Genomic DNA, 57,671 nt, shown 5'->3' with positions numbered 1-57,671 from the left:
CGTCGTCGGCGGGCCGTCTCAGGTGGGGGATCTTGGACGAGCCGCCATCCTCGACCGCGACCATCACGCCGGTGCCCGGGAAGGCCACCGAGACGAGGAACTCGCGCTCGACGGCGTGCCGTACGACGTTGGCGGCGAGTTCGCTGGTCAGCAGCACCGCGTCGTCCCGGCAGGGATGCTCGTCACCGAGGAGACCGGCGACGAAGGCGCGGACGGGTTTCACCTGCGCGGCCGAGGGCGCGAACCGATGGGAGAGCGTCGCGAGGCCGGCGAGCGCGGCGGAACCGGAGAGCGGTCGCGCCTGGGCGGCAGGCGCCGGAGCCGAACTGGACTGTAGGGCGGAGCCGGAGGTGGGCTCGGAGCCCGGGGTGGGCCTGGGGGTGGAGCGCAGGAGCGCTGTGATGCCGCCGAGGGCCGAGGCCAGCGCGCGAGGACGCATCGCGATCATCGGATACTTCCCTTTCGGAACCGTGATGAGGAACGTTCCATGAACGTGAGAGGTCGATCAGCGCTGAGTGCGTTGGCCGGCCGGAGGCGGTTCAGGCAGATCGCGAGGGTCGGTGGACGGGTCGCATGCCGCATACGGGGAGGACTGCTCGATCCGGTTCATGCGCAGGACCAGTTCCTCCGGTGTTCCCGCCTCGACCAGGCCCACCAGGTCATGACCCCATCGCGGAGCCACCGCCCACCAGCGCCCGGTCGCTCCGCCATGCCACACGCTCCACCCCTCGAACCGGCGATTGAGCGTCCGTACCAGCCTGGCCAGATCATTCGCCGGGTCTTCGGGACACCGTGCCGGTTTGTCGGCGTTCATGAACTCACCTCCTGGCCGGAACGGGTCCATTGCCTCAGTGCTTGGGACCGACATCGCGCTCGCAACTCTGTGTGTACGATCCATCACTGAAGATGACATGTCTGGGGCAGTCATGCGAGGTCAATCGCATAGAAAGACAAATTTGTATTGGCCAGAAGTGGAATTTCTAACCCGAAAGCGCGACAAGGGGTGACAGGACCTATGAAAGCTAGACGAGCGCTGACCTTGCGGGCGCAATGGCTCGGGCGGGAGCTACGAGAACTTCGCGAGATGAGCGGTCTCACACTCAAGGAGGCTGGTGGGTTCATCCAGCGCGACGGTGGCACCGTTAGCCGAATAGAGGCGGGGATCTATCCCGCCAGGACCCCGGACGTACTCGCCATGCTCGACCTTTACGGTGTCACCGAGGCTCGTCGCCGGGACGGTCTGCTCAAACTGGCGGGGGAGGTGTGGCAGAGCGGTTGGTGGGACGGCTACTCAGAGGACCTGTCCAAGGTCATGGTTGACTACGCCTGGGTCGAGTCCCGCGCCAGACGAATCTGTTCGTTCGACGCGCTGGTGATTCCAGGGTTGCTGCAGACCCGCCCGTACATGGAAGCCGTTCAGACGGCCATCGTCGACTCGTCCCCGATCCAGATCACCTCTGGTATCCGGTTCCGCCTCACTCGCCAGCAAATCCTCACGGATCCCGAGCCGCCATACATCGAGGCGATCTTGGATGAGAGCGTCCTGCATCGACGCCAAGGGGGTGAACCCGTGCTCAAGGCCCAGCTTGAGCATCTTGCGGCGCTGACCGAACGTCCTCGCATCGAGATCCGCGTCTTGCCCTTTTCCTCCGGCGCGCACGCAAGTCCTGAGGGGGCTTTCAGGATCTTCGAAATGTCAGAGCCATACCCTGAGGTGGCCTACATGGATACGCCGGGGGGAGGCATTTACGTAAAGACGAGTGAAGTACACCGGTTTATGCTTAAGCTCGAACGCATCCGAGCGGACGCACTGGATCCATCGGAGTCGAGCAAGTTCATTCAAAAAGTCGCCGACGGGTTGGCGTAGTCTCAGGCGAGGAATCGATGACCTCTCAGGACGACCCCTTAGCAGCGTGGCACATCAGTAGCTTCAGTCCGGATGGTGGCCCTAACTGTGTTGAGGCTGGTCCGTTGCTTGATGGGAGTGGGCGGGTGGCTGTGCGGCACAGTCGTCATCCCGACGGGCCCATGATCGTCTACACGCGGGCCGAGTGGGACGCCTTCCTGGCCGGCGTCCGCGCCGAAGAGTTCGACTTTCAGTAGAAGCCGCCGCCGGTTCTCGACTGCGGCCACGCTCGTGCCCGCCGTTGGTCACCACAGTCCGGGTACGAGGCGGTGTGTCGTTCTCTGGTAGCTGCGATACTGCTCGCCGAGCGCCTGGCTCATCTCGGACTCCTCGACCGCGATGCGTGGCAGGAGCCCAAGCGGCGGGAGGACGGCGCTGATCACCAAGGACAGCCAGTTGCCGGCGCCGAAGCCGACGCCCAGGGCGATCAGCAACAGGCCGGTGTAGGACGGATGCCGCACCTACAGGTACGGGCCGTGGGTGACCACGGTCTGGTCGGCGTCGACGTGGATGTAGGTGCTGAACGATCCGCCGAGCGTCAGCACCGCCCAGGCCCGCACCGCCAGACCCACCCAGATCAGGACGACTCCCGCCACGGCGAACGCCTGCGGTGCGGGTGTGTCCAGCGCCGGTACCCATCCGCGCAGCAGGAGACCCAACCCGATCGATCCCGCGAGGGACAGGGAGACGATCACACGGGTGCCACGGTCGCGCCTCCGGCGATCCTTGCGCCGTATGAGATCACGCACGACGAGGCCCGCTTCCCACGCGAACCAGCAGTAGAGCGATACCACGAGCGGGGTGGGTAACACGGGCATACCCCACAACGTAATGCCTGACGCGTCCTGGTTCAGGGTCCCACCACACCGCGCCGGGGACTACGGCTCGGAGCGGCCCGACAGTGACTCGTCGGTGTGCACCAGACACCCCAGCAAGTCAAAGCCGATCTTGCGTTGGGCCGGATCGAGCGACCTCACCATGGCGAAGCCGCGCTCAGAGGCGGTCTCTGGTTCCTTCGCGGCCCCCATCACCAGTTCCCACACTTGGTCGTGATCGCCCGGGTGGGTGGCGTTCCTGGTGAGTTCGATCGCCTCGGCGATGAGTTCCATGAGGTGGATGGTCGCACGACGTGCGTCGTTTCTACCATTCGATTTCCTCAGGGTGGGGCGCTTCTGTTCTCTCGCCGGGAAGACCCAGCCCCGCTAGAGACTCTGAACTGTCAGGGTCTGGAGATCATGGTGCACGATCGCATCCTTGGGGCCGAACCTGAGAAAGCGCGGGTTCGTCCGGAGGGGGCCGCTGCCCAAAGCGGATCTTTACCGGACGAACCCGCGGGTTCTGAGGGTTCGCGAGGGCCGGAGACCTACGGGGGTCGCCGGCGCTCGCGGGTGGTGGGTGCCGTGACGGACGGTCAGTGCGTGGTGGCGAACTGCTCGGCCTCGGTGGAGCCCTTGAGCGCCACCGTGGAGGAGTCGGGCGCGACGGCCGTGCTGATCAGGTCGAAGTAGCCGGTGCCGACCTCGCGCTGGTGCCGGGTCGCCGTGTAGCCCTGCGCCTCGGCGCCGAACTCCGCCTCCTGCAACTCGACGTACGCCGTCATGCCCTCCTCGGCGTAACCGCGCGCCAGGTTGAACATCGAGTAGTTCAGCGAGTGGAAGCCCGCCAGGGTGATGAACTGGAAGCGGTAGCCCATATGGCCGAGCTCACGCTGGAACTTGGCGATGGTGGAGTCGTCCAGGTGCTGCTTCCAGTTGAACGACGGCGAGCAGTTGTAGGCGAGCATCTGGTCGGGGTACTCCGCCTTGATCGCCTCGGCGAACCGCCGCGCCACGTCCAGGTCCGGGGTGGAGGTCTCCATCCACAGCAGGTCGGAGTACGGCGCGTAGGCCAGGCCGCGTGCGATGCAGGCGTCGACGCCGTTGCGTACGCGGTAGAACCCCTCGGCCGTACGGTCGCCGGTGGAGAAGACCTGGTCGCGGGGGTCGACGTCGCTGGTCAGCAGAGTCGCGGCCTGGGCGTCGGTCCGCGCGATGATCAGGCTGGGCACGTCGCACACGTCCGCCGCGAGGCGGGCCGCGTTGAGGGTCTTGATGTGCTGGCCGGTCGGGATCAGCACCTTGCCGCCGAGATGGCCGCACTTCTTCTCCGAGGCGAGCTGGTCCTCCCAGTGCACGCCCGCCGCACCCGCGGCGATCATGCCCTTCATCAGCTCGAAGGCGTTCAGCACACCACCGAAACCGGCCTCGGCGTCGGCCACGATCGGCGCCATCCAGTGCGGGGCCCGGGTGTCACCCTCCGACCAGGTGATCTGGTCGGCGCGCAGCAGCGCGTTGTTGATGCGACGCACCACGGCAGGGACCGAGTTCGCCGGATAGAGGCTCTGGTCCGGATAGGTCTGACCACCGAGGTTGGCATCCGCCGCCACCTGCCAACCGGACAGGTAGATGGCCTTCAAACCCGCCTTGACCTGCTGGACGGCCTGGTTGCCGGTCAGGGCGCCCAGTGCGTGCACGTAGTCTTCGGTCTCGAGCAGAGACCACAGCCGCTCTGCGCCAAGCCGGGCGAGAGTGTGTTCCTCCTGTACGGAGCCGCGCAGGCGAACGACGTCTTCGGCCGTATAGGTCCTCTCGACGTTCTTCCAACGCGGATTGCTGTCCCACTCTCGCCGCAGCTCATCTGCAGCTCCCTTGAGGCGATCTTTCATTTTTGACTCCTTTGGCGTCCTCTGGGCGCTTACTTCGAGTGTGCGAGTGGATGGACAAGATTGGGAGGTGTGGATCGTGACAAAAACCGCAAATATTTCGCTTAGGTCAAATACTCACCGGTATTCACGGAGCAAGAAACGCAAAGTTTTCATTATGGACTAGACCAATTCCTGTGATCCACATCACCGAGTTCGGCTCGCCGTATCACCACATACCGCGACATAAGGGGATATTCCGTAAAACGATCAGCCGGAGCAGGTGCGTCAACAACCCCATGACCCGGGACCGGACACGGCCCGCAGGGCCGTCGTCGCGCCCGGAAGGCCGAGCCGGCTTCGCGATCACCGGCGCCCCCGCCCCTCGGAGCCCGGGAGTCTCCCGGGCGTTACCGGAGGAGATGTGCCGGATCGACGGTCCGGAGAGCCACTGGAAGATATGTCGAAATTGCGCTTAGGATCGTGCTATGGCGTCTTTGGTGGGAGAAGAACCGCTGTCTTTGACGCAGGAGCTCGACCTCCTGGCGTTCGGCCAGCGCCTGAGGCATCTGCGCAAGCAGCGCGGCCTCACCCTGTCGGAGCTCGGCGAGCGCGTCGGCCGGGCGCCCAGCCAGCTCTCCCTCCTGGAGAACGGCAAGCGCGAGCCGAAACTGTCGCTGCTCAAGTCGCTGGCCACCGCGCTGACGGTGCCGGTCGAGGAGCTGCTGCGGCGGCAGGCGCCCAACCGCCGCGCCCAGCTCGAGATCGCCCTGGAGGAGGCTCAGCGCGACCCCATCTACGCCTCCTTGGGCCTGCCCCGGCTGAAGGTCTCCGCCCGGGTCCCCAACGACGTGCTGGAACACATCCTCGGGCTGTACGAGGAGCTGCGCGCGCGGGAGGCCAAGGGCACGGCGACGCCGGAGGAGGCCAGGGCGGCCAACGCCGAGCTGCGGCGCAAGCAGCGCGAGCAGGGCAACTACTTCGCCGAGATCGAGTCCGCCGCGGCCGAGGCGCTGGCCGCCGTGGGCTACCGGACGGGCGCGCTGTCACAGGGAACCGTGCAGGCGCTGGTCACCCACTTCGGCTACACCGTGCAGACCGCGCAGGACCTGCCACGGTCGGTACGGTCGATCACCGATCTGCGCAACCGGCGCATCTACGTCAAGCACGAGCAGCTCGGCATGCACACCCCGCGCACGATCCTGCTGCAGACCATCGGCCATCTGGCGCTCGGCCACCACAAGCCACGCGACTTCGCCGACTTCCTGCGCCAGCGCACCGAGGCCAACTACTTCGCCGCCGCCATCCTGGTGCCCGAGACCACGGCCGTGCCGTACCTCAAGGAGGCCAAGCAGGACCGGGTGCTGTCGGTGGAGGACCTGCGGGACGTCTTCGCGGTCTCCTACGAGATGGCCGCGCACCGCTTCACCAACCTGGCCACCCACCATCTCGACCTGGTCTGCCACTTCGTGCGCAACGACGCCGGCGGCATCATCCACAAGGCCTACGAGAACGACGGCATCGTGTTCCCCGCCGACGAGCAGGGGGCCATCGAGGGGCAGCGCATGTGCCTGCGGTGGTCCGGCCGCCAGGTGTTCCTGTCCCCGGACCGCTTCTCGGTCTACCACCAGTATTCGGACTCGCCCACCGGCACCTACTTCTGCAGCGCCCACGTCGACCCGTCCCGGGAGCGGGACTTCGCCATCACGCTGGGGGTGCCGTACCGCGAGTCCCGGTGGTTCCGTGGCAGGGAGACCACCACCAGGACCAAGTCGAACTGCCCGTCGGGGGACTGCTGCCGCCGCCCGCCGACCGAGCTGACGCAGCGCTGGGAGGGCTACGCCTGGCCCTCGGCGCGGGCCAACTCGCACGTGCTCGCAGCCCTGCCGCCCGGGTCCTTCCCCGGTGTCGACGAGGCCGACGTCTACTCGTTCCTCGAACGCCACGCCGGCGCCTGACCTCCCGGGGCGCCGCCCTCACGGCACGCCGGACCCGTTCCCCTCGCGATCGCGGCCGGTGCATAGAGTGATACGGCATGTGATTTGCGCTGATAGGGGGTCGTATCGTGCTGCCTGAGGTGGAGGTATGGCTGCGCGACCGTACGACGGTCTCGGCCGACTGGCCCGTGGAGGGCCTGCTCGCGGCCAAGGGTGACACGAAGATCAGCGTGGTGCTGCCCGCCAGGAACGAGGCGGCCACGGTCGGGGAGATCGTCTCGGCCATCCGGCGTGACCTCGTCGAATCCGTGCCCCTCGTCCACGAGCTGGTCGTCATCGACTCCCGCTCCACCGACGACACCGCCGCCCGAGCGCTGCGGGCCGGGGCGAAGGTCTTCGCCCAGGACCAGATCCTGCCCACGCTGGCCCCCATGGACGGCAAGGGCGACGCGCTGTGGAAGTCGCTCGCGGTCACCTCCGGCGATCTGCTGGTCTTCGTGGACGCCGACCTGCGGGACTTTCACACCTCGTTCGTCACCGGACTGCTCGGGCCGCTGCTCGCCGACCCCTCGATCGTGTACGTCAAGGGCTGCTACGACCGGCCGTTCCAGGAGATCCAGAGCGGCGGCGGGCGCGTCACCGAGCTCGTCGCCCGGCCGCTGCTCAACCGCCACTGGCCGCTGCTCGCCGGGTTCGTCCAGCCGCTCGCCGGGGAGTACGCCGGGCGCAGGCGGACCCTCGAGCGCGTCCCCTTCGCCACCGGGTACGGAGTCGAGCTCGGCCTGCTGATCGACCTGCTGGACCACGCCGGGCTGGACGCGCTCGCGCAGGTCGATCTGGGGCGGCGGGTGCACTCCCACCAGCCGACGCCGGCCCTTGGCGTCATGGCCGGCCAGATCATGCACACCGCCTGGTCCCGCATGGAACGCCAGCGGAAGATGATCCCCCTGCACACCCCCTCGGCCCCTCTCACCCAGTTCACCCGCACCGACTCCGGCCACGTCCCCGTCGACAGGGACACCGCCGTGGAGGAGCGCCCTCCCATGATCAGGATCCGCGACGACGTCCTCAGAACGCTCGATCAAGCGGCACCCTGACATTTGTCATATTCGCGGCACTGGGGAACGGCACTACGGCGGGATGGCGGACACGTGCTCTTCTCAAGGCATGGACAGCGCGAAGAAGGTCCCCGGAGGCAGGGCTCTGGTGCTGGGGGCCGGTGGGGTGGCGGGTCTCGGGTGGGAGATGGGGGTGGTGGCGAGGCTGGCCGAGTTCGGGGTGGAGCTGGCGCAGGCGGATCTCATCGTGGGGACGTCGGCAGGGGCGGTAGCCGGGGCACAGCTCGCCGCCGGGCTCGATGTCCGCAAGGCGTACGAGAGCCAGCTCGTCCCGGTCGAGGGGGAACAGGCTCCCTGGACGGACCTGCTGGGCATGGGGCGGCTCATCTGGACCGCGAGGGCCGCTCGTGACGACCCCGAGCGGTTCGGTAAGTGGATCGGCCAGGTGGCGCTGGCGGCGGCGACGGTCTCGGTGGCGGAGCGCAGGGACCTCATCGCGAGGTACCTCGGAGAGGTTCGCGACTGGCCGGATCGACCTTTCCTCATCACGGCGGTCGACGCCGAGTCGGGAGAGTTCGTGGGGTTCGACTCCACCGGCGGAGTCGACCTGGTGGACGCGGTCGCTGCCAGCACGGCAGGTCCGGGGATACGACTTCCGCCGGTCATCAACGGGCGGCGGTACATCGACGGGGGCATGCGTTCGCCGGTGAACGCGGACCTGGCCGTGGGGCATGACCGTGTGGTGGTGCTCGGGCCCCTGATTCGCGAGGGCGGGCCGGTGGGGCGGTTGAACGATGAGATCGCGGAGCTCGGCACAGGCGTACGCGTGGCCGTGCTCTCTCCCGACCGTGCCGCCCGGAAGGCACTGGGCGAGGGGATGCGCATGCCGGACCAGGGGCGCAGAGCTGCCGCCGCCCGCGCGGGCTGGACACAGGCCGCCACGGTCGCGGACTCCATCGCGGGGGTGTGGCACGGCTGAAACCCTCCGTTTGTGGTTCCGACGTCCCTTGGCGGGCTCGCCGGTCTGCCGACGGGGTCGGGAGAGTTCTGGCCGGGACGAGATCGTCCGGCCGGAGGCCTTCGCCTTTCCGCCCCCCGGTGGTCTCCTTTGAATGCTGGGCGAATCCACGGGGAAGGGAGGAGACGGTGCTGGAGGAGTCGGCCAGGCGACCGGGGCGCAGAGCCGCCCGGGCCGGATCCATCATCTGGCCCCTCGTCCTCGCCGGCCCGCTGTGGGCATTTGTCATCAACGATCCCGGCCCGGCGAAGGTGGCCTGGTCCCTCGTCGCGCTCTCGGCTTTTGTGACCTGCTGGATCCGGCTGATGTGGCAGGCTCTCGGCGTTCACGGAATGACCCCTGTGCCATGGGCGCTGGTCGGGCTCTGCGCTTCTGCGCTCGCCCTGTTCCCGGTCCTCGGTTACCTCTGGGCGTACTACTTCTTCCTCTTCGTCGTCTCCGCGCTGGCCACGCTCCCGCGGATCCGGGACTTCACCGTGGGAGTGTCGCTCACCGTGCTGGTCGAGCCGGTCGCCTTCTGGACCGAGGATGTGCCGCTCAGGGACTTCTGGTGGGTGCCCGTGGCCACTCTGGTGCAGGCCGCCCTGGTGCACGCGTTCAGGACGATGGGCCGCATGCTCCACGAGCTGAACCTCGCACGCGCCGAGACCGCGCGGCTCGCGGTGGACAACGAGCGGCTGCGCTTCGCCCGCGATCTGCACGACACCCTCGGCCACACCCTGACCTCGATCGTCATCCGAAGCCAGCTGGCCGCCCGGCTCGCCCGGAGCGACGCCGATCAGGCGGCCCAGGAGATGGCCGACGTCGAGCGGGTCGCCCGGCAGGCACTCGACGACGTCAGGGACACCGTCACCGGCTACCGGGCCGTGTCGCTGCCGGGCGAGCTCGACAACGCCCGCAGCACCCTCGCGCTTGCCGGTATCGACCTGGACGTCTCTTCGACGGCGACGCCGGTTCCCGTCGCGGTCCAGTCCCTGCTCGCGTGGGCCGTACGCGAAGGCACCACGAACGTGCTGCGCCACAGCAGGGCCGCCCGGTGCTCCATCAGGCTGTGGGCGGACCCGGTCGAGGCGGGCGTCGAGATATGCGACGACGGGCGCCTGGCCAACGGCCACCGGCCGGGGTACGGGCTCACCGGTCTCACCGAGCGCGTCACGGCCGCCGGCGGAACGCTCGACGCCGGTCCGCTGGCGGGCGGCGGTTATCGAATGTGTGCCCGCGTACCTGTGGAGGCGACGTGATACGTGTCCTCATCGCCGACGACCAGGACATGGTCCGGGGAGGGTTGGCCGCGCTGCTCAGCCTCGAAGACGACATCGAGGTGGTGGCCGAGGTCGCTCGCGGAGACCTGGTCGCGGACGCGGTCTTGGAGCATCATCCCGATGTGGTGCTGCTCGACATTGAAATGCCCGGTGTCTCCGGTCTGGCCGTCGCCGAGCGACTGCGGGACTGTCGTGTGGTCATCGTGACCACCTTCGGGCGCCCTGGATATCTCAGCAGGGCGTTGGCGGCGGGAGTGGCGGGTTACGTCGTCAAAGACGCCCCGGCCGCGGAGCTCGCCGACGCCGTACGCCGGGTCACCAGTGGGGAACGGGTGATCGACCCCAAGCTGGCCGTCGCGGCGCTGACCACCGGGACCAGCCCGCTGACCACTCGGGAGTGCGATGTGCTGCGCTCCGCCTCCAGCGGCGCCACCGTGGCCGACATCGCCAGAGGGCTCTACCTGACCGAAGGCACGGTGCGCAACTACCTGTCGTCGGCCATCAGCAAGACAGGCGCCCGCAACCGCATCGAAGCGGCCCGTGTCGCCGCCTCCCAAGGCTGGCTGTGAACCGCCGCCCGGTGGCGCGAATACGACACCGGGCGAGGGGCCACCGGCTCAGGGCTTGTGCAGGGGTGTGGCGTTATTGGTGGGAGTACTCGGCGATGGCGGGGGTCGCCCTGTTGTTGAAGTCGAACAGGGCCTGGTTGTCCCACCCGTTGCCGGAGGAGGGGTTGGCGGGGTCCCAGCCGTTGCCGGTGACGGCCGTCCAGGTGGGTTCCCAGTAGACGACGCCGAGCCCGCCGGCCGCCTGCACGGTGCTCATGACGTCGCGGAACAGCGCCGCCTGGCCCGCCGGGGTGGCAGGGTAGCCCGCGTACGGCGTGGCGGCGGAGATGATGTTGGGTTCGGAGTCGTCGTTCCCCGTGGTGAACGGATACGCGGTCTCGGCGATCAGCACGGGCTTGCCGTACCTCGACCTGATGTCGGTGACGTTGGCCTGCATCGCCGCCAGGGTGCCGTGCCAGTACGGGTAGTAGGAGGCGCCGATGACGTCGTAGGCGACGCCGTACGAGGCCGCGCTGTCGAAGAACCACCGGAAGACCGCGCTGTTCCCGGCCTCGGCCAGGTGCAGCACGACCTTCGTCGACGACGACACGGCCTTGACCGCGCTCGCGCCCGCGCTGAGCAGCTGCGCGAGCTGGGCGAACCGCGAGCCGCGGCCGTCCTCCCAGAGCATGCCGTCGTTGATCTCGTTGCCGACCTGCGCCATGTCGGCCGTCGTGCCCTGCGCCTTCAGCGCGTTCAGCACGTCATAGGTGTGGTCGTAAACGGCTTGCCTGAGCTGGGTGAACGGGTACGAGGACCAGGCGGCGGGCTTGGTCTGTGTTCCGGGGTCGGCCCACCGGTCCGAGTAGTGGAAGTCGACCAGCAGCCCCATGCCGAGGGCCTTGACGCGCCTGGCCATGGCCAGCACCCGCGCCTTGTTGTTGTAGCCGTCCGCCGGGTTGACCCAGACCTTCAGCCGCGCGTAGTTGGCGCCGTGGGACTTCAGCAGGGTGAGGGCGTCGCCCCTGGCTCCGTCGCGCCCGTAGTAGACACCGCCGTACGCCTCGGACTTCGCCAGGGTGGAGACGTCCGCTCCCTTCACCGAGAGGGTGGCCGCGCCGGAGGCGAAGGCGACGTCGTCGAAGCTCGCCCAGTTCCCCGCGGACGCGCTGGAGGAGAGGCTGATGGTGCAGGAACCGCCGGAGACGGTCGTGGACACGGCGATCTTCAACCAGTCTCCGGTGACCGGAAGGAACGTCCTTCTGTCGGTGCCACCGCAGTTCTCCAGCCCGGCGTAGACGGAGCTCTGCCCGCCGCCGTTCTTCACATAAAGGCTGAGCGTGTAGGAACCGTTGGTCAGGCCGGTGAGCGTCTGGGAGGTCCTCACCGTGTAGGCGGCGGACGACCAGTGGGTGATCCGGTAGGACCCGGAACGGCCGCCGGACTCGGTGTAGTCGGCGGCCGTCGTGCCTGAGCTGGTCCAGCCGGTCGGGGACGCCACCGCGGCCCCGTTCGACTCGAACCCTCCGTTGACGACCGTCGTCGCGGCCTGTGCCGGTTGTACGGCCCCTGCCTGGAGTAGGAGCGCGGTGCCGCATAACAGGGCCGCCATTGTGCTTTTCATGGGTCCTCCGGTCAGGAGAGGAGATGGGCGAAGATGCTCTGTGAACGTGCACAGTAGCCTTCGCCCTCCTCTCTGAAAAGCACCATGGACCAGCCGCTGGTCGATCGGTCACATCATCACCAGGTGAGCGAGGTGCGGGGCCCAGATGATGCCGGCCGAATCTGTGTACGTTCACACAGGGGGATTCCGGTGAGGGGCGTGGTGTCAGTTCCATTCGGAGCGTTGGTGGATGTGTCGTGCGGTCGGGACCGGGGTGGGTCTTGCGGGCTGGTGGACGCGCGGGGGCGTCACGGTCTCGCAGGAGACCAGTCGCCAGCGGCTGATCTCCGGATTGGTGAGGGTGGCCACCACCTGGGCGCGGATCTGCGCGGTCGTCGTATTGTCGTCGGTATCAATTCGGATGGCGATGTGCCCGCCGCCCTCCCGCAAATCCTTACGCCAATGTCTGGGTAACAGTGCCAGCATCCGCCTGCCGTCGACCGGCGAGTCGCCCGACGGATGTCCTATGATGCGGCGCATCGTCAACACCACCAACATCGCTGGATACCTCCGCTCAGTCGCAGGTGACGCCCGGTGGCGCCACTGTGGAGAGCCCGCCGGCGGCGCGGGAGACGGCCCTGCGAAGCGGCATCACCGATGGATTGACGATGGTCGTGAATTGGATCGGGGAGGGGGTCGGGTGCTTCATTCCTTATCTCTTTTCTAGGCGGTGGATTTGTGCTCGCGCAACCAACTCTGCGCTTTCCACAGCCCGTGAACCAGAGAAATCGAATGCAGCAAGTTGCCCCACGGTGACCGTTTCCTGCCAATCCCTCGCGGCGGCGTGAGCGGTGCCTGGGAGACGGCGGACCGGGTCAGTCCGACAGTGCTTCGGGAGGAAGGCCGAGCTCGGTGGCGGTGCCGATGCGGACCAGTTCGGCGAGCCGGGCGCGGGTGAGCACGCGCTTGTGCACGGTGGCCTGGACGGCCAGGCCGTCGATGAGCGAGACGATGCGCCAGGTCGACCCATCGGGGTCGGGGCACTTGAACGCCCCCTCCGCCACGCCGTCGTCGAGGATCGCGCGGAGCGCCTGCTTCCAGCGCAGGTCGATGGTGCGGGACACCTCTTCGAGGGCGGTGCTGCGCAGTGACTCAGACCAGGCGTCGATCCACAGGGCCCACGACTTGGACTTGGCGCTGGGGGAGTAGAGCTTCAGCAGGTCGCGCAGCCGGGCGAGCGGCGCACCGCCGTTCTCCTCCAGCTTGGCCAGGGTGTCGAGGTCGCGCTGGGCGGCGTACTCGAATGCCTGCGCGAACAGGTTGTCCTTGGTCTCGAAGTGGTAGAAGAGCAGCCCTTGGCTGACCCCTGCCGCCTGGGCGATGTCGACGGTGCGGGTGTGTCCGAAGCCCTGCGCGCTGATCACTTCACAGGCGGTCCTGAGCAGATCGTCGCGACGTACCCGGCCGAATCCTCGTGCCACAGACGAACCCTAGCGTGCCCCGCGTGCGCGGAACGGCGATTGGGCTGCGAAAGCTGAGGCGCGACTTAGCCAGATCACCCATTGTCATGCTCAGGGCCGATGTGTTTGAGTTGCGACTCAGGAAACGTGTGGAAGGGATCCCGGATGGCGATCGCATTGCGATGTGCGCGGCTCGTGGATGTCGAGGCCGGTCAGGTGCTGGACGACCAGACGGTGCTGGTGGAGGGTGAGCGGATCGCCGCGGTCGGGCCAGGGACGGCGCCGGTGCCCCCCGGCGTCCGGATCCTCGACCTGGGCGACGTCACCCTGACCCCCGGTCTGATCGACCTGCACACCCACCTGGTCGGCGTCGCCGCCTGCGGGGACTACGCGCAGGAGCTGAAGCTGAGCGCCGCGCGGCAGGTGCTCGCCGGGGTGCGCAACGCACGCGACACCGTGCTCGCCGGGTTCACGACCGTCCGTGACGTCGGGACGTTCCGCGCCTTCGTCGACACGGCGCTGCGCGACGCCATCGACGACGGCACGGTGACCGGTCCCCGTATGGCCGTCGCGGGGGCCTACGTCACCGTCTCCTCCGGCGGAGGCATGATCACCGGCCTCGCGCACGACATCGAGCTTCCCCGCGAGTTCCGCTTCGGATCCGTGCGCACGGTCGACGACGTCCGCGAGCGGGTGCGGGAGATCCTGCACGGCGGCGCCGACCTCATCAAGCTCATCGCGACCGGTGCGGTGATGGCCGCCGGTACGGTGCCCGGCGCGCCGGAGCTGACCGAGGAGCAGATGCGCGCCGCCGTCCAGGAGGCGTCCTGGTACGGGGCGTACGTCGCGGCCCACGCCCACGGCGCCGAGGGCATCAAGATGGCCGTCCGCGCCGGGGTCCGCTCGATCGAGCACGCCTGCTACCTGGACGACGAGGGCATCGAGCTCATGCTGGAGCACGGCACCTACCTGTCCGCCGACATCTGGTGGGCCGACTGGATCCGTGAGACCGCGGCGACCAACGGCTTCGACGCCGAAGGACTGCGCAAGAACGACGAGACGGCCGAAGCGCAACGCGAGGCGTTCGCGCGAGCCGTGCGCGCCGGGGTCAGAATCGGCTTCGGCACGGACGCCGGCGGCTTCCCGCACGGCATGCAGGCCCTGCAACTGCGCACCATGGCCGAACACGGCATGAGTCCTGTGGAGGTGCTGCGCGCCGCCACGCTGACCAGCGCCGAGTGCATGGGCTGGGAGGACCGCGTCGGCTCGGTGACCCCGGGCAAGTACGCCGACCTCATCGCCGTCCGCGGCCCCTTCGACGTCGGCGCCTTCACCGACGTCGCCTTCGTCATGAAGAACGGCGACATCCTGAAGAACGACCTTTCGTGAGGTCTCTCGACCCCGCCAAGGCCGCGCGGCACCTCGCCGGCGTTGTCGCGCTGCTGTGCGTGACCGCCGTCTGGGGCACCACCTTCCCCCTCGTGAAGGACATGATCACGCGGCTGCCGGTGGCGGACCTGTTCGCCGTGCGCTACGTGGCCTCGGCCGTGCTGCTGCTCGCCGTGCGTCCGGCCGTCCTGCGCGGGCTCGGCTCCCGCGCGTGGTGGGCGGGCGTCGGGCTCGGGCTGGTGTACGGCGCGGCGCTGGTCACCCAGACCTACGGGCTGACGACGCTGCCGTCCTCGGTCTCGGGCTTCGTGACCGGGTCGTACGTCGTCATGACCCCGTTGCTCGCCCTGGTGTGGTTCCGCACCCGGATCACCGTCCGGACCTGGACCGCCGTGGGGCTCGCCGTCGCGGGCCTGGCCGCCTTCACCTGGATGGCCGGCGGCGACGGAGGGCCGGTCCCGGCCGTGGGGCTGGCGCTCACGCTGGCCTCGGCCGCGTTCTACGCCGTCCACGTCGTCGCGCTCAGCAGGTGGAGCCGCCCGGAGGAGGCCTACGCGCTGACTGTGGTCCAGATCGGCACGATGGCGTGCGTGCTGACGGTCGCGGCCCTGCCCGGCGGGGTCGCGGTGCCGGCCTCGGCCGGGGACTGGGCCGGTCTGGTCTACCTGGCGACCGTGGCCGGAGCGCTCTCCTTCCTCACGCAGACCTGGGCGCAGGCCCACGTGCCCGCCACCACCGCCGCCGTCGTCATGTCCGTCGAGCCGCTGTGGGCGACCGCCTTCGCGGTGCTGCTGTACGGCGAGGCGGCCGGCTGGTCGCTGCTGGTGGGAGGCGGGTGCGTCCTGGTGGCGATGGTCCTCGTGGCGGTGCCCGCACGTGCCGCCCCCGCATCACCTCCCGCCCGCACTCTCACCCCCGTACCCGGAGGAGATGCCCCATGACCTGTCCGACAGGCGGCGCGGCGCCGGCCGAGGTCTTCGCCGGGACGGGGGCCGGGGCACTGGTGGCGGCGCTCACCCGCCACGGGGTGGACACCGTCTTCGGCATCCCCGGCACCCACAACCTGGCCCTCTACCAGGAGCTGGACCGGGCCGGGGTCCGGTGCGTGACGCCCCGGCACGAGCAGGGGGCCGGATACGCCGCCGACGGGTACGCCCGCGCGAGCGGACGTCCCGGCCTCGCGGTCACCACGACGGGACCGGCCGCCCTCAACGCCGCCACCGCGCTGGCCCAGGCCTACTCCGACTCGGTGCCCGTGCTGCTGATCTCACCGGGTGTGCCCGCGGCTCATCCGCGCCAGGGGCGCGGATACCTGCACGAGAGCAAGGACCAGTCCCGCGCGCTCGACGCGCTGTGCGCCTGGAGCCACCGGGTCACCTCGCTCGGGGAGATCCCGGCGGCGGTCGCGCGCGCGTTCGCCTCCTTCGGGGAAGGGCGGCCCCGGCCGGTCCATATCGAGATCCCCGTCGACCTGCTGGACGCCGAAGGCGCCGTCCGGTTCGGGCCACGATTCCGGCAGCCCCCACGCGTGCCCGGCCCCGCCGCGCTGGACGAGGCCGCCGCCGTCCTGGCCGCGGCCCGCCGCCCCGGCGTCGTCGCCGGCGGCGGTTGCCACGGGGCGGGCCCCCTCGTGGTCCGCCTGGCGGAGCTGCTCGGCGCGCCGATCGTCACGACGGCGAACGGCAAGGGCACCGTCCCGGAAAGCCACCCGCTGTCCCTCGGCGCCACCATGCACCTGGCGGCGGTACGGGACTGGCTGGCCGGGTGCGACGTGGTGCTCGCACTGGCCACCGAGCTGGCGCCCTCCGACCTGTGGGTCGACGACTTCCGCCTGAACGGCACCCTGATCAGGGCCGACATCGATCCAGGCCAGATGTACGGTGACCATGTCGCCGGCGTCCCGGTCGTCGGCGACGTGGGGGAGGCCCTCCGGGGACTGCTCGCGCGCCTGGCACCGGCCGTACCGACCCGCGACCGGGACGTCCGCCGGGAGCCGCCGACCGGCGGTGAAGGGGAGCCGCCGCGAGCCGCCGAGGCGCGCTCACGGGATGCGGAGCCGTGGCGCGCGCGGGACACCGAGCTGAAGCGGCTCACGCACAGATGGGCGGGACAGCTCGAAGCCCTGAGGGAGGCGCTGCCGCCCGAGACGATCGTCGCCGCCGACAACTCGATGATGTGCTACTACGGCGCGCTCGGCGGCCTGCCGATGGATCCGCCCGGCCGCTTCCTGTTCCCCACCGGCTACGGCACGCTCGGCTTCGCGCTCCCCGCCGCGATCGGCGCGGCGGTCGCGCGCCCGGGCGCGCCGGTGGCCGTCCTCGCCGGGGACGGAGCGTTCCAGTTCAGCGTGCAGGAGCTCGCCACCGCCGTGGAGCTGGGCCTGTCCCTTCCGATCGTCGTGTCACTCAACGGGGGCTACGGCGAGATCCGCGCCGAGATGGCCGAGCGCGGCATGCCCCCGGTCGGCGTGGACCTGCACGGGCCCGACCTCGTCATGCTCGCCCGTGCCTACGGGGCACGCGGGGTCGCCGCCGGCACCCCGGCCGAGCTGGGCCAGGCCGTACGAGAAGCGGTACGCGCGCCCGTTCCCACCGTCATCGTCGTCAAGGAGAACCAGTGACCCCCACACCGCAGCCCTTCCTCCAGGTCGTGTGGACGGACGAGGTGACCGGCCGCCACGGGTACGTCGTGATCGACCGGCTCGGACGCGGCGTCGGCAGCGGAGGGCTGCGCATGCGTGAAGGGGTGACCCTGGCCGAGGTCGCTGACCTCGCGCGCGGGATGAGCCGCAAGGAGGCGCTCGCCTACGAACCGGGCAACCTGTACCAGCCGCTCGGCGGGGCCAAGGGCGGCATCGACTGCGATCCGCTCGACCCCGAGGCGGATGGGCTGCTGCGGCGGTACATCGTCGCCATGAAACCCCTCCTGCAGACCTACTGGGCGACCGGCGAGGACCTCGGACTACGCCAGGACTCGATCGACGCGGCCTGCCGCGAGGCCGGGATGCGCACGTCCATCGACGCGGTGCTGCCGCTGCTGGACGACGCGGACGCCGCGTTGCGCCGGCTCGACGCGGCCTTCGCCGTGGACGTCGACGGGATCGGGCTGGGCGACCTCGCGGGCGGATGCGGCGTCGCCGAGGCGGTGCTGACCGCCATCGACCACCTCGGGCTGCGCGATGCCACGGCCGTCGTCCAGGGCTTCGGCTCCATGGGCGGCGCCACGGCCAGGTTCCTGTCCAGGGCCGGGGTGCGGATCGTCGGCATCAGCGACACCGATGGCCTGATCGTCAACCCGGGCGGGCTCGACGTGGAGACCCTGCTGCTCAGCCGGGACGCGCACGGCCGGATGGACCGTACCCGCCTGCGGGCCGGCGACCGCGAACTGCCCGGGGCGAGCTGGCTGGACGTCGACTGCGACGTGCTGGTCCCCGCCGCCGTGTCGTACTGCGTCGGTGCGCCCGAAGCCGCTCGCGTGCGCGCCCGGCTGATCGTCGAGGCCGCGAACTGCCCGGTCACCGCGGAGGCGGAGGAACTGCTGCGCGAGCGCGGCGTGCTGATCGTGCCGGACGTCGTGGCCAACTCGGCGACCAACTCCTGGTGGTGGTGGACGCTGTTCGGGGACATCCCCGCCGAGGCGGACGGCGCCTTCGCCAAGATCCGCTCGTGGATGCGGCGGGTGCTGCGGGAGGTGCTCGACGAGTCCGGGCGCACCGGGAAGACCCCACGAGAGATCGCGCACACCCTCAGCGGCCGAGCGCCATCTCCGGTCGTGCGGACCGCCGAGGAGGAACCGTGCTGGTGACGATTCCGATGGCGGACGGGACGAGGCTCGCGGCCACCCTCTTCCTGCCCGAACGGCTGCCCGCGCCATGCCTGCTGGAGGCGCTGCCGTACCGCAAGGACGACGTGACCTACGGCTATCGCGCCGAGTACGAAGCCCTGGCCGCCGATCACGGCTACGCGGTGTGCCGGGTGGACGTACGCGGGACCGGTTCCAGCGAGGGCGTTCCCGAGGACGAGTACCCGGCGAGCGAGGTCGACGACCTGTGCCAGGTCATCGAGTGGCTGGCCGGCCGGCCATGGTGTGACGGCGGCATAGGCATGTACGGCACCTCCTACAGCGGCTTCAACGCCCTGTGCGTGGCCGCCGCCCGTCCCCCCGCGCTCAGGGCGATCTGCTCCATCTACGCCTCCGACGACCGCTACACCGACGACGTGCACTACTCGGGCGGTGTCCACCGATGGCTCGACATCGTCGACTACCCGGCGTACATGGCGGCCATGAACGCGCTGCCCCCGGTACCGGAGGTGTACGGGGACGGCTGGCGCGAGGAGTGGCTGCGGCGGCTGGCGGCCACCGAGCCGTGGCTGCCACGCTGGATGGGCGAGCGGCACGACGGCGCCTACTGGCGGCAGGGCTCGCTCCGTCCCGGCCACGATCGGATCGCGGTGCCGACGATGCTGGTCGCGGGATGGGCGGACGGTTATGCCAACGTGGTGCCGCGCCTGAGCGCAGCTCTCGAACGCAACGACGTTCCCTACCGTGTCGTCGCCGGGCCGTGGTCGCATTCGTCACCCGACCACGCGCTTCCGGGTCCGGGCATCGAGTTGCTGCCCGAGATGGTCGGCTGGTGGGACCGCTGGCTGCGCGGGGACCGGGCGGCGGCGCCGGACCGCTCGGCCGTGATCTTCATCCGCTCCTCCACCCCGCCGTCCCCCGACCGGCCCATGGTGAACGGCGAATTCCGTACCTTCCCTGGCTGGCCCGCCCTTCCGGAGCGGCCCCGGATCCTCGGTCCGTCCGGCGCCTGGGCCGAGCTTCCGGCCGCGCCGGACATCGGTGTCGCCGCCTGGAACAACTGCGCTGGCGCGCTTCCCTGGGGACAGCCGCTGGACCAGAGCGCGGACGACGCCCGGTGTGTCACCGTCGAGTGGGACAGCCCCGCCGATGGGCTGACCATCGTCGGTCACCCCCGGCTGCGCGCGCGGGTCCGTGCGGAGACGGGTGCCACGCTCGCCGTGCGACTCTGCGACGTGGCGCCCGACGGCGCCTCCGAACTCATCACCCGCGGCGTCCTGCTCCTCGCCGCCGCCTCGCCGGCCTCGCCCGCGATGGGGACCGGGAACGGCGCCCGGCCACAGAGCCGGGCCGTGGACGGGAGCCGGGTGGAGATGGATGTGGAGGTGGAGCTGGATGTCGTGGCGCATCGGGTGATCCCCGGCCACCGGCTCAGGCTCGCGCTCGCCACCTCCGAGTGGCCGAACGTCATGGCCTCACTGGAGCCGGCACGGGTGGAGGTGGACCTCGGAGCGAGCACGTTGCTCCTCCCGCTGGTCGGCGGCCCGCTGGGCGAACCCGCCTCGGGGCTGCGGTGCACGGAAGCGCCGGTCCCCGACGCGACCGATGTCGTCTGGACCATCGAGCAGGACGTCCTCCAGCGGACCACCCGCTGCCGCACCCGCTACGGTTCCACCGCAGAGCCGCTCGGTGGTGGAACCTACGCCGACCTCTACGAGGGCGAGGTCACCCTGGACCACCGCACCCGCCACCAGACGGCCTCGGCGCGCAGCCGGTTCGACATCACCTGGCCGGACGGCCCCATGGTGGGCGCGGAAAGCCGGGTGGAGGTGGTCACCGGAGACGGCGGCCTGAGCGTCACCGTGGACATCACCGCCACCGAGAACGGCACCGAGCTACTGAACCGCCGCTGGACCGGCCACGTGGCCCTTGGTTCACGTCAGAGATGAGCGGCCGTGCAGAAGGTCACAATCGGGGGTGGGCAACACATGGGTGCCCCGATCAAATGGGTGCCGGGTGGGCGAACATCTGGGACACCAAGGGGCCCAAATACCGCACATGCAAGGCCGCACCGACCCTTTAAATGGCCCTCCCCGGGTGACAGGTTGTGACACACCCCGGCACCCTTTCGGAGGTCACAATCACGGGGTGGGCAACACATGGGTGCCCCGATCAAATGGCTGCCGGGTGGGCGAACATCCCTGACACCAAGGGCTCCAAATACCGCACACGCAACGCCGCACCGACCCTTTAAATGGCCCTCCCGGCACCCATTTGATCAGGGTACCCATGTGTTTCCCACCTACATTGGATTTCACCTCGAAGCGCGAGATGGTCACACCGCCGAGTTGTACCACCGAGGCGAAGAGCCGACCCCGGGTGACAGGTTGTGACACACCCCGGCACCCTTTCGGAAGGTCACAATCAGGGGTGGGCAACACATGGGTGCCCCGATCAAATGGGTGCCGGGTGGGCGAACATCTGGGACACCAAGGGCTCCAAATACCACAAATGCAAGGCCGCACCGACCCTTAAATGGCCATCCCGTGCCGCCGTCGATGACCCTGGCCCGGCCCCCTCCTTCCGCCGCCGGGGACGGCGCGTGGTTGGGTGGGGTCCGTGACCGTTGCTGACGCGCTGGGGCTGGTCGGGATCGGAGTGCTGGCGGGTGTGGTGAGCACGGTGGTCAGCCTGGCGTCGATCATCTCGTATCCGGCCCTGCTGGCATTCGGCCTGCCGCCCCTGAGCGCGAACGTCACCAACACCGTCTCGCTGGTGTTCACCGGACTGGGCGCGGCGGCCGGGTCGCGGCCGGAGCTCGCGGGGCAGGGCGGGCGGCTGCTGCGGCTCGGCGGGATGGCGGCGCTGGGCGGGATGGCGGGCGCCGCACTCCTGCTCGTGACGCCGTCGGGGATCTTCGAGGCGGTCGCCCCGTGGCTCGTCGGGCTCGCCTCCCTGCTGCTGCTCCGCCCGCCGAAGCTGGAGAACCTGGCGCGGCGCCGGGAGGACGGCAGCGGGTGGCGCCCACGTGCCGGGGTGGCCACGGTGGCGGTCTATGTCGGGTATTTCGGAGCCGCCGGCGGCATCCTGATGTTCGCGATGCTGGGGTCGACGCTCCACGACTCCCCGGCCAGGCTCAACGCCATGAAGAACGTCCTGTCGGCGCTGGCCAACGCCGTGGCCGCGGTCGGCTTCGCGTTGTTCGGCCCGGTGCGGTGGACGGCGGCGCTGCCGCTGGCGGCCGGGTTCCTGGTCGGCGGCTGGCTCGGCCCGGCGCTCGCGCGCAGGCTCCCCGGCCAGACGCTCCGCATCACCGCCGCCGTCTGCGGCCTGCTCGTCGCGGTCAAACTGGGCCTCGACACCTACCTCTGAGCCCCGGCCTCACCTGCTCCGGTGGCCGGTGAGGCCGGTCAGGGTTTCGACGACCAGGGGGCCGAGGGTGGGCAGGTGGTAGCCGCCTTCCTGGACCGCCACCATCGGCAGGCCGAGCTGTGCGATGAGGGAGCCCGTCCGGCGGTAGCCGTCCGCGCTGACGCAGAGCGGGCTCTCGGGGTCGTCGGCCGCGGCGTCCACGCCGAGCGAGACCACCACCGCCTCCGCCCCGTACGCCGTGGTCGCCGCGCACAGCCGTTCGACGCCGGCGAGCCAGGCCTCGTCACCCGATCGCGGCGCCAGCGGGACGTTCCACGTCGTGGCGTCGCCCGCTCCCGTGCCGGTCTCGTCCGCGAAGCCGAGAAAGTGGGGGAACCATCCGGCTCCGGGGTCGACGTGCACCGACCCGTAGAACACGTCCGCGCGTTCCCAGAAGATGGCCTGGGTGCCGTTGCCGTGGTGCGCGTCCACGTCGATGACGGCGACACGCTCGAACCCGTGGCCGCGCAGCGCCTGGGCCGCCACGGCCGCGTTGTTGAGGTAGCACGAGCCTCCGTACCCGGCGGGCGCGGCGTGGTGCCCCGGCGGGCGGCAGAGCGCGTAGACGGCCGGTGCTCCCGCCGCCACCAGGTCGGCTGCGGTGAGCGCCGCGTCCACGGCCGCCCGCGCCGCCGGCCACGTCCCGGGGCCGACGAGGGTCATGGTGTCGTAGCACCACAGTCCCGCGCGGGCGTGCACGGCGGTGGGGGTGCGGGCCGGCATGCCCGCGAGCATGGCGGGGGTGGGGAAGACGTACGGCACCACGCGGTCCTGACCGGGATCCTCCGGGTACCCGGCGTGCGACCACTGGTCCCAGACGTGGCGGAGATGGTCGACCATCCCCGGGTCGTGGACGGCGCGCAGGACGGTGTCGTCGTGGGGGACCGCCTCCACCAGTTCGGCGCCGGCCTCGGCCAGGGCGGAGCCGATGAGGGTCGCCCGTTCCGGCACCTCGGTCCCGGGGGTCCGTACCCCGATCCAGATCTCGGCGCCCGGCACGTGCTCCAGGCAGGCGGGCGACCACACGGCCGAGATCACGCGGCGCCCTCTCCCGGGGTCCCGCCGTGCGCGTTCCCGGGAACCGTCGTCCGGGCGGCGGCGTCCTTCCTGAAGAAGCGGTCGAGGACGCGGACGCCGAAGTCCAGGGCGGAGACGGGCACGCGCTCGTCGATGCCGTGGAACATGCCGTAGTAGTCCAGGTCGGGCGGGAGCGCCAGCGGGGCGAAGCCGTAGGAGACGATGCCGAGCTCGTGGAACGCCTTGGCGTCGGTGCCGCCGCTCATGACGTACGGCACGGGGACGGCGCCGGGGTCCTCGGCGACCAGTGAGGAGCACAGCGCGTCGAACGTGGGGCCGCCGGGGTCGGCGGCCGGGGCGTCCTCCAGGCAGACGAACTCCCGGGTGACCTTCGGGCCGAGCAGGCGGTCGACCGTCTCCAGGAACTCCTCGCGGAACCCGGGCAGGAACCGGCCGTCCACGTGGGCATCGGCCGAGCCGGGGATCACGTTGACCTTGTAGCCCGCGTTCAGCATGGTCGGGTTGGCGGAGTTGCGCAGCACGGGCCGGAACAGGGCGCCCACCGCGCCCAGCCTTTCGGCCTCGGCGTCCAGCCGGTCGTGGTCGATGGTCTCGCCGAGTGCGGCGGCGAGGGCGTCCAGCATGCCGCGCACCCCAGGGGTCAGCCGCACCGGCCAGCGGTAGGAGGCCAGGCGCGACAGGGCGTGGCAGAGTTCCGCCACCGCGTTGTCTGCCGGGGGCATCGAACCGTGCCCGGCCACTCCACGCGCGGTCAGCCGCATCCAGGCCATTCCCTGCTCGCCGACGGCCACCGGGTAGATCCGCTTGCCGGCGTGGTGCACGGTGTAGCCGCCGTCCTCGCTGATCGCCTCGCGGCAGCCCTCGAACAGCGCGGCGTGCCGCCTCGCGAGGTAGTACGAGCCGTACTCGCCGGTCGCCTCCTCGTCGGCCGTGAACGCCAGCACGATGTCCCTGTCCGGCCTGACCCCGGCGGCGGCCCATGATCGGACCATGGCCAGGGTCATGGAGCAGGTGCCCTTCATGTCCACCGCGCCACGGCCCCAGACGACACCGTCGGCGATCTCGCCGGAGAAGGGGTGGACGGTCCAGTCGGCGGCGTCGGCGGGCACGACGTCCAGGTGGCCGTGGATGAGGAACGGCTCCCGCGAGGGGTCCGCGCCGGGGACGCGGGCGACGACGTTGCTCCTGCCGGGCGCGGACTCCAGGATCCGGGCCTCGACTCCGGCCGTGGCGAGGACACCGGCGACGTACTCCGCCGCGCCGCGCTCGCCGCGTCCCCGGTTGTCTCCCTCGTTGGTGGTGTCGATCCGGATCAGGTCGGAGAGGATCCGGCCGGCGTCCGTCGCGTCGCCGTCCGTCCCGCTGGGGCCGGTCACGGCGGGGACCATCCGGTGGGCGGCGGTCGGCTGGGGGGTCAATCAGGCCTCCGTGAGATGGCAGGCGGCGTGGTGGCCGCGGTCGGCGGGGAGTACGGCCGGTGGATCGGTCTCGCAGCGGGCGGCGATCGGCTCCGGAAGCCCGGCGGCATAAGCAGGACAACGAGGGCGGAAGCGGCAGCCCACCGGGATGCGGGACGGATCGGGTGTCTCGCCGACCAGAACGATCGGATCCAGCTTGTTGATCTCCGGGACGACCGACAGCAGCGCCTTGGTGTACGGGTGCCGGGGCGTGAGCAGCACTTCGGCGGTGGGGCCGGTCTCCACGATCCTGCCGAGGTACATCACCGCGACGCGGTCGGCGATGTTCCAGGCCAGCCCGAGGTCGTGGGTGACAACCAGCACCGACAGCCCGAGCTCGGCGCGCAGCGTGAGCAGCAGCGCGAGGATCTCGCCGCGCACGGAGGCGTCCAGTGACGACACCGGCTCGTCGGCGACCAGCACGTCCGGCTCCAGCACCAGGGCTCCGGCTATCACCACGCGCTGGCGCTGCCCGCCGGACAGCTCGTGCGGGTAGCGCAGGAAGAATCGTTCCGCGGGACGGAGGCCGGCCTTCGCCAGCGCGTCGGCGACCCGGGTCTCCTCGTCGCCGATGCCGTGGATGCGCAGGCCCTCGGCCACGGCCTCGTACACCGTGTGCCGGGGGTTCAGCGAGCCCGTCGGGTCCTGCAGGACGAGCTGGACGTGCCGCCGGAAGTCCTTCAGCGCGCTCTTGGCGTAGCTCAGCGGGCGCGACCCGTGCTGGACGGATCCCTCGGCCGGTCGGATCAGGCCGAGCATGCTCCTTGCCAGGGTGGTCTTGCCGCAGCCGGACTCACCGACCAGGGCGACGATCTCTCCAGAGCCGATCTCCAGCTCGACGCCGTCGACGGCGCGGGCCGCGCCGAACCGGACGTGCAGCCCATGTGCGGCGAGGGCGACATCGGTGCCGGTCGTGGTCTCGTTCATGCGGCACCTCGAAGGTCCGGGCCGGTCGGGGTCTCGTTCATGCGGCACCTCGAAGGTCCGGGCCGGTCGGGGTCTCGTTCATCGGGCACCTCGAAGGTCCAGGCCGCGCTCGGTGGCGCGCAGGCAGGCGGAGGTGCGGCCGTCGCCCACCCCGGCCAGGGTGACCTCCGTGGTAGCGCAGAGGTCCACGGCGATCGGGCAGCGGGGGTGGAACGGGCATCCGCCGGGCAGGTCGCCGGGGAAGGGCGGGTCGCCGGGCAGCCCGCGCGGGCTGTAGCGGAACCGCTCGTCGCCGATCCGGGGGAACGCGCCGGCCAGCGCGGCGCTGTAGGGATGGCGGGGGTCGTCGAAGACGGCCGTGGCCGGGCCCTGCTCCACCACACGGCCCGCGTACATGACGGCCACCCGATCGCAGACCGAGCCGAGCACCGACAGGTCGTGGGAGATCAGGACCATGGACAGGCCGAGATCCTTGACCAGCGACGACAGCAGGTCCAGCACCTGGGCCTGGACCATGACGTCGAGCGCGGTGGTCGGTTCGTCGGCGATGAGCAGGCGCGGCCCGCACGCGAGCGCCAGCGCGATCATCACGCGCTGCCGCTGACCTCCCGAGAGCTGGTGGGGGTAGTCCCTGGCCCGCCTGGCCGGCAGCCCGACCTGTTCCAGCAGCTCCGCGACCCTCTTGTCAGCCTCCCGCCTGCTCACCTTGGAGTGCAGCAGGATCGGTTCGGCGATCTGCCTGCCGATCCGCTGCACCGCGTTCAGCGAGTGCAGGGCACCCTGGAAGACGATCGACGCCTGCGCCCACCTGACGGCGCGCAGCCGCCCGAAGGACATGCCGTACACGTCCTCGCCGTCGAGCAGTACCTGCCCGCCGACCTCCGCCGATCGGGGGAGCAGCCGCAGCACCGCGTTGGTGATGGTCGACTTGCCGCATCCGGACTCGCCCGCGATGCCGAGCACCTCGCCCGCCGCGACGGACAGGTCCACGCCGCGTACGGCCGGCACGTCCCCCGCGTAGGTGACGCGCAGGTCCCGAAGCTCCAGCACACTCATCTCGTCTCCTTGAGACGGGGGTTGAGCACGGCCTCCAGCGTGCGGCCGATCAAGGTGAAGGCCAGCACCACCAGCACGACGCAGATGCCCGGTGGCATGACGAACCACCACTCGTTGTTGGTCATGGCCCCGGTGGAGAAGGCGTGGTCGAGGATGTAGCCCCAGGACGGCCGGGTGGGGTCGCCGAGCCCGAGGAAGGACAGCGTGGTCTCCGACAGGATCGCGATCGAGACGGTCAGCACGACGTGCGCCATGACCAGCGGCATGACGTTCGGCAGCACGTGCCGGGTCATCTGGTGCCAGTCGCTCGCCCCGAGCGCCTTGGCCCTTTCCATGTACGGCCGCTCGCGCACCGACAGCGTCTGTGCGCAGACCAGCCGGGCCGTTCCCGGCCAGGACGTCACTCCGATCACGATGATGATGTTGAGCAGAGAGGGGCCCAGCACGGTGGCCATCACGATCGCGAGAGGCAGGAACGGGATGACCAGGAACCAGTCGGACACGGCGTTCAGGATCGACCGCGTACGGCCCGAGTAGAACCCGGCCATGACGCCGATCGCGGTGCCGATGACCATCGCGATCACGGTGGCCGCCAGGCCCACGAGCAGCGACATGCGGGTGCCGTGGATCAGCAGGGTCAGGATGGAGCGGCCGTTCTCGTCGGTGCCCAGCGGATTGCCCGCTGACGGCGCCATGTGCGCCGGGGCCGTCGCCTTGGTGATGTCGAGTCCGGTCGGGTCGGCCAGCAGCGGCGCGAAGATCGCCACCAGTACGAAGAAGCCGAGGATGGCCAGCCCCGCGATGCCGGTCTTGTGGCCGCGGTAGTCGTGCCAGAAGCGGGTGAGCGTCGCCCTGCGGCGTGCCCTGACGATGGCGGCGGCCGAGGTCATGGGCACCACGCCCGGGGTTCCGCGCGGAGGCGGGGAATGAAGGCAGGGGTCATGAGCTGCTCACCCGTGGGTCGATGATCGCGTACAGCAGGTCGGCGATGAGCATGAAGACGACCACCCCGATGGAGAAGAGCAGGAAGATGGCCTGGAGCAGTGGAATGTCCGGCCCGCGCAGGGCCTCGTACGACAGCAGGCCCAGGCCGGGCCAGGAGAACACGGTCTCGACCGTGATGGCTCCGCCGATCACGAAGCCCAGGTTCATGAGGATGAGCGTCATGGTCGGCAGCAGGGCGTTGGGCACCGCGTGCCGCCGCCGCACGAGATCGTCTTTGAGCCCCTTGGCCCGGGCGAGCTGGAGGTAGTCCTGCCCCAGCTCGTCCAGCAACGACGCCCGCATGATCGTGGAGTACTCGGCCAGGTACACCAGGGCCAGTGAGGTCACCGGCAGCACCATGTGCCAGGCCACGTCCACCATGCTCCCGTCGTCGGGGGTCGTGATGCCGCCGCTTGGGAAGAACGGGAACGCGATCAGGAACATCATCCCGAGCCAGAACTCCGGCATGGCGTACAGGACCAGCGTGATCGAGGTGGCCCCCCGGTCGAAGCCGCTGCCCCTGCGCCACGCGCTGCGGATGCCGATCCACACGCCCGCCACCGAGGCGATCAGGATGGCGGTGCCGACCAGCATCACCGTCGGCCACACCCGCTCGCCGACGATCTCCCAGACCGGGCGGTTGAACCGGGTCGAGTTGATCGTGCTGGCGAAGGGGTTGGCGAGGTAGTCGAGGAACTGCTGCCCGATCGGCTGGTCGAGCTGTGCCCGCAGCTTGGCCATCTGACCCGCGGGCATGTTGCGCCCGCGGTTGTAGAGGCCGACCGGATCGCCCGGCAGCATGCGGAACAGGAAGAAGTTGAAGACCAGGACGAAGAACAGCGTGCCGAGCGACCAGCTCAGCTTACGGATGACGTAGCCGCTGGTCCCGGTGAGGAAACGCGCCCGGGCACGCGTGGTCGTGCCCGGGACGGTGCTGACCGCCACGGCTACTCCCGCTCGTCGGCGGTCGCGGTCCGGCGCCTGCGGGAGAACACCAGAACGGCGGCGGCGCCGAGCAGGACCACCCCGGCTCCGATGCCCACGAGCAGGCCCGTGTTGGAACCGCTGGACGCCGCGTCCTTCCGGGCCGCCGCGACCGGCTGGAGGTTGAGGTAGGAGTAGGTGCCGTACTGGAACAGCACCGAGCCGTCGGGGTCGGGCTGGGGCACGAACCCGGTCCAGCGGTCACTGCGGTAGGCGACGTTGTCGTCGTAGTAGTAGGTGATGGCGTAGGCGGCGTCCTCGTAGACCATCTGCTGCATCTGCTTGACCATCTCGGCCCGCTTGGCCGGGTCCGTCTCACCGGACTGCGCCTCGTACAGCTTGTCGTAGGCCGGGTTGCAGTAGAAGGAGTCGGACAGGTCGGCGTAGATGGCGTTGCCGTCCTTGTAGCTGCGCTTTCCGCAGGTGAACACCGACAGCTGGTAGTCGGGGTCCGGCTCGACCACCCATCCCCACTCGTACATGTCGAACTCACCCCGGCCGATGATCTCGGTGAGCGCGTCCTCCGACACCACCTTGACCTTGACGTCGATGCCGACGTCCTTGAGCCAGCCCTTGACGAACTCGCCGGTGTTCTGCGACTCCTGCGACTCCTGCCGGGTGAACAGCCGCAGCGACAGCTTCTTGCCGTCCTTCTCCCGCATGCCGTCGGATCCCTTGGTGTATCCGGCGGCGTCGAGGAGCTGTCCGGCCTTCGCCGGGTCGAAGTCCTGCTTGACCGGCGGTTCGTAGTGCAGGTTGGCGTAGATCGGCGGCACGGCGGTGGTGCCCGGCTCGCCGTTGCCGTCGAGCACCCGGTTGACCAGGGTCTTCCGATCGATGGCCGAGGAGATGGCCAGCCGGACCTGCTTGTCCTTCAGCGCCGGGTGGCCGTCGCCGATGGGCGTGCCGTCGGCCAGCGCCGCCCCGTTGTTGAACCCGATCTCGTTGAAGCCGCTGTACTTCGACGCCCTGGTGGTGATGCCCGGCCGGTTCTTGAGCGACTTGAAGACGTTGGCCTGCAGGTCGAAGGCGTAGTCGATCTCGCCTCGGGTCAGCGCCTGCGCCTGGGCGTCGGAGTTGGTGAAGACCCGGTAGACGAGCTCGTCGATCTTGGGAGCGCCGCGCCAGTAGCCGGGGTTGGCGGCCATCCGGATGAACTGCCCCTTCTTCCGCTCGATCAGCGTGAAGGGCCCGGACCCGACGATGGGAGCGCCCGACGGCTCGTTGCTGAAGGACTTGACCTTCTTGGCGTCGATGTCCTTCCAGATGTGCTCGGGCAGGATGGGCACGGCGAGGCGGGTCATGATGGGCGTGGGCCTCTTGACGTGCAGGATCAGCGTCGTGTCGTCGGGGGCCTCGGCCTTGGTGATGTTTGTGACGTAGTTGCCGTAGTTGGTCTGCTCGTACTCGCCGTTGATGATGCGGTTGAAGGTGTAGGCGGCGTCCCGCGCGGTGAGGGGCTTGCCGTCCGTCCACTTCACGCCAGAGCGGATCTTGTAGGTCCAGCTCTTCTTGTCCGTCGCCTCGGTCCACGACTCGGCGAGGCCGGGCACGGGCGTGAAGTCCTTGGCGCTGTAGCCGATCAGCGTGTCGTACATCAGGCCCCAGACCTCGTAGGCCTCGACCACGATGCCGGTGAAGGGGTTCACCGAGTCCACGTCCGACTGGATGCCGACCGTGAAGACCCTCTTGCCCTGGGACGGGCCGGGACTGGGCGGAGCGGCGAGCGCCGGCGCCTCGTGCGGTAGGGCGGTCAGAGTGTGCGCGGGTGTGGCGTGGGCGGGTGCGGCCAGGCTGCTGCCGGCGACCAGCCCGGCGACGAGAGCGAGGCCCACCAGCGACGTCCGAGTACGGGGAAATATCGGCATATCGTCCTCCGGGGGGCGCATTCGGGGGTTCGGGACGGTGGGTGGAGAGGGGGTTCGGGGCGGTGAGGCTAGGGCGTCAGCCGGGTGGAGACGGGTGGCGGGCGGCGCGGAACGGCATTGACTGATCGCTCAGTCGAAGTGTTAGCTTCCAGCCATGACAGCGCCTCCCACAGCTCCCCGCAGACCGTCGATCCACTCGCTGCACGGGGTCGATCGGACCGATGACTACGACTGGATGCGGGACGCTGAGGCGGTGCACGGGCACCTCGTGGCCGAGCGGGGTCACTACGAGGCTCAAATGGCCCATACCGCCCACCTCCGACAGGAGCTCGTCAGCAAAATGGCTGTACGGACGCCCGAGACTGAGTCTTCAGTCAGTTGGCGCCGTGGGGCTTTTGTCTACTACACCCGCACCGTTTCCGGAAGAGAATTCGGCGAGCTCTGCCGTAAAAAGGATGATAAATCAGAGGAAGCCACGATTTCCGTACTTGATCTCGACGCTCTCGCGGCGGCCACCGGCTACGTCGAGCTGGGGGTGTGCGAGGTCAGCCCGTGCGACCGCTACCTGGCCTACTCGGTCGACACCACCGGCGACGAGGTCTACGAGCTGCGCTTCCGCGACCTGACCACAGGTGAGGACCTCCCCGGCCGGGTGCCGGGCACCTACTACACCGGAGCCTGGTCGGCCGACTCCCGCGAGTTCTTCTACACCGTCGTGGACGCCGCCTACCGCCCGCACGAGGTGCGCCGCCACGTCCTCGGCGCCACCGATCCCGGCGGCGGGGAAGGCGACACGCTGGTGCTCCGTGAGGACGACCGGCGCTTCGAGCTCACGGTGCGCGCCACCCGGTCCGGCGAGCTGATCACCGTCACGGCCGCGAGCCGCGACACCACCGAGGTCTGGCTGCTGGGCGGCGCCGAGCCGCGCTCGGTCGCGGGCCGCCGTCCCGGCCGCGAGTACCGCGTCGACCACGACGCCACCGCGAACCGCCTGGTGATCGTGACCGACGACGCGCACCCCGAGTTCCGTACGGTCACCGCGGCCCTCGACGCTTCCGGGACGGTCGGCGAGTGGACCCCGCTCGGCGAGCCGGGCCCGGGGGAGCGCGTTCACGCGGCCGACTGCTTCGCCCACCACATCGTGGTCAGCCTGCGCAGGGGCGGCGAGCCCTTGCTCCGGATCCTGCCCCTCGACGGCGGCGAGCCGTACGAGGTCGGTTCGGAGCTGCCCACGGGCAGGCTCGCGCACGTGCGCAACGAGGTCTACGACACCCGGTCGATCACCATCGAGACCGGCTCGTACACCGAGCCGACCCGCTGGTACTCCCTCGACCTGGACACCGGCGAGCGGACGCTCGTCAAGGTGGCCGAGGTGCCGGGCTACGACCCCTCGGACTACGTCAGCGAGCGGCACTGGGTCACCGCACGCGACGGCGTCCGGGTTCCCGTGACGATCGCCCGCCGGGCGGACGTGGCGCTGGACGGCTCGGCTCCTTGCCTGCTCCACGGGTACGGCGCCTACGAGGCCACGGACGACCCCGCCTTCGACACGGCCCTGTCGGTGCTGCTCGACCGGGGCGTCGTGTTCGCCGAGGCGCACATCCGCGGCGGTGGCCAGATGGGCCGCCACTGGTGGTTCCAGGGACGATACGGCGCCAAGACCAGCAGCTTCCACGACTACATCGACGTCGCGGACTGGCTCGCCGACGGCCGCGTCTCCGGCATCGCCACCCGTGGCAGGTCGGCCGGCGGGCTGCTCCAGGCGGCCGTGTACGGGATGCGCCCCGACCGCTGGGCCGCCGTCGTCGCCGAGGTGCCGTTCGTGGACGTCGTGACGACCATGCTGGACGCCTCCATCCCGCTGACCGTCAACGAGTGGGAGGAGTGGGGCGACCCGCGCCGCCGCGAGGACTTCGACTGGCTGCTCGCCTACTCGCCGTACGACAACGTGCCCGAGGGGAAGCGCCCGCCGCTGCTGGTCACCGGAGCCGTCCACGATCCGCGCGTGCTGGTCCACGAGCCGGCCAAATGGGTGGCCAAGCTGCGCGCGACCGGCGACTCGGCCGTGCTGTTCCGCGTGGAGGTCGACGAGGGCGCCCACAGCGGCCCCACCGGCCGCTACGCCCACCTCGCCTACGAGTCCGAGATCTTCGCTTTCATCCTGGAGGCGTTGACGGCGGACGAGCCCCGGTAGGGCGCCGGAATACGGCGGACGAGCTCCGGTGCGGCGCCGGAATACGGCGGACGAGCTCCGGCGCCGCGCCGGAGCTCAGCCGACGCCGAGGAAGGCGCGGGCCTGAGAGGTGGGCATCGGGGGGCGTTGGGCGATCTCCGCGGCGCGTGCCGCCCGCTCGACCAGCTCGGCGTTGTCCCGGACCGGGCGGCCCTTGGCGTAGGTCACGGTGTCCTCCATGCCGACCCGCAGGTGCCCGCCTGCCGCCAGAGCGCCGAACAGGACCGGCAGCGAGGCCCGCCCGATCCCGGTCGCCGACCAGGTGGCCCCCTCCGGCAGCGCCCGTACGGCCGCCGCCATCGTGGCGAGGTCGCCGTCGAACCCGCCCCGCACGCCCATCACCAGGTCGCAGTGCACCCGCCCGCCGTGCGGCGGGCCGTACCGGTCCAGCAGCCGGTGCAGCGAGGCGATGTGGCCGAGGTCGAACAGCTCGAACTCCGGGACGATCGCGAGGCTCTGCGTCGCCTGGTAGAGCTCGGCCATGAACGGCCACGGGTTCATGAAGACGTCGTCGCCGAAGTTGACGGTGCCGCAGGTCAGCGAGCACGCGTCCGGACCGGCGTCCAGCACCTTGAGGCGGTCGGCGTACGGGTCGGTCACCGCGCCGCCGGTGGAGAGCTGAATCACCAGCGAGGTCGCGGCGCGCAGTGCGGTCACCGTGTCCCTCAGCCGGGCGAGGTCGAGGGTCGGCCGGGCGTCGTCATCGCGGATGTGCACGTGGATGACCGCCGCTCCGGCGTCCTCGCACTGCTTCGCGGTCGTCACCAGCTCGTCCAGCGTCACCGGGAGTTGGGGATTGGCGGCCTTGGCCGCCTCGGCTCCCGTCGGGGCGACCGTGATGAGCGTCGAGGTTGTCATGGCGCAGATATTGCCTGGACAGCCATGGGTGGGACAAGATGTTCGCCTGAGTGACCAGTCAGGAAACGAGATTCGTGAGGACGGTGAACGATGCGAAAGTTGTCTTTCCGTGAAGAGGGCGGCTGGACCGCGTTCACCGGGCCGGCGGCGCCCGCGCCGTCCGTGTCCACCGAGGCGACGGCGGGCGGGGTCATCGACCGGCTCACCGTGACGGCCGCGGTCGCGGGGGCCCTCGGCCCCACTCGTTCCACTGGCCTCGGCATCGCCGAAGCTCCATGATCGACACCTCTCCCATCGGCCTGCACCGCGTGCTGGAGCCGAGCGGCGTGCTGCCCCAGGCGGCTCTGCGCCTCGATGCCTCACCCGGCCTGCGTCCCGGTGAGGTACGCCTCCGGGTCGAGCGGCTGAACCTCGACGCCGCCTCCTACCGGCAGCTCTCCGCCAAGCACGGCGGCGACGGCGCCGCCATCAGGGCCGAGGTGCTGGAGATCGTCGGTGCGCGCGGCAAGATGCACAACCCGGTGACCGGATCGGGAGGCATGCTGGTCGGCGTCGTGGACGAGGTCACTCCCTCCTCGCCGCTCGGCCTGAAGCCGGGGCACCGGGTCGCGACCCTGGTCTCGCTCACGCTCACGCCACTCGCGCTGTCCGACGGCTTGGCGCGCTGGGACGGCCTGTCGGAGCAGGTCCCCGCCGACGGGCACGCCATCCTGTTCGCCCGCTCGATCGCCGCGGTGCTCCCCGACGACCTGCCGGTCCCGCTCGCCCTCGCGGTCATGGACGTGTGCGGGGCCCCGGCCCTCACCGACCGCGTGGTCCGCCGGTACGTCCCATGTCACGCGGAGTCCGGACCGCGCCAGGGTTCCGGCCCGGTCGTCGCCGTGATCGGTGCCGCGGGGAAGAGCGGCTCGCTGTCGCTGGCGGCGGCGCGCAGGGCAGGTGCTCGTCACCTGGTCGGGATCGTCCCGCACGCCGCGGAGGCCACGCTGCTGGAGGAGGCGGGGCTGGCGGACGCGGTGGTGATCGCCGACGCCCGCGACCCCGTCGCCCTCGCCGGCTCCGTACGGCAGGCGGGCGGACCGGCGGACGTCACGGTCGTCTGCGTCGACGTGCCCGGATGCGAGGGCGGGGCCCTGCTGTCCACCCGCGACGGCGGAATCGTCGTCTTCTTCTCCATGGCCACCTCCTTCAGCGCCGCCGCGCTGGGCGCCGAAGGGCTGGCCGCCGACGTCACCATGCTGGTGGGCAACGGCTACGTGCCCGGCCACGCCGCGCTGGCTCTGGACCTCCTGCGCGCCGAACCCGGCGTCCGGCGTCTCTTCGAGCGACGCGTGGAGCCCGCGCTGGATGGAGGACGCGTGGAACACGGACCGGAACGACGCGTGGAGCCGGCGCAGGATGGGCGGGACGCGTGAAACTGGGACTGGACCCGGCGGTCGTGTCCAAGGCCCGGGCGCTGGCGGCCCGCGCGGCCGAGCCGGTCATCGAGCTGGCACGGACCCACACCACGGTGTCGGTCGAGCGGGCGGTGCTCCGCCTGGCCGGGGTCACCGGCGCCGACGCCGACGGCACTCCCTGGGTGAACCGCATCACCGACGCCGTACGCGAGCAGGCGGGGCTGGAGCACGGCGTCGCGCTTCCCGTCTTCCACGCGCTGAACGAGCACGGCATCGAGCTCGGCGACCCGCTGTCCCTGCTGGAGACCACGTTCGCCGTCCCCACCGGCGCGCGGGCCACGCTGGCGCGAAAGCACGCGCGGGCGGCGGTCGCGCGCGGCATCGCCACGATCGACCACAACCGGGCGGAGCGTCAGCGGCTCCTGCGCGAGCACGGCGACCCGGCCATGCCCTGGATCTACCTCATCGTCGCGACGGGCGACATCTACGAGGACATCCCGCAGGCGCAGGCGGCGGCGCGGGAGGGCGCCGACGTGATCGCCGTGATCAGGTCCACCGGGCAGTCCCTGCTGGACTACGTGCCCGAGGGCGCGACCAGGCAGGGGTACGCCGGCACGTACGCCACGCAGGAGAACTTCCGGCTGATGCGGGCCGCGCTGGACGAGGTGTCCGCCGAGCTCGGCAGGTACGTGCGGCTGACGAACTACGCGAGCGGCCTGTGCATGCCGGAGATCGCCGCGCTGGCCGGGCTCGAGCGGCTCGACATGATGCTCAACGACTGCATGTACGGGATCATCTTCCGCGACATCAACCCGATCCGTACCTTCGTGGACCAGCGGTTCTCCCGGCAGGTCCACGCCCGGGCGGGGATCGTCATCAACACCGGCGAGGACAACTACCTCACCACGGCCGACGCCGTGGACGCGGCGCACACGGTCGTGGCGTCGCAGCTGCTCAACGAGCGGTTCGGCCACGAGGCGGGGCTGGCGGACTGGCAGCTCGGGTTGGGCCATGCTTTCGAGATCAATCCTGATATTCCGGATTCGTTCAGGTTGGAGCTGGCGCACGCGCAGCTCGTACGGGAGCTGTTTCCCGACGCGCCGCTGAAGTACATGCCGCCCACCAAGCACATGACGGGCAATATCTTCGCCGGGTACCTGCTGGACGCCTTCTTCAACCTGGCCGGGGTCCTGACCGGGCAGTCCATCCTGCTCATCGGCATGATGACCGAGGGCATCCACACTCCCTGGCTGTCCGACCGGGACCTCGCCCTGGAGAACGTCCGCTACGTGCGGCGGGCGGTCGGCGCCCTGCACGAGGACTTCGTCCCCGCCCCCGGCGGCTTCGTCGCCGAACGCGCCCGCCAGGTGCTCTCCGAGACCGTGGACCTCCTCGACCGCGTCTGCGACAGCTCACTCCTCACCGCCATAGCCGAAGGCACCTTCGGCGTCACCCGCCGCCCTCCCGACCGAGGCAGGGGCCTGGAAGGCGTCGTCCGCCAAGCCGACACCTACTACAACCCCGCCACCGACCTCCTCGAACAAGCATGACCGGCCCACGCAGGCCTGAAATGGTCCTCGCCTTCGGCTCGGGCCGCTTTTCCCGGGGCCTGGCGGCCCCTCCTCACGCTGGCGCCTATCGGGACGATCTTGGAGGAGTGAGCACGTGACGACGGACGTGGAGACGATCAAGCAGATCGTCCGGCCCTACGGGGACACCACCGGTGACGGCATGGTCCAGGTGTCCTTCACCCTTCCCGTGCCGCATGGTCCTCGTGCCGAGGCGGCGGCGTTGCAGCTTGCCAGGGGAATGGGTCTTGACCCGGCCAGCGTCGTGCACACCAAGGCGATGGGCTCGGAGTTCACCTTCTTCATCGTCTACGGGCGGGTGAACCACCTCATCGACTACGCGGGCATCGACGTTCCCGAGGGACGCGAATACCCGCTGCTGACACCCGGCCAGGTCAACCTCGCCATCAAGTCCGTCCTTCAGCGCAGGCTGGTGGTCGTCGGCGCCTGCATCGGCACGGACGCCCACACCGTCGGCATCGACGCCATCCTCAACGTCAAGGGCTTCGCGGGGGAGAAGGGCCTGGAGTACTACCGGGAGATCGAGGTCCACAACCTGGGAGCCCAGGTCGAGGTGGACGTGCTCGTCGCCCACGCCAAGGCCGTGAACGCGGACGTCGTGCTCGTCTCCCAGGTCGTCACCCAGAAGGGCGCCCACGTCCACAACACCAAGCAGATGGCCGGCGCCTTCACCGACGCCTACCCCACAGCGGTCGGCGGCGGGCTCGGCCGTCCGCTCCTCATCGTCGGCGGCCCCCGCTTCGACACCGTGACCCCCTCAGACCTCGGCGTCGACCGCATCTTCGGCAGGGGCACCACCCCCGCCGAAGTCGCCGGCTACATCGTCCACGCCCTGATCCCCGAATGGCGGCCCAGTGAGTGACATCGTCGGGCGCACCATCACACACCGCCGCTACGTTCCCTACTCCCACGCGCACTACGGTGGCAACCTCGTCGACGGGGCGTACGCGCTCGGGCTGTTCGGCGACGTCGCCACCGAGATGTGCATTCACACCGATGGCGACGAGGGCCTGTTCGCGTCGTACGGAGACGTCCAGTTCCTCGCGCCGATCCGCGCCGGAGACGTCATCGAGGTGTCGGCCACGGTGACCCGCGCGGGCCGCCGCAGCCGGGGCCTGACCTTCGAGGCCCGCGTGGTCTGCCGGGCCACGCCATCCGTGTCCCCTTCGGCGGCCCAGGTCCTCACCGATCCGATCACGGCGGTCACCGCTACGGGCACCGTGGTCGTTCCTGCGCGATCTGAGACTCATTCCCATCTCGCGCATTGAGCTGGAACCAGCCGACCGGTCGACACGAGCAGATCGCAGAGCCGCAGGATCTCCACCCGGTCCGTGCCGCCGAAATCGGCGGCACGGGGTCCTCAGCGCTCGCCGGGCGTGGACGTGCTTCCAGGGCCCTGCTTGGCCGGGCGGCCGGGGCGCCGGTTCCACCGGGAGTCGAAGGCGACGATGTCCGACCGGGCCCAGAGCTTGCCCGCGGCCACTACGTAGCGGGGCGCGGGGAAGTCCGGCCGCTCGGCGAGCTGGTGCACACGGGTACGGGAGACGCCGAGGATCTCGCCGGCCTCGACCGCGCCGACGAGGTCACGTCGATCGGGGTCGCGGCAGGCGAGCTGGGCGAGGGCGGACAGGAGCAGATCGGCGGTCGGCCAGTCGCGGCGGCCGTCCGTCCCGAGGTCGACCGCGAGCGCGGTGACCTCGGCGGGGGTGTAGCCGAGTGCGACGGCGATGTGCCTGGCGGCGATCAGGAGCTCGTGGTCGCCCGGGGTGCTCGTGGCGTCCATGGCCGCAGCATCGCATTAACCCTTAAAGGATCGCAAGGGTTAATGCGATGCCACACACGAAGCCGTCTGGTCGGTGCGGTCCTGGCCGAGCAGACCGTCGAATGGGCCGAAAGGGTTCAGCCGCCGAGGGCCGGAGGGGTTCAGCCGACGTGCTCCGCCGTGCAGGGGCGGTTGTCGCAGACGTCGACCACCAGGCCGTACTTCAGGAAGTACGCCTTCTGCCGGCGTGCCGTCACGTCGGCCCTCGGATCCTCGTGGGAGTCGGTGCCGTACTGCGGGCCCAGCGGGGGCGTGTTGGTCACCGGGGGAGCGGGCGTGCCGCTGTCCCAGACGACCAGCGCCGAACCCGGGTACGGCCGGCGCGGCAGCGCCGGGATGCCCCAGTACGGGACGACTTCGGGGTTGCGGCCCGCCGCGATCGCGGGCTGGTGGATGCGGGCGCCGATCGTCCGCGCCTCGACCTCGGCCGTGACCGTCGACACCTGGTGGTCCCCGAACGCCACGTGCAGCAGGATGCGGTGGCGCGGCGCGCCGGGAAGCGGGTCGTCGCCCAGGTGCTGGGCGTACCCGTTGGTCTCGGCCCGGTCCCACAGGATCTGGATCAACGCGAAGCAGAGCTGCTGGTCCAGCTTGTCGGGGTAGTACCCGTCCATGACCTGCTGGAAGGGCTGGAAGTCGACGCTGCGGTTGAGCAGCGTGCTGTAGTTCATGCCGGGCACTCCCAGCACCCCCCAGCGCACATCGGGCGAGACGGCCACCAGCGCGCCGCCCGCGATGGCCCCCTGGCTGTTGCCGTCGTACGCGAGGTCCGCGCGCCGGTCGATCAGCGAGCGCCCCTCGCCGTCCTGGAACGCCTCGTCGCTCGCCAGCCCGTCCCTGGCGATCATCGTGCGGCCCAGGAAGACGAAGTTGAGCAGGCTCTGCTGGAGCCGGTCGGCCACGCTGTCGAAGCGCGAGAAGTCGGCGAACACCCCGACCACGTTCGGGATGTCCTCCTCGGCCATGCCGATCCACTTGGTGGCGCAGAACAGGAAGCCGTGCTCGCCCGCCATGGCCCTGACGTTCGAGGCCCGGACCTCCGTGGCCCTGCCGAGCAGGCCGTGCCCGTACAGGGACGGGCGCGCGGGCCTGGTGAACGCGGCGCGAGGGATCTCGCACTGGAACCCGGCGCGGACGTTGTCACCCAACTGCTTCGGCCTGCCGTACGCGTCGCGGTTCAGCACCGCACCGGGCGGACCGCCGGGCAGGTTCAGGTAGTTGGGCACCAGGAACTCGCCCTTGACCTCGCGCGCGATGTTGGCGTCCTGCTCAGGGGTGAAGTCGGCGACCGATGTGACGGTGAACTCCGGTGACCTGCCACGCAGGCGGCCGAGCGCCTCGTCCCGCATCCGCAGCACGGGTCCGGCGAGACCCTGCTCGCTCGCCACCGTGAAGTCCCAGGCCAGATAGAGTTTCCTGCCGCTCACCCCGGCACGGGAGAGGTCCTGAAGGGTCCGGCGCAGCGCGGTCTGCCGCGCGGCCAGCGGGTCGCCGCCGGGGAGGTCGGCTCCGGCGAGGCGGGTGAACGTGTCGGGCGCCGCGATCGGGGATCCAGAGGCGTCCTTGAGGTTCCTGAGCGCGACCGCGTAACGGTGACCTTCCAGGAAGTTCCGCGCGGGCCGGATGATCAGGGCCTGCCGCGCGGGGTCGGTGGCGTTCGCGTCGAGTTCCGCCCAGTACGGCCAGCGCTCGCCGGTCCGGGTGTCGACGATCACGATCGGGGCGTCCCGCTTCAGGGAACTCCCGATGTCGGTCACCGGAGCGGCTCCGGTCGCGGTGAGGTCGACTCCGGGAACGTGGGCGAGCAGCATCGAGCCGGGGGAGAATCCATCGGAACGGTTCCACGCCGCCGGGTCGATGGACTTGCCCGCGGCGTTCGCGGGCGTCATCGCGCTGGTCAGGTTCAGCCGGAGCCCTGTGGGTGTGCGGGCGCCGGTCGTGAACCAGTTGTTCGGGAAGGGCAGCAGGCACTCGGCTCCGGCGATCGGATCGCATCCGGAAGCCGATGGGGCACCGGATGGGGTGGGCGTGGCCGGCGCGGCGACGGCGGGCACGGCCGAGCCCGTGATCATCAAGGCCATCAGGGTCAAGATTGAGAACGCTCGAGGTAAGCGCACATGCCCTCCCGGGTCCGTATTTCTCCGTCGAAGGTGGCACTTTTAACGAGACCCTTGGGGAAAGTGGCCAAATCGCAATAAAACAGCGCAGAGCACCCGGTTCTCCCTTTCGGCACCGGGTCCGCTAACGCTCCCGTCGCAGCCCTCGCAGGAAACGCCACAGTGCGGAGCGGGGCGGCTCCTGCCGCACGGCCGGCACCGCCATGACCGGTGGCATGGGTTCGGGCGAGCTCACGGTCCCGAACCCGGTGTGCCCGGCCGGCGCGTAGTACTCCGCGAGCTCGAACTGGACCGGCAGGGACCGCAGGGTGCGCGCCATCGGGGACGAGCGCCACGGCAGTTGGTCGGGCGGCATGGCGAGGCGCACCCGCGAGAACCGCTCGAACAGCCGGCTCACGGCGATCGTGGTGACGCGCATGGCCAGTTGCCGGCCCAGGCAGCTGTGCGGTCCAGCGCCCCATGCCAGGTGGGCACGTGTACTGCGCATGGCCTGCGGGTCGAGCGCGCCTCCGAACTGCGGATCGGCATGGGCGCCGGCGATGGAGAGCATCACAGGATCGCCCGCGGCGATGACGAAGCGGCCCAGCTGCACGTCGACCGCGGGGAAACGGAAGGTGAGGTTGGCCATCGGTGAGTTGGCCAGCGCGACGCGGTTCACCACCTCCTCGATCCCCTGCGACAGGGTCGCCCGCGCGTCGGGATTGCCCATCACCTCGACGAGGGTGTTGCAGATCAGGCTTCCGGTGAAGTCGCCGATGAGCCCCGGAAGCATGAGGATCTCGCGGGACAGCTCCTCGACGGAGAGGCCGGGAACGGCCGCGAGCATGTAGGAGGGGAGATCGTCCCCTGGGTGGCGCATCTTGGTGAGCGCCAGGTCGGTAACGGCGGCGATCAGCCGCTGCGATGCCGCCGTCGCGTCGGGACCGGCGTCCAGCACCCGCCACACGTCCATGAGCACGTCGTCGCCCTGGATGCTCTCGAAGCCGAGGAGACGGTTGGAGACCATCAGAGGGAGCGGCCGTGCGTACTGGGCGGAGAGATCGGCCCAGCCGTTCCCGCCGCCCTCCGCCAGCAGGGTGATGAGGTCGTCGGCGTACTGCTCGATGGCACGTTCCAGCGCCTGGGCCTGGGGCCGGGTGGGGTCCTGGAACGGCGCGAGCCCCGCCGTCCACGCGTGGCGCAGCCGGCGTAGCTGTGCCCCGTCATGGAACGCCGAGTTATCGGACTCGAAGATGGGGGTCAGCGGCCAGGCGGGTGAGATCCGTCCCTCCGCTCTCGCCCGCCAGTACCTCAGGTGCTTGTTCCAGATGCCGCCCTGGTTCTGGAGGACCTGCAGCACTTCGGTGTATCCGAGGACCAGCCAGACCGGCACCCCCAGCAGGTCGACCGGTGCCACCGGCCCGTACTTGGTGCGCAGCCGTTTGTACACAAGGCCGGGATCGGAGTCGTAGTCCCCGCCGAGCAGTGGTTCGACGGATATGGACGACAGCGGTACGTAGGGTGATGCGGTCCACGCGTCAGGCATCAAGGAGATGCACTACCTCTCTTGGTTCCAGGGCCGCTCCGCCGTGGGACGTCCGCTTCGGTAAGTGCGGTCGCGTCCCTGGTGCAGGCCTGGATCACAAAATGGTCCGTTTCCATCACTGCTCTGGTACGAAAACCAAAACTTTTCGGACACATCGCTGCGGTGGCGTTACAGAGGGCGACCAGAAGACCTGGTCAATCAGATTTCGGTCATGACTTATCCCGTTATGGCCGTATTTATCGCCCGAGTGTTATGCGGCCGTGTCCGCGGGTCCCGTCCCGGCGGTTCTGACCAGCAGTACGACGCAGGCGATGTAGGCCAGGGCGCCGAGGGAGGTCTGGGTGAGGATCGCGGGGAGGTACCAGGACGGCCCGGAGCCGAGCACCTCGGGTACCGGCTCGTCCCCGGCCCCGCTGAACATGAACGGTGTGCCCGCCGACACCAGCAGCAGCAGGAACATGAACGGAATGCCGGCCACTCCCATCACGACCAGCAGGCGGGCGGAGGCTCCGGCGCGCCAGGCGATCGCGGCCAGCACCAGCGCGATCGCTCCCGCGGCGGCGAGCGCCACGGCGTAATGTCCGGCGATCCGCGTCGCCTGCTCCAGATACATCTCGCCCACACCCGCGTAGTGGTCCGGGGGAGCGGCCCGAACCTGCTCACGGGCGATCGGGCCCGCCTGGCCGAGCGCGACGAAGGTGAGCACCGTGACGTTCACGCGGACCAGCGGCAGGTGAGCCATGAGCAACGGGACCGTGCCGCGGGCCGGCATCGTGCGCCAGTTCGTCGCCGCGGGTCTGGTCAGCAGGAAGAGCCCCGTCAGGTACGCCATGGCCGCCGCGCCCAGTACCGCGGCGCGGGCCGGGACGTACCAGTCGGGGATGGGCGACCTGACGGGGTCGACGGTTACCTGGGAAACGGATTGGAGGCCGTATGCCAGATCGGTGAAGAACACCCCGACCAGGCAGGCGAGGTACGGCGGCGTGAGCAGCCCCATGGTGACCAGACCGGCGCCCGTGGCCCGGGGCGACCCGCGCCACAGCAGGACCGCCACGAGCGCCAGGGCCACCATGGGGATGACCAGCAGGAGCATGACCGGGCGGGCCACGGCCGAGGCGATCTCCCCGTACCGCTCCAACTCGGCCCGCGCGTCCCCGGGGATCGGCGTGTCCCCGGGCGCCCCGAGGTCGTCCACGCTCCGCCGGACGTGCTGCGTGGCCGACCGCAGCGCGAAGTGATCGAGCAGGCTGATGACCAGTCCGACGACCGCGACCTGTCCCGGCAGCGCGATCAGCCACGCCTTTCTCCGCACGCCCGCCGCTCCCTCTGACATGACCGGATGGTGACAGAAGCCCGGTAAGTCGCTTGTTAACGCCGCCGACCCCACCCCGGCAGGGCCGCTAGTCTCCGATGATCGCCTTCGCGACGACCTTGTCGACGTGCTCGACGGTGCTGAAGTCCCCGCCGGTCACCCTGTTCTTGGTCAACGCGAAGGTGATCCCCGTAGCGGTGTCCGCGTACGCGGAGGTCCCGCCGCTGCCCGCCATCCCGAACACGGTAGGAGAGTCGGGCACGTACGGCGAGGGGAGGCCGACGTTGTACCCGAGCCCCCGCTCGCACGGAGCACCGAAGACCTCGTCGACCCCGGAGATGGCCACAGCGCTGACCTCGCGCAGCCGTTCCGGGGAGACCAGCCGGACGCCGTCGACCGCGCCGAGCAGCGCGGCGTACATGCGCGCCACCGCACGGGCGGACATGGTGCCGCCCGCGGGGATGTCGGAGCCCAGCACGTCGGCGCGGTTGCCGAACGCGGCGTCGGGAAGCGCGGCCATCGGAGCGGCCGTGTACCCGTTGACGACCCTGAAGAACGGGATCTGCTGGAGCATCTCCACCGGCATCTCGGGGGCGTCTCCCTTCTCCTCCAGCCGGGCGATCCTGCCCAGATGAGCCTCGGGAACCCCGAAGAACAGCTCGTCGGCCACCCCCAGCGGGCCGGCCACCTCCTCCCGGAGCACCTGCGAGATCGGCAGGCCGGTGGCGCGGCGGACGATCTCGCCGATGATGTAGCCGAACGACTGGGAGTGGTACCCCGTCTTGGTGCCCGGCTCCCACCACGGCTTGGCGTCGGCGACCGCCGCGCACATCTTCTCCCAGTCGCACAGGTCCTCGGGCGTGGTGTCGGCAGGCAGGCCCGGGACGCCGGTCGCGTGCGTCAGCGCGTGCCGTACGGTCGCGGCCTGCTTGCCGTGGGCGCCGAACTCCGGCCACAGCTCCACGATGGGGGTGTCGTAGTCGAGGACGCCGCGCTCGGCGAGCACGTGCACCACGGTGGCCGTCACACCCTTGCCGGTCGACGTGCTGTAGATCAGCGTGTCCGAGGTGACCGGACGACCGGTGGCCGGGTCCGCCACGCCCGCCACGGCGTCCACCATCAGCTCACCACGGCGGTACACGGCCACCTGCACCCCGGTCTCGGCCCCGGACTCCACCAACTCGTCGATCGTCGCCTGGACCTGCTTCTGGATGTCACTCATGATCATTTCCTTCTTCTGCCGACGGTGGCACGTCGTCGGTGACGTGCTCGCCTATGTGACGGCAGGACGGCTGAATAGGAATCGCCGCTCGTACGGATTTCTCGGGCGTGATGGTTCCTTCTGGTCCGGCGGCGCTTCTGCCGGGTTCGGCGGCGCGTTCGTCGGGTTCGGCGGCGCGTTCGTCGGGTTCGGCGGCGCGTCCGTCGGGTTCGGCGGCGCGCCGGGAGATGGCGACGAGCACGGCCGGCTCCCGCCCCGGGTTGAACAGCACGCGGACGGGGAGCCCGTGCAGCCACAGGACATGCCCGCGGCCGAACCCATGGCGATGACCGTCCGAGCAGACCAGCTCGATCCGCCCGCGCTCGACCATGACGATCGCGTCGCGCCACTCGGTCTCGTCGTAGACCCGTTCCCGCCCGGGTTCGACGATCACCCCCCGAAGCTCGAAGGAGGGCGGAAGCCGCAGATCGAGGAAGGACAGCGGGACCAGGTCCTCGTCCGTCACAGCGTCGGCGGAAGATCGAAGAGGGGGAACAGGTCGCCGCCGAAGGTCGTGATCTGGGTGATCACACCGTCCTCGACCCGCAGGACGCCGAGCCAGGAAGGGCTGAAAACCTGCTCGCCCGGCCGCCGGAGATACGCGGCGGCCGCCGGCTGCCGGTTCGCGTAGACGGGCAGGACCCGCCAGTCGCCCCACGCTTCGGGGCCGACCATGGCCCCTCTCCACGCCTCGACGATCGCCTTGCCGCCCAGGATCCAGAACGGCCGCGGCGGCATCGTCTGCCAGGCGTCCTCGCGCAGCAACGTCGCGAGCAGGGCGGGATCGGCCTGTTCGATGGCGTCGATGTAGCGCTGCAGCACCGCGCGCTCCTCCTGCGTCGGGTCCTTGGACGGCGCCCACTCCGACCGCCGCGGGGGCAGGTGCTCCCTCAGCGCCGGCCTGGCCCGCTGCAACGCGCTCTTCACCGCGGTGACGCTGGTCTCCAGCAGCGCGGCGGTCTCCTTGGCCGACCAGCCGAGCACGTCGCGCAGGATCAGCACCGCCCGTTGCCTGGGCGGCAGGTGCTGGATCGCCGCGAGGAAGGCCAGCTCGATCGTCTCCTTGGCGACGACCGTGGAGTCCGGCTCCGCGTCCCTGTGCGCGACGGGCTCCAGCAGGCGGTCGGGATACGGCTGCAACCACAGGACTCCGGCCGAATACGCCGGCGGCGGCGTGCCGGGATCCGCCAGCACCGGCTCCGGACGCGGGCCCGGCCGGCGCGGATGGCGCTCCAGGTGGTCCAGGCACGCGTTCGTGGCGATCCGGTACAGCCACGCGCGGAACGTGGAGCGGCCCTGGAAGGTCTCGCGCCGGCGCCACGCGCGCAGGAACGTCTCCTGGACCAGATCCTCCGCGTCCTCGAACGAGCCGAGCATCCGGTAGCAATGCACCTGCAGCTCCCGCCGGTGGTTCCCGACGAGCACCTCGAACGCCGGCTCGTCACCCGCCAGCGCCGCGGCCACGACCGCGCCGTCTTCCGCACGGGTCGGCCCGGTCTCAACCATGCCCATGATCCATCCTCCACCGTCGTACGACACCCTGCCCGACAAGCCTGTCGGGAGGTATGACGTCACGCGGCGAAGAAAAGCATCGCTCCGCTCGACGGGCTCGGGCTTTGAGTGGCCGCGAAGGACGGCGGGCGGTTCGAGCTCTCAGTGCCCGAATGGACGGCGGGTCATTCGAGTTCTCAGTGCCCGAAGGGACGGCGGGTGGCTCGCGTGAGGGCCTCCCGCGCCTCGGTCCCGAGCCGTCGTACGAGCTCGCCGGCGGGCACCTCCTCGCTGAGCCGATGCCCCTGCCCCGCCCACAGGTTGATCGTCCCGGCGTCACCGGACTTCCTGGCCGCCGCCCGCAGGGGAGCGGTCAGCTGGTGAACCTGCGGGTACGCCGAGGGAGCGTCATCGTCGTACTCCTCAAGGAACCGGTTGACCAGCCCCCTGGCCCGCCGTCCGGTGAACGCGCGGGTCACCGCCGTACGGTCGTACGAGCTCAGCGCCTCGCGGTGGGCCGCGCTCGTCCCGGCCTCGGGGCAGCGCAGGAACGCGGTGCCGAGCTGGGCGGCCACGGCTCCGGCGGCCAGGACCGCGGCGATCCCCTCGCCGTCGGCGATCCCGCCCGCGGCCACCACGGGCAGCGGCGTGCTCCGCAGCACCAGCCGCAGGAGGACCAGCAGCCCGTAGTCGCCCGAGTCGTCGGTGAACCCGCCGCGGTGGCCGCCCGCCTCGATGCCCTGGGCCACCAGGGCGTCGGCTCCGGCCTGGTGCGCGGCCGCCGCCTCGCCGGGGGTGGTGACCGTCACCATGACGTACGCCCCGGAGTCGCGTACCCCCTCGATGACCGCGCGCGACGGCAACCCGAAGGTGAACGACACCACCGCGATCCGCTCCTCCGCGACGACGGCGAGCTTGGCCTGCCAGCCGTCGTCGTCATCCCTCGGCACCCCGAGGTCCACGCCGGAGCGCTCGGCCTCCCCGCGCAGCTTCGCCGCGTAGAGGTCCACGGCCGCCTGGTCGACCGGATCGGAGGTGGGCACGAACAGGTTGACGCCGAACGGCGCGCGGGTGTGCGCCCGTACCTTCTTGATGTCCGCCCGAAGGTCCTCGGCCGAGCGGTATCCGGCGGCCAGGAACCCGAGCCCGCCCGCGTCCGAGACCGCCGCGGCCAGCTCCGGAGTGGACGGACCGCCCGCCAGAGGCGCCTGGACGATGGGGTACGGCAACGCCATGAGATGCACGCCGCCACCCTAATACTCCGGTTTCGCCGCGATCTGTTCCGGGGCCGGTGCAGGCAGGGCGGGGTGCTTCAGCCGCCCACCTTGATCCGCTGCATGCGGTTGACCTCGGCGGCCTGGGAGACCGATATGTCCTGGGCCAGCTCCTGGACGATGATGTGGGCGCCCTTTTCCATCTCGTCGGCGGCCATCGTGATGGCGCCCATGTGGTGGGCGGTCATGAGCTGGATGTAGAGGCGGTCGAAGTCGGCTCCGGCCGCCGCCTTGAGGGCGGTGAGCTGCTCGGGAGTCGCCATGCCCGGCATGGCGTCGTGCTTGGCGTGGTGGTCGGGAACGCGCTGCCCCTGCTGGCGCAGCCATCGGATCATCGCGTTGATCTCGGGCCCCTGCGTGGCCGCGATCCGCGACGCCAGCCGCTTGACCTCGGCGGAGGCCGCGCGGGTCGAGGCCGCGGTGCTCATGTCGAGCGCCTGGCGGTGATGGACGATCATGTCCTGCATGAAGACCACGTCCGCGGCGTTGGCCGTGGGGGAGGGGACCGGGGTCACGGTCTCGCCCGGGCCGAGTGTTCTGGCCGTCTCACCCGGTTTACCAGGGACGATCACAGGGACGGTGGACTGGGCCGACGGGGTCGCGGGGCTGCCCGCGCAACCGGCCAGGGTCAGTGCGGCCGTACCGATGACAACGACGAGCGCGGCGCGCACCCGGCCTCCTTGGGATCTGTGGTTGTGCGGGTGCACCCTAACTCGCAGGAGACATTTCGGTAAGGACGGCATGTCGGAATCTTTTCCTGACAGGGTGCACTATGGCTAACACTTCCGGTCTGGGAGAAAATCTACCCATCTATGTTCTCCTGAGGCATTAATTCCCAAGGAGGGTTCCTGCGTGTTGTCCATCCCCCGCAGAGGCGGCCTTGCCGGCCGGTTCCTCGTTCTCGTGGGTTCGGCGGCGGCGTTGGTGCTGTCGGCGATACCCGCTCAGGCAGCGGACATCCCGGGTACCGATCAGATCGTCATGAGCCCCAACGTCGAGCACGTGGCGAACGTACCGAAGCCGGCAGCCATCGCCGCCACCATCAACACCGACATCGCCTTCCAGGGCGACTACGCCTACGTGGGAAACTACGGCGGCTTCTCCATCTATGACATCAAGAATCCCAAGAAGGCGACCGCGGTCAGCTCGGTGGTCTGCCCGGGATCGCAGATGGACTTGTCCGTCTACGGCGACCTGCTGTTCGCGTCGGTCGACTACCCGCGGAGCGACGACTCCTGCGCCAGCACCCCGCTTGTCGCGTCGGAGAAGAGCTCCTGGGAAGGCATCCGCATCTTCGACGTGAGCGACAAGGCGAACCCCAGGTACATCAAGTCGGTCGAGACCGCCTGTGGTTCCCACACGCACACGTTGATCCCGGACAAGAGGCGCGGGAACGTCTACCTGTACATCTCCTCGTACAACCCCTCGGCGACCTTCCCCGACTGCCAGCCGCCACACGACAAGATCTCGATCGTCAAGGTGCCGCTCCGCGACCCGACCTCGGCCGCGGTGGTGGCGACCCCCGTCGTGTTCCCCGACGGCGGCAACCACACCCAGCCCAACCTGCTGCTGCCGACCAGCGGCTGCCACGACATCACCGCGTACGCGGAGAAGGGCATCGCGGCCGGCGCCTGCATGGGTGACGGCGTGCTGTTCGACATCAAGGACCCGGAGAACCCGAAGGTGACGGCGAGGGTCACGGACCCGAACTTCGCGTTCTGGCACTCGGCCACCTTCAACAACGCCGGGACCAAGGTCATCTTCACCGACGAACTCGGCGGCGGCGGGCAGGCCACCTGCAACGAGGCCAACGGCCCGACCCATGGCGCCGACGCCATCTACGACCTGGTCAACGGCCAGCTCGTGTTCAAGAACTACTACAAGATCCCCCGCTACCAGGCGGACTCGGAGAACTGCGTCGCCCACAACGGCTCGCTCATCCCGGTCAAGGGCCGCGACATCATGGTCCAGGCCTGGTACCAGGGCGGCGCCTCGATCTGGGACTTCACCGACTCGGCCCACCCCGCGGAGATCGGCTACTTCGAGCGTGGCCCGGCCTCCGAGGGCGGCGGCGGCTTCTGGTCCGCCTACTACTACAACGGCTACATCTACGCGAGTGACTTCAACAAGGGCTTGGACGTCATCAAGATCAACGATCGGCGCACCGAGCACGCCAAGAGGGTCCACGTCGACCGCCTGAACGTCCAGACCCAGGGCTCGTACCGCGACCGCGGCCACGGCCACTGGACCTGGAGCGACGAGGACTAACCGGAACCCAAGGCTCCGAGACCCATCGGACCCTGACCCGGGGACGCGCCCCGGCGCGTCCCCGCCCCTTCGCAAAGGACGACCGGGGTGGTCCCGCCACTCCGCCCCTTCGCAAAGGACGACCGGGGTGGTCCCGCCACTCCGCCCCTTCGCAAAGGACGACCAGGGTGGTCCCGCCACTCCGCCCCTTCGCAAAGGACGACCAGGGTGGTCCCGCCACTCCGCCCCTTCGCAAAGGACGACCAGGGTGGTCCCGCCACTCCGCCCCTTCGCAAAGGACGGCCGGGGTGGTCCCGCCATCCCGCCCCCTCCAAAGAACGGCGGGGGTGGTCCCGCCACCCCACCCCTTCGCAAAGGACGGCCGGGGTGGTCACTCCACCCCACCCCCTCCAAAGGACGGCCGGACCGGCCCTGTCAGCCGGCCCGGCCGTCCTTTCCTTGCCTCCGTCCTTCCCTTGCCTCCGTCCCTGGTGCACTCGACACCTGTACGCGTAGGCAGCATTTCCGGCGGCTGTTGCGCGGGGGTGGCTACTTCCGGGTAGGGTTTCCGCGGGTCGGGTGTTACCGTTGGTAACGCCTGGCTAGCGTGGGCGTTTCCAGATATGGCACAGCTCAGGACCCTCTGAGGAGTTATCGAATGGCTGAGAGCGCTACCGACTTCTGCCCGGAAATGAGCGATGACGTCCGCGAGGTACGCGACTGGGTTCACGAGTTCGCCGCCACCGTGATCCGCCCGGCCGGCGCCGAATGGGACGAGCGCGAGGAAACCCCCTGGCCCGTCATCCAGGAAGCCGCCAAAGTGGGGCTCTACTCGCTGGACTTCTTCGCCCAGCAGTGGTTCGAGAAGAGCGGCCTCGGCATTCCGGTGGCGTTCGAGGAGCTCTTCTGGGGTGACGCCGGCATCGGCCTCTCGATCGTGGGTACCGGCCTGGCCGCCGCCGCGCTCTCCTCCAACGGCACACCCGAGCAGATGGGGGAGTGGCTCCCGCAGATGTTCGGCACCGTCGACGACGTCAAGCTCGGCGCCTTCTGCGCCTCCGAGCCCGACGCGGGCTCGGATGTGGGCTCTATCCGCACCAGAGCCGAGTACGACGCCGCTAAGGACGAGTGGGTGATCAACGGCGTCAAGACCTGGGCGACCAACGGCGGCATCGCCAACGTGCACGTCGTCGTGGCATCGGTCGACCCGGGGCTCCGCACGCGCGGCCAGGCGTCCTTCGTCATCCCGCCGGACGCCCCCGGGCTCTCGCAGGGACAGAAGTTCAAGAAACACGGCATCCGCGCCTCCCACACCGCCGAGGTCGTCCTGGACAACGTCCGCGTCCCCGGCCGCTGCCTGCTCGGCGGCAAGGAGAAGCTGGACGCCCGCCTGGCCCGCGTACGGGAAGGCGGCAAGAGCGGCGAACAGGCCGCCATGCGCACATTCGAGACCACCCGGCCGACCGTCGCCGCCATGGCCGTGGGTATCGCCCGGGCGGCCTACGAGTACGCGCGTGACTACGCCCGCGAGCGCGAGCAGTTCGGCCGCAAGATCGGCGAGAACCAGGCGATCGCCTTCCTGCTGGCCGACATGGCGACCCGGGTCGACATCGCCCGCCTCATGACCTGGCGCGCGGCCTGGATGGCCCGCAACGGCCGCACGTTCCACCAGGCCGAGGGCTCGATGTCCAAGCTTGTGGCGGGGGAGACGGCGGTCTGGGTGACCGACCAGGCGATCCAGATCCTCGGCGGCGCCGGCTACACCCGCGAACACCCCGTAGAACGCTTCCACCGCGACGCCAAGATCTACACCATCTTCGAGGGCACCAGCGAAATCCAACGCCTCCTCATCGGCCGCGCGGTCACCGGCCTGCCCGTACAGTAACGTTTACGCACGTCACAGCCCTGATGCAGTCATCACGCGATAGCCTTCGAGGGATCAGCGCCCCCCGAACAACGTTCCAGTTCAGATAGCCAAATGCCCGTTTTCCTCGTTCGTCCCCGTCGCTTCCGAACACGGTGCTGAGTTGGTGCTGACATTTGAGCTATACCCCATACCGGTGTACCAGGCTAGCCTGACCTGCACGGACGAATTTTCGACACCCGCACTCTCACTCCACGTCTCCAACGGCATGTACGAGGTGAGGGTTCGCGGTAGATGCATCCCCTTCAAGAACAAGAACGCAGCCGGCGAGATACCCCGCCAACAGCGCCTTGGCGGTGTCTCCAACCGCCTGATCGCCGGGTAGGAAGCCCGGGTGATGGAGACCGGTTCCGGGCTGACCATCGACGCCCACGAACATCATCAAACTCGGAGCAACTTCTGAATAGAACGCAAAGTCGTCGGACCCACACGACCGCAAGTGCGTGTCTACAGAGAATCCGGCATTCTCGAGGTGAGCGCCGGCCACGCGGGCAAGCCGGTCATCGTTGACCAATGCAGGCTCACCTGATGTGAACACGATCTCCGCTTGACAGCCATACGCCGTTCCTGTGCTCACAACCACCTCGGTCAAGGCCACGCGGAGTGCGGAGCGGTCGGACTCTGAGAGCGTACGAAGGGTGCCCCGTGCGAGCGCTTCTGCGGGGACAACGCCAGGGGCGGTACCGGATTGCAGGACTCCTACGGACACGACCGCAGCGTGCGTCGGGTCCGTTCTCCGACTCACAATCTGCTGCATGGAGACGATGATCTGGGCCAGCGTCAAGATGGGATCACGAACCAGGTGGGGATAGGCCGCGTGCCCGGGGTGGCCTGTAACGCGGATGAGGAAGTCATCCACTGCGGCGTTGACGGGGCCCGGAGCGGCGGCGACCGTGCCTTCGGCTAAAGCCGGTTGCACGTGTGCGCCGATGACGGCACGGACATCATGGCCGACGAAGGCCGGATCTCGAACGATGTCGTACGCTCCGGAGGGCAGAGATTCCTCTCTGGGCTGGAGCACAGCGAGCAGCCCGACAGGCAGCGGGACCGTCGCAGCGGCACGACACAGAGCCGTCAGCGCAGCCATGTGAACGTCGTGCCCGCAGGCGTGCATTTTCCCCGCGGGCGCTGCCCAACTTACCCCGGTGGTTTCGACCAGAGGCAAAGCGTCGAGTTCGGCCCGCACAGCGACACAGGGGCCGTCGGCGGGGCCGATGCGAATCAGGCGTCCGGTGCCGGCGATCGGTTCCGAAGGCGGTGTGCCGAGTGCTCGGACCACAGCCCGTGCGGTCTCCTCTTCGTGGCCGGACAGCTCGGGCCGAGCGTGCAAGGCGCGGCGCAGTATGAGGGCGTCAGATAGTTGCGCACTCAGCGCTGTGCGGAGCTGCTGACCCCACGAGGTTATCGGTTCAGTACGCATCGGCATAGACCGCGCATAGCGCTTCGTCATCGAGATGACCGACCGCTTGGAGTTCCTCCCGCTTGACAGCGAGGTAGGTCGTCAAGAGGTCCGGCGGCAGCCAGCCGGTCACCGTCTCGTCTGCTTCGAGCTCTTGCAGCGCCTCGTGAAGGGAGCGGGGCAGATCCTCCGGTTGGAGCGACGCGGGTTGGTCGTTGACGGTCGCGCCGGCCAGTGGCGGCATGGGCAAGCGGTTGCGCAGCCCTTCGAGCCCCGCTCTGACCAGCGCGCCCATGGCGATCCACGGGTTGGCCGTGGCATCCGCCGCTCGGTACTCAAGGTTGAGCTGAGACGCCGGGTTTCGGCCCGCACGGTCAACTGTCGCAGGCAACCTCAGCAGGGCTTCACGGTCTTGGTCGGCCAACACGGCTCGTCCAGCACTCCAGTTGCCAGGTCTCAGTCTCCGATATGACAGCGGGCTGGGAGCTGTCAACGCGAGCAAAGCCCGTGCGTGCTGGAGGATCCCGGCGGCGAATGAGCCTGCGGTCGCCGAGAGCCTGCCCGGGCGGGTTGCATCGAAAGTCGCAGGCTCGCCGTCGACCGTCCACAAGCTCAGGTGAATGTGGACTCCGCTTGTGGCAGCTGATGGCGCTGGGACGGGGCTGAAGCTCACCGGGATGCCCAGCTGCCGGGCGACGTGCCGAACGGTCTCACGGAACAGAATGGCCCTGTCGGCGCTGACCAGTGCTTCGGCCGGCTGCAGTGTGAGTTCCCACTGGTGCGAGCCGAACTCCGGAAGCCAGGTCTCAGGCTCCAGTCCTGCTGAGCTGAGGGCGTCGACCAAACGGGAACCTAGCGGCTCGCCGGCGAGCATGGCCTGCAGGCTGAACGGATGCTGACGGGGAGACTCCTCGAGCGTCACGAACTCGTGCTCGAATGTCGACTTCACCGTCAGCCCGGTCTCGGTGCGCAGGTCGTCGAGAGCCCGGCGAAGGAAGTCTCGGGGACAACAATGCCACGTTTCCCCACTTGGGGCCTTCATATCAGCGAGCATGATCGCCAAAGAAGGATTGCCGGATAGATCCGGAAGTTCGGTGTAGGTGTCGAAGTCCGGGATAAGGCGCAGGTCACCATGCGAGCCGAAGGGGTTCGGCGAGGCCAGAGTCGAGAAAGGGGTGATGGCCAGGTTCGCCGGCACCCAACCGACTCCCGTGTCCAATGCCTGTGGCAAGCGCCGGCTCGGAACCGCCCGGCCGCGGCACACTCCTGACAGGTCGGACGTCACGATGGCCGTCAGTGTGGCGGCAGAGCCTCTGAACGATCCTTGCGATCGAGACGAGGAGGTGGGCTTACTGGTGGCGTCGACGGACGGGACATCGGTCTGCAGCGGGTTCGCGGATCGCGATGTCGCCTCGGCGAAGCGGGCGTCGGCGTTCATGACCCTGACATCTCCGAGAGGTGCCCGAGCACGGCGTCAACTTCCTCAACAGTGTTGTAATGACAGAACCCGAGGCGCAGCAGGCCCTCCTCGATGTCCACGCCGAGATGCCGGACCAGATCGAGGGCGTAGAAGTTGCCGTTCCACGCGTAGACCTGTCGTTCGGCGAGTTGCCGGGCCAGGCTCGATGGCGGCGCCAAGGACCCCAGCAGGCCGAATGTCGCAACACGTTGGGTGGGGCTGTACTTGGCCGGCCCGAACAGCCGCCAGCCGGAGAGTTGGCCGAGCCCGTCGAGGAAGCGCTCGGCCAGTCGCCCTTCGTGGGCAGAAATCGCCCTGTAGGCGCTGGTCAGGCGGGTCGTCAGGTCTTCACCGCCGCCGAGGGAAGCGATGTGGTCGACAGCGGCGACGAAGCCGGCAAGCGCTTCGTGGGACAGCGTGCCTGTCTCAAAGCGGTGACCCGGTGGCAGGATCCCCGCCGGACGGACCCGTTCGGCGGGCAGGGTCTCGGCGAGGTCGGGGCGGATCCAGGCCATGCCCATATGGGGGCCAAAGAACTTGTACGGCGAGCACAGCACCACATCGCAGCCGATGCTCTTCACGTCGATGCGTCGATGGGCGGCGTAGGCGACGGCATCCACCCAGGCCAACGCTCCTGCTTGATGCGCCAGATCAGTGGCCTGGCGCGCGTCGGAGACCGAACCGATGGCGTTGGACGCCAGGGTGAAGGCGACGACACGGGTCCGAGGGGTCAGCTTTGCCGCGAGATCGTCGAGGTCGAGGCGCAGATCGTCGGTAACGCCGACTTGCCGCACGACCAGTCCCCGGTCTTCCGCCAGCAGGAGCCACGGGGCCACGTTCGCGTCGTGGTCCAGGGTCGTTGTCAGGATCTCGTCCCCTGGTTCGAGTGTTCGCCCTATCGCTCGTGTCAGCAGGAAGTTCAGCGTGGTCATGTTCTGGCCGAAGGCCACGCCGACCGGGTCGCCGTTGACGAAGCTTCCGCCGTATTCGCGTGCCTTGAGAATGAGCTGGTCGGTGGCGATGCTGGCTGCATACTCGCCCTCGATATTGGAATTCGTTTCGATGAGGTAGGACGTCATGGCTTGGACGACCCGCTGAGGAACCTGAGTTCCCCCTGGCGCGTCCGCGTAAATGATCGGAGTTCCATCCTCGCCGGACCGCTGGAGGGCTGGGAACTGTTGCCGGACACTTTCGAGGTCAAGCGGGGGCGTGGTCGGCTCGCTGGCCTGACCGGGAGAGAGGTCTGTGGTCACGATTTCTCCATGGTGATCCGGGAGGTCGGAGCCGCACGACGGAGGCCAGCGGCCGGCGGGATCCGCTCCGAGTCCATCTGCGGCGACCGGCAGCCGTTGTCCCAGAGTTCGACTTGCAGGCCGGCGTCGGTGATCTGGCGTTGCACCGCGGTGCGGACTTCCGCCGGTACGGCCAGGATCGCGCCGCCGGAGAAGCTCGAGTCTTCGCGCCGTAGCGACTCGGCGATGGCTTCGGGTGGCTGTACGTGCAGCCCCCGGACGCCGAGACTGGGATAGGTGTCGGCGCACAAAAGGAGGCGACCGCCCGGCCCCTCCATCACGCCGATCACGCCCAGGAAATGGCCGACGTCCCAATCGGCCGGTGGAGTGACCACGTCCTCGCCGAGGAGGTAGCGGATCGCGTGGGACATGGAAGCATGTGATCCCCACAGGAAACGAGTCGCCGCATTGAGCAGAAGCACCGCACGAGGCTGCGCTGCGGCCAGGGCCGCAAGTGCCAGCACGGTCTCTTCCGTCCATGGGCCTGCGGTGGGGATGCCGGCGACGGAACCTCCGGATACGACTTCGAGGGCACGAAGAACCCCTCCGGGCGCGGTGCCTGCCAATTCGACATCCGGCGTTGTGGGGAGATCGAGGACATAGTCCCTCCGCCCCAGCTGGCCTGGTGGCAGGCTGTCGGCCGCGTCCGATGACAGGGAGAGCAGCGTCCCGGCGGCGATGGCAACCTCGTCTTGGGTCACCTGAGTGCCGGTAAGCGTCTCTAGCGCGAGCGACGCCCAGAATGCACCGCACAACTCGTCCTTCTGGGGCATAGAGCGAGCATGCGCTTCCAGAAGCGCGGGTGCGTCAGGCATCAGGTGCGTGGAGATGCTGGACATTGGGCGGCTTCTTGCTTCCTCGTGTGGTGGGCGGGTCGACCGGATGCGCCGGCTCGTCAGCGTCTCCGTCGGGCGGACGCTACGGCATTCCTCGGGCGGCTCAGTCATCCGTGCCCTGCGCATCGCTCCGTGCCCTGGTCCTGTCCGGACTCGTCGACTCCTGAGTGACATCGGGAACATCAGCAGCCCCGGAGATGTCCGGTGCGGGTGCATCGCGGCCGGCCTCAGCGGAGTCCAACTCGGCCCTGGCCAGCTCCGCCCCGATCCGGACCGCCAGCGACGGCCTGAGGAGCACGACGACGAGCCCCAGAATGCACCATGCCCCCGCGAAGTACGGGAAGAGGTTGTAGGGACTGGACTGCCCGGTCGATTGCACGTAGAAGACGTAACCGGCGAAGACGGTGCCGAGAGCGGCAGGGATGGCGGCAAGCCATGAGGTGACGCGCCGCCGCACGAGATGCGCGGCGGCCGCGATACCGACCATTCCGTATGCCACCAGCAGACACAGCACACCCAGGGTGGCGTAGTAGAAGTAGGAATCGGTTGCCGTGGTACCGCTGAAGGCCATGACGGAGCTGATGACCACGGCGACCACCAAGGTGGAGATGGCAGCCACCGCCGGGGCGCCCGATCGAGAGAGCCGCGACAGAACCGAAGGCCCGAAGCCGTCCCTGGAGAAGGCGAACAGCATGCGGCTGGCCGCCGTGCAGGATGCCAGAAGTGACGCGAACGCACCGGCCATGGCCACGAAGAGCAGGGCACGCGCCGCCCACAGCCCGACGTAACTTTCCGCGAGATCCCCGAGAGGGGTCGAACTTTTCGCGAATGCCGCTACTCCCGCGTCACCCGTCCCGAAGCCGTTGGTCTCCGCCACCATCACGATGACGAAGACAGGAAGCGAAAGAGCGATGATCCCGATCAGGGCCCGGGGGATGTTGCGCCGGGGGTTGGCGGTTTCCTCGCCCAACGTGGCGATCGACTCGAAGCCGGCCCAGGAAAGGCACGCGAAGACGGTCGCCGCGGCTACTGCCGAGAATTCCGTACCGGCGGGAAGCGTGAAGACGTTCAGGTCAAGCGACTGGTTGGATGGGGCGGTACCGCCGCCGAGCTTGGCGAAGACGACGACGATGAGGAAGGCGATCAAGGCGACGCCGATGCCTTCCAACACCAGCAACGTACGCGTGGCCATCCGGGTGTCGCGGGTGGTCAGCCAAGCCGCACCGACGGCGGCGATCACCCCGAGGA

52 protein-coding genes (2 of these 52 cut by a window edge) are annotated in these 57,671 nt (G+C 69.5%); 21 read left to right on the top strand and 31 right to left on the bottom strand.

Going from position 1 to position 57,671, the window contains the following annotated elements; translation table 11 throughout:
• Both ABD810_RS12280 and ABD810_RS12275 read right to left on the bottom strand, forming a co-directional pair.
• Positions 1-448, bottom strand: the 5' portion of a protein-coding gene (locus tag ABD810_RS12280; protein ID WP_344938108.1) for an ATP-binding protein. 125 nt of this gene lie to the left of the window's left edge; the window shows 448 of its 573 coding nt (coding positions 1-448); its start codon is at positions 446-448; its stop codon lies off the left edge, out of view.
• A 57-nt stretch (positions 449-505) separates the two neighbouring features.
• The gene (locus ABD810_RS12275; RefSeq protein ID WP_344938106.1) at positions 506-814 is read right to left on the bottom strand and encodes a hypothetical protein; all 309 of its coding nucleotides are present in this window, start codon (positions 812-814) and stop codon (positions 506-508) included.
• 201 nt (positions 815-1,015) lie between these two features.
• On the opposite strand from ABD810_RS12275, the gene ABD810_RS12270 reads away from it, so the two are divergent.
• Both ABD810_RS12270 and ABD810_RS12265 read left to right on the top strand, forming a co-directional pair.
• Positions 1,016-1,867 carry a helix-turn-helix domain-containing protein gene (locus tag ABD810_RS12270; RefSeq protein WP_344938104.1) on the top strand — a complete coding sequence of 284 codons (852 nt, stop codon included), beginning with the start codon at positions 1,016-1,018 and terminating at the stop codon, positions 1,865-1,867.
• Between the two features lie 17 nt (positions 1,868-1,884).
• Positions 1,885-2,103 carry a DUF397 domain-containing protein gene (locus ABD810_RS12265; protein WP_344938102.1) on the top strand — a complete coding sequence of 73 codons (219 nt, stop codon included), beginning with the start codon at positions 1,885-1,887 and terminating at the stop codon, positions 2,101-2,103.
• 48 nt (positions 2,104-2,151) lie between these two features.
• On the opposite strand, the gene ABD810_RS12260 is transcribed toward ABD810_RS12265, so the two are convergent.
• From ABD810_RS12260 to aceA, 4 genes are all read right to left on the bottom strand, one after another.
• On the bottom strand, positions 2,152-2,367 hold the full coding sequence (locus tag ABD810_RS12260) for a methyltransferase family protein (RefSeq protein ID WP_344938100.1): 216 nt from the start codon (positions 2,365-2,367) through the stop codon (positions 2,152-2,154).
• On the bottom strand, positions 2,368-2,724 hold the full coding sequence (locus tag ABD810_RS12255) for a hypothetical protein (protein WP_344938098.1): 357 nt from the start codon (positions 2,722-2,724) through the stop codon (positions 2,368-2,370). It lies immediately after the preceding gene.
• Positions 2,725-2,784: 60 nt separating this feature from the next.
• Complete coding sequence (locus tag ABD810_RS12250; RefSeq protein WP_344938096.1) at positions 2,785-3,015, bottom strand: hypothetical protein; 231 nt, start codon at positions 3,013-3,015, stop codon at positions 2,785-2,787.
• A gap of 302 nt (positions 3,016-3,317) precedes the next feature.
• Entirely contained in the window at positions 3,318-4,610 is a 1,293-nt protein-coding gene (gene aceA, locus ABD810_RS12245; protein WP_344938094.1) for an isocitrate lyase, read from the bottom strand.
• Between the two features lie 464 nt (positions 4,611-5,074).
• On the opposite strand from aceA, the gene ABD810_RS12240 reads away from it, so the two are divergent.
• The 5 genes from ABD810_RS12240 to ABD810_RS12220 all read left to right on the top strand — a co-directional run bounded on the left by ABD810_RS12240 (position 5,075) and on the right by ABD810_RS12220 (position 10,430).
• Positions 5,075-6,544, top strand: coding sequence for a helix-turn-helix domain-containing protein (locus tag ABD810_RS12240; RefSeq protein ID WP_344938092.1), 1,470 nt, complete (start codon positions 5,075-5,077; stop codon positions 6,542-6,544).
• 107 nt (positions 6,545-6,651) lie between these two features.
• Positions 6,652-7,620: a glucosyl-3-phosphoglycerate synthase gene (locus ABD810_RS12235; RefSeq protein WP_344938090.1), complete on the top strand. Its 969-nt coding sequence runs from the start codon at positions 6,652-6,654 to the stop codon at positions 7,618-7,620.
• A 70-nt stretch (positions 7,621-7,690) separates the two neighbouring features.
• Positions 7,691-8,560, top strand: a complete 870-nt coding sequence (locus ABD810_RS12230; RefSeq protein ID WP_344938087.1) for a patatin-like phospholipase family protein — start codon at positions 7,691-7,693, stop codon at positions 8,558-8,560.
• Between the two features lie 167 nt (positions 8,561-8,727).
• A complete protein-coding gene (locus ABD810_RS12225) occupies positions 8,728-9,840 on the top strand; it encodes a sensor histidine kinase (protein WP_344938085.1) in 1,113 nt (370 codons plus the stop codon).
• Positions 9,837-10,430 carry a response regulator gene (locus tag ABD810_RS12220; RefSeq protein ID WP_344938083.1) on the top strand — a complete coding sequence of 198 codons (594 nt, stop codon included), beginning with the start codon at positions 9,837-9,839 and terminating at the stop codon, positions 10,428-10,430. Before ABD810_RS12225 ends, ABD810_RS12220 begins: the two co-directional genes overlap by 4 nt.
• A gap of 73 nt (positions 10,431-10,503) precedes the next feature.
• Here ABD810_RS12220 and ABD810_RS12215 read toward each other — a convergent pair whose 3' ends face one another.
• The 3 genes from ABD810_RS12215 to ABD810_RS12205 all read right to left on the bottom strand — a co-directional run bounded on the left by ABD810_RS12215 (position 10,504) and on the right by ABD810_RS12205 (position 13,493).
• Positions 10,504-12,033 carry a glycosyl hydrolase 53 family protein gene (locus tag ABD810_RS12215; protein WP_344938081.1) on the bottom strand — a complete coding sequence of 510 codons (1,530 nt, stop codon included), beginning with the start codon at positions 12,031-12,033 and terminating at the stop codon, positions 10,504-10,506.
• 204 nt (positions 12,034-12,237) lie between these two features.
• Positions 12,238-12,570: a hypothetical protein gene (locus ABD810_RS12210; RefSeq protein WP_344938079.1), complete on the bottom strand. Its 333-nt coding sequence runs from the start codon at positions 12,568-12,570 to the stop codon at positions 12,238-12,240.
• A 317-nt stretch (positions 12,571-12,887) separates the two neighbouring features.
• On the bottom strand, positions 12,888-13,493 hold the full coding sequence (locus ABD810_RS12205) for a TetR/AcrR family transcriptional regulator (RefSeq protein WP_344938077.1): 606 nt from the start codon (positions 13,491-13,493) through the stop codon (positions 12,888-12,890).
• A gap of 144 nt (positions 13,494-13,637) precedes the next feature.
• Between ABD810_RS12205 and ABD810_RS12200 the strand changes: the two genes are divergently transcribed.
• The 6 genes from ABD810_RS12200 to ABD810_RS12175 all read left to right on the top strand — a co-directional run bounded on the left by ABD810_RS12200 (position 13,638) and on the right by ABD810_RS12175 (position 22,034).
• Positions 13,638-14,861 carry a metal-dependent hydrolase family protein gene (locus ABD810_RS12200; RefSeq protein WP_344938075.1) on the top strand — a complete coding sequence of 408 codons (1,224 nt, stop codon included), beginning with the start codon at positions 13,638-13,640 and terminating at the stop codon, positions 14,859-14,861.
• Positions 14,858-15,802, top strand: coding sequence for a DMT family transporter (locus ABD810_RS12195; protein WP_344938073.1), 945 nt, complete (start codon positions 14,858-14,860; stop codon positions 15,800-15,802). The genes ABD810_RS12200 and ABD810_RS12195 overlap by 4 nt, the downstream gene beginning before the upstream one ends.
• Positions 15,799-17,481, top strand: coding sequence for a 5-guanidino-2-oxopentanoate decarboxylase (locus tag ABD810_RS12190; RefSeq protein ID WP_344938071.1), 1,683 nt, complete (start codon positions 15,799-15,801; stop codon positions 17,479-17,481). Before ABD810_RS12195 ends, ABD810_RS12190 begins: the two co-directional genes overlap by 4 nt.
• Positions 17,478-18,665 (top strand): Glu/Leu/Phe/Val dehydrogenase dimerization domain-containing protein, encoded by a 1,188-nt coding sequence (locus tag ABD810_RS12185; protein ID WP_344938069.1) that lies wholly within the window; start codon positions 17,478-17,480, stop codon positions 18,663-18,665. Before ABD810_RS12190 ends, ABD810_RS12185 begins: the two co-directional genes overlap by 4 nt.
• The gene (locus ABD810_RS12180) at positions 18,656-20,611 is read left to right on the top strand and encodes a CocE/NonD family hydrolase (RefSeq protein ID WP_344938068.1); all 1,956 of its coding nucleotides are present in this window, start codon (positions 18,656-18,658) and stop codon (positions 20,609-20,611) included. Before ABD810_RS12185 ends, ABD810_RS12180 begins: the two co-directional genes overlap by 10 nt.
• A 670-nt stretch (positions 20,612-21,281) precedes the next feature.
• On the top strand, positions 21,282-22,034 hold the full coding sequence (locus ABD810_RS12175; RefSeq protein ID WP_344938066.1) for a sulfite exporter TauE/SafE family protein: 753 nt from the start codon (positions 21,282-21,284) through the stop codon (positions 22,032-22,034).
• A gap of 9 nt (positions 22,035-22,043) precedes the next feature.
• Here the strand turns inward: ABD810_RS12175 and ABD810_RS12170 are convergent, their stop codons facing one another.
• The 7 genes from ABD810_RS12170 to ABD810_RS12140 all read right to left on the bottom strand — a co-directional run bounded on the left by ABD810_RS12170 (position 22,044) and on the right by ABD810_RS12140 (position 30,354).
• Positions 22,044-23,111: a histone deacetylase family protein gene (locus ABD810_RS12170; protein WP_344938065.1), complete on the bottom strand. Its 1,068-nt coding sequence runs from the start codon at positions 23,109-23,111 to the stop codon at positions 22,044-22,046.
• Positions 23,108-24,499: a M20/M25/M40 family metallo-hydrolase gene (locus ABD810_RS12165; protein WP_425566893.1), complete on the bottom strand. Its 1,392-nt coding sequence runs from the start codon at positions 24,497-24,499 to the stop codon at positions 23,108-23,110. The genes ABD810_RS12170 and ABD810_RS12165 overlap by 4 nt, the downstream gene beginning before the upstream one ends.
• 30 nt (positions 24,500-24,529) lie before the next feature.
• The gene (locus ABD810_RS12160; protein ID WP_344938062.1) at positions 24,530-25,495 is read right to left on the bottom strand and encodes an ABC transporter ATP-binding protein; all 966 of its coding nucleotides are present in this window, start codon (positions 25,493-25,495) and stop codon (positions 24,530-24,532) included.
• Positions 25,496-25,573: 78 nt separating this feature from the next.
• Entirely contained in the window at positions 25,574-26,551 is a 978-nt protein-coding gene (locus tag ABD810_RS12155; protein ID WP_344938060.1) for an ABC transporter ATP-binding protein, read from the bottom strand.
• Complete coding sequence (locus tag ABD810_RS12150) at positions 26,548-27,441, bottom strand: ABC transporter permease (protein WP_344938058.1); 894 nt, start codon at positions 27,439-27,441, stop codon at positions 26,548-26,550. The genes ABD810_RS12155 and ABD810_RS12150 overlap by 4 nt, the downstream gene beginning before the upstream one ends.
• A 49-nt stretch (positions 27,442-27,490) precedes the next feature.
• Entirely contained in the window at positions 27,491-28,480 is a 990-nt protein-coding gene (locus ABD810_RS12145; RefSeq protein WP_344938055.1) for an ABC transporter permease, read from the bottom strand.
• A gap of 2 nt (positions 28,481-28,482) precedes the next feature.
• Entirely contained in the window at positions 28,483-30,354 is a 1,872-nt protein-coding gene (locus ABD810_RS12140) for an ABC transporter substrate-binding protein (protein WP_344938053.1), read from the bottom strand.
• Positions 30,355-30,541: 187 nt separating this feature from the next.
• On the opposite strand from ABD810_RS12140, the gene ABD810_RS12135 reads away from it, so the two are divergent.
• A complete protein-coding gene (locus tag ABD810_RS12135; protein WP_344938051.1) occupies positions 30,542-32,581 on the top strand; it encodes a S9 family peptidase in 2,040 nt (679 codons plus the stop codon).
• A gap of 75 nt (positions 32,582-32,656) precedes the next feature.
• Here ABD810_RS12135 and ABD810_RS12130 read toward each other — a convergent pair whose 3' ends face one another.
• Entirely contained in the window at positions 32,657-33,478 is an 822-nt protein-coding gene (locus tag ABD810_RS12130; RefSeq protein ID WP_344938049.1) for a beta-keto acid cleavage family enzyme, read from the bottom strand.
• Between the two features lie 90 nt (positions 33,479-33,568).
• Between ABD810_RS12130 and ABD810_RS12125 the strand changes: the two genes are divergently transcribed.
• The 5 genes from ABD810_RS12125 (at position 33,569) to kal (ending at position 37,732) form a co-directional block, all read left to right on the top strand.
• Positions 33,569-33,757, top strand: a complete 189-nt coding sequence (locus tag ABD810_RS12125) for a hypothetical protein (RefSeq protein ID WP_344938047.1) — start codon at positions 33,569-33,571, stop codon at positions 33,755-33,757.
• Positions 33,754-34,893 carry an L-erythro-3,5-diaminohexanoate dehydrogenase gene (kdd, locus tag ABD810_RS12120; RefSeq protein ID WP_344938045.1) on the top strand — a complete coding sequence of 380 codons (1,140 nt, stop codon included), beginning with the start codon at positions 33,754-33,756 and terminating at the stop codon, positions 34,891-34,893. Before ABD810_RS12125 ends, kdd begins: the two co-directional genes overlap by 4 nt.
• Positions 34,890-36,425 (top strand): lysine 5,6-aminomutase subunit alpha, encoded by a 1,536-nt coding sequence (gene kamD / locus ABD810_RS12115; RefSeq protein WP_344938043.1) that lies wholly within the window; start codon positions 34,890-34,892, stop codon positions 36,423-36,425. Before kdd ends, kamD begins: the two co-directional genes overlap by 4 nt.
• Before the next feature lie 115 nt (positions 36,426-36,540).
• Entirely contained in the window at positions 36,541-37,326 is a 786-nt protein-coding gene (kamE, locus tag ABD810_RS12110; RefSeq protein WP_344938041.1) for a lysine 5,6-aminomutase subunit beta, read from the top strand.
• On the top strand, positions 37,319-37,732 hold the full coding sequence (gene kal / locus ABD810_RS12105) for a 3-aminobutyryl-CoA ammonia lyase (RefSeq protein WP_344938039.1): 414 nt from the start codon (positions 37,319-37,321) through the stop codon (positions 37,730-37,732). Before kamE ends, kal begins: the two co-directional genes overlap by 8 nt.
• 92 nt (positions 37,733-37,824) lie before the next feature.
• On the opposite strand, the gene ABD810_RS12100 is transcribed toward kal, so the two are convergent.
• From ABD810_RS12100 to ABD810_RS12060, 9 genes are all read right to left on the bottom strand, one after another.
• Positions 37,825-38,247 (bottom strand): hypothetical protein, encoded by a 423-nt coding sequence (locus ABD810_RS12100; RefSeq protein WP_344938037.1) that lies wholly within the window; start codon positions 38,245-38,247, stop codon positions 37,825-37,827.
• A gap of 140 nt (positions 38,248-38,387) precedes the next feature.
• Positions 38,388-40,367 carry a hypothetical protein gene (locus ABD810_RS12095; RefSeq protein ID WP_344938036.1) on the bottom strand — a complete coding sequence of 660 codons (1,980 nt, stop codon included), beginning with the start codon at positions 40,365-40,367 and terminating at the stop codon, positions 38,388-38,390.
• A gap of 160 nt (positions 40,368-40,527) precedes the next feature.
• Positions 40,528-41,928 (bottom strand): cytochrome P450, encoded by a 1,401-nt coding sequence (locus ABD810_RS12090; protein ID WP_344938035.1) that lies wholly within the window; start codon positions 41,926-41,928, stop codon positions 40,528-40,530.
• A 250-nt stretch (positions 41,929-42,178) separates the two neighbouring features.
• The gene (locus ABD810_RS12085; RefSeq protein WP_344938033.1) at positions 42,179-43,240 is read right to left on the bottom strand and encodes a hypothetical protein; all 1,062 of its coding nucleotides are present in this window, start codon (positions 43,238-43,240) and stop codon (positions 42,179-42,181) included.
• An 88-nt stretch (positions 43,241-43,328) separates the two neighbouring features.
• Positions 43,329-44,462, bottom strand: a complete 1,134-nt coding sequence (locus tag ABD810_RS12080) for a serine hydrolase domain-containing protein (RefSeq protein ID WP_344938030.1) — start codon at positions 44,460-44,462, stop codon at positions 43,329-43,331.
• Complete coding sequence (locus tag ABD810_RS12075) at positions 44,455-44,967, bottom strand: hypothetical protein (protein ID WP_344938028.1); 513 nt, start codon at positions 44,965-44,967, stop codon at positions 44,455-44,457. Before ABD810_RS12075 ends, ABD810_RS12080 begins: the two co-directional genes overlap by 8 nt.
• A complete protein-coding gene (locus ABD810_RS12070) occupies positions 44,964-46,013 on the bottom strand; it encodes an RNA polymerase subunit sigma-70 (RefSeq protein ID WP_344938026.1) in 1,050 nt (349 codons plus the stop codon). Before ABD810_RS12070 ends, ABD810_RS12075 begins: the two co-directional genes overlap by 4 nt.
• A gap of 176 nt (positions 46,014-46,189) precedes the next feature.
• Positions 46,190-47,227 (bottom strand): nitronate monooxygenase, encoded by a 1,038-nt coding sequence (locus tag ABD810_RS12065; protein WP_344939018.1) that lies wholly within the window; start codon positions 47,225-47,227, stop codon positions 46,190-46,192.
• Positions 47,228-47,304: 77 nt separating this feature from the next.
• Entirely contained in the window at positions 47,305-47,937 is a 633-nt protein-coding gene (locus ABD810_RS12060; RefSeq protein WP_344938024.1) for a DUF305 domain-containing protein, read from the bottom strand.
• A 184-nt stretch (positions 47,938-48,121) separates the two neighbouring features.
• Here ABD810_RS12060 and ABD810_RS12055 point away from each other — a divergent pair, with 184 nt between their 5' ends.
• Positions 48,122-49,534 (top strand): LVIVD repeat-containing protein, encoded by a 1,413-nt coding sequence (locus tag ABD810_RS12055; RefSeq protein ID WP_344939015.1) that lies wholly within the window; start codon positions 48,122-48,124, stop codon positions 49,532-49,534.
• Between the two features lie 637 nt (positions 49,535-50,171).
• Entirely contained in the window at positions 50,172-51,398 is a 1,227-nt protein-coding gene (locus ABD810_RS12050) for an acyl-CoA dehydrogenase family protein (protein WP_344938022.1), read from the top strand.
• 226 nt (positions 51,399-51,624) lie between these two features.
• Here the strand turns inward: ABD810_RS12050 and ABD810_RS12045 are convergent, their stop codons facing one another.
• The 5 genes from ABD810_RS12045 to ABD810_RS12025 form a co-directional block, all read right to left on the bottom strand.
• Entirely contained in the window at positions 51,625-52,857 is a 1,233-nt protein-coding gene (locus ABD810_RS12045; RefSeq protein WP_344939012.1) for a M20 metallopeptidase family protein, read from the bottom strand.
• Entirely contained in the window at positions 52,847-54,274 is a 1,428-nt protein-coding gene (locus ABD810_RS12040) for a glutamine synthetase family protein (RefSeq protein ID WP_344938020.1), read from the bottom strand. The genes ABD810_RS12045 and ABD810_RS12040 overlap by 11 nt, the downstream gene beginning before the upstream one ends.
• Entirely contained in the window at positions 54,271-55,548 is a 1,278-nt protein-coding gene (locus ABD810_RS12035; RefSeq protein ID WP_344938018.1) for a cysteine desulfurase-like protein, read from the bottom strand. Before ABD810_RS12035 ends, ABD810_RS12040 begins: the two co-directional genes overlap by 4 nt.
• The gene (locus tag ABD810_RS12030) at positions 55,545-56,426 is read right to left on the bottom strand and encodes a DUF6885 family protein (protein WP_344938016.1); all 882 of its coding nucleotides are present in this window, start codon (positions 56,424-56,426) and stop codon (positions 55,545-55,547) included. Before ABD810_RS12030 ends, ABD810_RS12035 begins: the two co-directional genes overlap by 4 nt.
• 100 nt (positions 56,427-56,526) lie before the next feature.
• Positions 56,527-57,671: the 3' portion of an APC family permease gene (locus ABD810_RS12025; protein WP_344938014.1), read on the bottom strand. Its footprint extends 382 nt past the window's final position; the window shows 1,145 of its 1,527 coding nt (coding positions 383-1,527); its start codon lies off the right edge, out of view — the gene reads right to left on this strand; it ends in the stop codon at positions 56,527-56,529.

The organism is Sphaerisporangium flaviroseum (assembly GCF_039537005.1).
Taxonomy (GTDB): Bacteria; Actinomycetota; Actinomycetes; order Streptosporangiales; family Streptosporangiaceae; genus Sphaerisporangium; species Sphaerisporangium flaviroseum.
The sequence above is the reverse complement of the archived record's forward strand: the minus strand, read 5'-3'. Positions and strand labels throughout refer to the sequence as shown.

Coding starts and splice junctions, on each gene's coding strand:
- ABD810_RS12275 (WP_344938106.1), bottom strand. CDS start 814: ATGAACGCCGACAAACCGGCACGGTGTCCCGAAGACCCGGCGAATGAT.
- ABD810_RS12270 (WP_344938104.1), top strand. CDS start 1,016: ATGAAAGCTAGACGAGCGCTGACCTTGCGGGCGCAATGGCTCGGGCGG.
- ABD810_RS12265 (WP_344938102.1), top strand. CDS start 1,885: ATGACCTCTCAGGACGACCCCTTAGCAGCGTGGCACATCAGTAGCTTC.
- ABD810_RS12255 (WP_344938098.1), bottom strand. CDS start 2,724: ATGCCCGTGTTACCCACCCCGCTCGTGGTATCGCTCTACTGCTGGTTC.
- ABD810_RS12250 (WP_344938096.1), bottom strand. CDS start 3,015: ATGGAACTCATCGCCGAGGCGATCGAACTCACCAGGAACGCCACCCAC.
- aceA (WP_344938094.1), bottom strand. CDS start 4,610: ATGAAAGATCGCCTCAAGGGAGCTGCAGATGAGCTGCGGCGAGAGTGG.
- ABD810_RS12240 (WP_344938092.1), top strand. CDS start 5,075: ATGGCGTCTTTGGTGGGAGAAGAACCGCTGTCTTTGACGCAGGAGCTC.
- ABD810_RS12230 (WP_344938087.1), top strand. CDS start 7,691: ATGGACAGCGCGAAGAAGGTCCCCGGAGGCAGGGCTCTGGTGCTGGGG.
- ABD810_RS12215 (WP_344938081.1), bottom strand. CDS start 12,033: ATGAAAAGCACAATGGCGGCCCTGTTATGCGGCACCGCGCTCCTACTC.
- ABD810_RS12210 (WP_344938079.1), bottom strand. CDS start 12,570: ATGTTGGTGGTGTTGACGATGCGCCGCATCATAGGACATCCGTCGGGC.
- ABD810_RS12200 (WP_344938075.1), top strand. CDS start 13,638: ATGGCGATCGCATTGCGATGTGCGCGGCTCGTGGATGTCGAGGCCGGT.
- ABD810_RS12190 (WP_344938071.1), top strand. CDS start 15,799: ATGACCTGTCCGACAGGCGGCGCGGCGCCGGCCGAGGTCTTCGCCGGG.
- ABD810_RS12165 (WP_425566893.1), bottom strand. CDS start 24,499: ATGGTCCCCGCCGTGACCGGCCCCAGCGGGACGGACGGCGACGCGACG.
- ABD810_RS12160 (WP_344938062.1), bottom strand. CDS start 25,495: ATGAACGAGACCACGACCGGCACCGATGTCGCCCTCGCCGCACATGGG.
- ABD810_RS12155 (WP_344938060.1), bottom strand. CDS start 26,551: ATGAGTGTGCTGGAGCTTCGGGACCTGCGCGTCACCTACGCGGGGGAC.
- ABD810_RS12150 (WP_344938058.1), bottom strand. CDS start 27,441: ATGACCTCGGCCGCCGCCATCGTCAGGGCACGCCGCAGGGCGACGCTC.
- ABD810_RS12135 (WP_344938051.1), top strand. CDS start 30,542: ATGACAGCGCCTCCCACAGCTCCCCGCAGACCGTCGATCCACTCGCTG.
- ABD810_RS12130 (WP_344938049.1), bottom strand. CDS start 33,478: ATGACAACCTCGACGCTCATCACGGTCGCCCCGACGGGAGCCGAGGCG.
- ABD810_RS12125 (WP_344938047.1), top strand. CDS start 33,569: ATGCGAAAGTTGTCTTTCCGTGAAGAGGGCGGCTGGACCGCGTTCACC.
- kdd (WP_344938045.1), top strand. CDS start 33,754: ATGATCGACACCTCTCCCATCGGCCTGCACCGCGTGCTGGAGCCGAGC.
- ABD810_RS12100 (WP_344938037.1), bottom strand. CDS start 38,247: ATGGACGCCACGAGCACCCCGGGCGACCACGAGCTCCTGATCGCCGCC.
- ABD810_RS12095 (WP_344938036.1), bottom strand. CDS start 40,367: ATGGCCTTGATGATCACGGGCTCGGCCGTGCCCGCCGTCGCCGCGCCG.
- ABD810_RS12090 (WP_344938035.1), bottom strand. CDS start 41,928: ATGCCTGACGCGTGGACCGCATCACCCTACGTACCGCTGTCGTCCATA.
- ABD810_RS12080 (WP_344938030.1), bottom strand. CDS start 44,462: ATGAGTGACATCCAGAAGCAGGTCCAGGCGACGATCGACGAGTTGGTG.
- ABD810_RS12070 (WP_344938026.1), bottom strand. CDS start 46,013: ATGGGCATGGTTGAGACCGGGCCGACCCGTGCGGAAGACGGCGCGGTC.
- ABD810_RS12065 (WP_344939018.1), bottom strand. CDS start 47,227: ATGGCGTTGCCGTACCCCATCGTCCAGGCGCCTCTGGCGGGCGGTCCG.
- ABD810_RS12050 (WP_344938022.1), top strand. CDS start 50,172: ATGGCTGAGAGCGCTACCGACTTCTGCCCGGAAATGAGCGATGACGTC.
- ABD810_RS12045 (WP_344939012.1), bottom strand. CDS start 52,857: ATGCGTACTGAACCGATAACCTCGTGGGGTCAGCAGCTCCGCACAGCG.
- ABD810_RS12040 (WP_344938020.1), bottom strand. CDS start 54,274: ATGAACGCCGACGCCCGCTTCGCCGAGGCGACATCGCGATCCGCGAAC.
- ABD810_RS12030 (WP_344938016.1), bottom strand. CDS start 56,426: ATGTCCAGCATCTCCACGCACCTGATGCCTGACGCACCCGCGCTTCTG.